The sequence below is a fragment of the Microvirga medicaginis genome (genome assembly GCF_052658925.1).
The window spans coordinates 1-57,671 of sequence record NZ_JBQWEL010000029.1; the positions used below are offsets into that span (position 1 = coordinate 1).

General features: G+C 62.6%; 49 protein-coding genes and 1 other RNA gene (1 of these 50 running past the window's edge). 45 read left to right on the top strand and 5 right to left on the bottom strand.

Annotated elements, in window-relative coordinates:
• The first annotated feature begins 6 nt into the window (after positions 1–6).
• Complete coding sequence (locus ACUXUR_RS24250) at positions 7–1,071, top strand: 3-carboxy-cis,cis-muconate cycloisomerase (RefSeq protein WP_445504957.1); 1,065 nt, start codon at positions 7–9, stop codon at positions 1,069–1,071.
• Here the strand turns inward: ACUXUR_RS24250 and ACUXUR_RS24255 are convergent.
• Positions 1,068–1,235 carry a hypothetical protein gene (locus ACUXUR_RS24255; RefSeq protein WP_445504912.1) on the bottom strand — a complete coding sequence of 56 codons (168 nt, stop codon included), beginning with the start codon at positions 1,233–1,235 and terminating at the stop codon, positions 1,068–1,070. The two genes, ACUXUR_RS24250 and ACUXUR_RS24255, sit on opposite strands and share 4 nt — an antisense overlap.
• 135 nt (positions 1,236–1,370) lie before the next feature.
• Between ACUXUR_RS24255 and pobA the strand changes: the two genes are divergently transcribed.
• The 23 genes from pobA (at position 1,371) to metH (ending at position 31,101) form a co-directional block, all read left to right on the top strand.
• On the top strand, positions 1,371–2,540 hold the full coding sequence (gene pobA / locus ACUXUR_RS24260; RefSeq protein ID WP_445504913.1) for a 4-hydroxybenzoate 3-monooxygenase: 1,170 nt from the start codon (positions 1,371–1,373) through the stop codon (positions 2,538–2,540).
• Positions 2,541–2,609: 69 nt separating this feature from the next.
• Complete coding sequence (locus tag ACUXUR_RS24265; protein WP_445504914.1) at positions 2,610–3,488, top strand: hypothetical protein; 879 nt, start codon at positions 2,610–2,612, stop codon at positions 3,486–3,488.
• A gap of 76 nt (positions 3,489–3,564) precedes the next feature.
• Complete coding sequence (locus tag ACUXUR_RS24270) at positions 3,565–4,815, top strand: extracellular solute-binding protein (protein WP_445504915.1); 1,251 nt, start codon at positions 3,565–3,567, stop codon at positions 4,813–4,815.
• Positions 4,816–4,951: 136 nt separating this feature from the next.
• Positions 4,952–5,884, top strand: a complete 933-nt coding sequence (locus ACUXUR_RS24275; RefSeq protein WP_445504916.1) for a carbohydrate ABC transporter permease — start codon at positions 4,952–4,954, stop codon at positions 5,882–5,884.
• Between the two features lie 5 nt (positions 5,885–5,889).
• Complete coding sequence (locus tag ACUXUR_RS24280) at positions 5,890–6,732, top strand: carbohydrate ABC transporter permease (protein ID WP_445504917.1); 843 nt, start codon at positions 5,890–5,892, stop codon at positions 6,730–6,732.
• 1 nt (position 6,733) lies between these two features.
• Positions 6,734–7,414: an N-acetylmannosamine-6-phosphate 2-epimerase gene (locus ACUXUR_RS24285; RefSeq protein ID WP_445504918.1), complete on the top strand. Its 681-nt coding sequence runs from the start codon at positions 6,734–6,736 to the stop codon at positions 7,412–7,414.
• An 11-nt stretch (positions 7,415–7,425) separates the two neighbouring features.
• On the top strand, positions 7,426–8,496 hold the full coding sequence (locus tag ACUXUR_RS24290; protein WP_445504919.1) for an ABC transporter ATP-binding protein: 1,071 nt from the start codon (positions 7,426–7,428) through the stop codon (positions 8,494–8,496).
• 56 nt (positions 8,497–8,552) lie between these two features.
• Positions 8,553–9,521 (top strand): protein-methionine-sulfoxide reductase catalytic subunit MsrP, encoded by a 969-nt coding sequence (msrP, locus tag ACUXUR_RS24295; RefSeq protein ID WP_445504920.1) that lies wholly within the window; start codon positions 8,553–8,555, stop codon positions 9,519–9,521.
• Positions 9,521–10,165 carry a protein-methionine-sulfoxide reductase heme-binding subunit MsrQ gene (msrQ, locus tag ACUXUR_RS24300; RefSeq protein WP_445504921.1) on the top strand — a complete coding sequence of 215 codons (645 nt, stop codon included), beginning with the start codon at positions 9,521–9,523 and terminating at the stop codon, positions 10,163–10,165. Before msrP ends, msrQ begins: the two co-directional genes overlap by 1 nt.
• A 55-nt stretch (positions 10,166–10,220) precedes the next feature.
• A complete protein-coding gene (gene modA, locus ACUXUR_RS24305; RefSeq protein ID WP_445504922.1) occupies positions 10,221–11,021 on the top strand; it encodes a molybdate ABC transporter substrate-binding protein in 801 nt (266 codons plus the stop codon).
• Positions 11,022–11,047: 26 nt separating this feature from the next.
• A complete protein-coding gene (modB, locus tag ACUXUR_RS24310; protein WP_445504958.1) occupies positions 11,048–11,713 on the top strand; it encodes a molybdate ABC transporter permease subunit in 666 nt (221 codons plus the stop codon).
• Positions 11,713–12,819, top strand: coding sequence for a molybdenum ABC transporter ATP-binding protein (modC, locus tag ACUXUR_RS24315; protein ID WP_445504959.1), 1,107 nt, complete (start codon positions 11,713–11,715; stop codon positions 12,817–12,819). Before modB ends, modC begins: the two co-directional genes overlap by 1 nt.
• A 77-nt stretch (positions 12,820–12,896) precedes the next feature.
• Positions 12,897–14,159 (top strand): aminopeptidase, encoded by a 1,263-nt coding sequence (locus ACUXUR_RS24320; RefSeq protein ID WP_445504960.1) that lies wholly within the window; start codon positions 12,897–12,899, stop codon positions 14,157–14,159.
• 59 nt (positions 14,160–14,218) lie between these two features.
• Complete coding sequence (locus ACUXUR_RS24325) at positions 14,219–16,096, top strand: ABC transporter ATP-binding protein (protein ID WP_445504923.1); 1,878 nt, start codon at positions 14,219–14,221, stop codon at positions 16,094–16,096.
• Positions 16,097–16,109: 13 nt separating this feature from the next.
• On the top strand, positions 16,110–17,858 hold the full coding sequence (locus ACUXUR_RS24330; protein WP_445504924.1) for a M14 family zinc carboxypeptidase: 1,749 nt from the start codon (positions 16,110–16,112) through the stop codon (positions 17,856–17,858).
• 68 nt (positions 17,859–17,926) lie between these two features.
• Positions 17,927–19,270, top strand: coding sequence for an erythromycin esterase family protein (locus tag ACUXUR_RS24335; RefSeq protein WP_445504925.1), 1,344 nt, complete (start codon positions 17,927–17,929; stop codon positions 19,268–19,270).
• A gap of 1,105 nt (positions 19,271–20,375) precedes the next feature.
• Positions 20,376–22,028, top strand: coding sequence for an energy-dependent translational throttle protein EttA (gene ettA / locus ACUXUR_RS24340; RefSeq protein ID WP_445504926.1), 1,653 nt, complete (start codon positions 20,376–20,378; stop codon positions 22,026–22,028).
• Between the two features lie 294 nt (positions 22,029–22,322).
• Entirely contained in the window at positions 22,323–22,709 is a 387-nt protein-coding gene (locus ACUXUR_RS24345) for a hypothetical protein (protein WP_445504927.1), read from the top strand.
• Between the two features lie 118 nt (positions 22,710–22,827).
• Positions 22,828–24,306 carry an AMP nucleosidase gene (locus ACUXUR_RS24350; RefSeq protein ID WP_445504928.1) on the top strand — a complete coding sequence of 493 codons (1,479 nt, stop codon included), beginning with the start codon at positions 22,828–22,830 and terminating at the stop codon, positions 24,304–24,306.
• A gap of 12 nt (positions 24,307–24,318) precedes the next feature.
• Positions 24,319–25,200 carry a DMT family transporter gene (locus ACUXUR_RS24355; protein ID WP_445504929.1) on the top strand — a complete coding sequence of 294 codons (882 nt, stop codon included), beginning with the start codon at positions 24,319–24,321 and terminating at the stop codon, positions 25,198–25,200.
• A 135-nt stretch (positions 25,201–25,335) separates the two neighbouring features.
• Positions 25,336–26,349, top strand: a complete 1,014-nt coding sequence (locus tag ACUXUR_RS24360) for an ArsR/SmtB family transcription factor (protein ID WP_445504930.1) — start codon at positions 25,336–25,338, stop codon at positions 26,347–26,349.
• Positions 26,349–27,254, top strand: coding sequence for a methylenetetrahydrofolate reductase [NAD(P)H] (gene metF / locus ACUXUR_RS24365; RefSeq protein WP_445504931.1), 906 nt, complete (start codon positions 26,349–26,351; stop codon positions 27,252–27,254). Before ACUXUR_RS24360 ends, metF begins: the two co-directional genes overlap by 1 nt.
• Positions 27,255–27,345: 91 nt before the next feature.
• Entirely contained in the window at positions 27,346–31,101 is a 3,756-nt protein-coding gene (metH, locus tag ACUXUR_RS24370) for a methionine synthase (protein ID WP_445504932.1), read from the top strand.
• A 6-nt stretch (positions 31,102–31,107) separates the two neighbouring features.
• Here metH and ACUXUR_RS24375 read toward each other — a convergent pair whose 3' ends face one another.
• The 4 genes from ACUXUR_RS24375 to ACUXUR_RS24390 form a co-directional block, all read right to left on the bottom strand.
• Complete coding sequence (locus ACUXUR_RS24375) at positions 31,108–31,875, bottom strand: N-acetylmuramoyl-L-alanine amidase (RefSeq protein WP_445504933.1); 768 nt, start codon at positions 31,873–31,875, stop codon at positions 31,108–31,110.
• Positions 31,876–31,885: 10 nt separating this feature from the next.
• Positions 31,886–32,611 carry a TerB family tellurite resistance protein gene (locus ACUXUR_RS24380; protein ID WP_445504934.1) on the bottom strand — a complete coding sequence of 242 codons (726 nt, stop codon included), beginning with the start codon at positions 32,609–32,611 and terminating at the stop codon, positions 31,886–31,888.
• Positions 32,612–32,697: 86 nt separating this feature from the next.
• Complete coding sequence (locus tag ACUXUR_RS24385) at positions 32,698–32,967, bottom strand: glycine zipper domain-containing protein (RefSeq protein WP_445504935.1); 270 nt, start codon at positions 32,965–32,967, stop codon at positions 32,698–32,700.
• Positions 32,968–33,067: 100 nt separating this feature from the next.
• Complete coding sequence (locus ACUXUR_RS24390) at positions 33,068–33,496, bottom strand: hypothetical protein (RefSeq protein WP_445504936.1); 429 nt, start codon at positions 33,494–33,496, stop codon at positions 33,068–33,070.
• 294 nt (positions 33,497–33,790) lie between these two features.
• Here ACUXUR_RS24390 and ACUXUR_RS24395 point away from each other — a divergent pair, with 294 nt between their 5' ends.
• From ACUXUR_RS24395 to recN, 21 genes are all read left to right on the top strand, one after another.
• Entirely contained in the window at positions 33,791–34,597 is an 807-nt protein-coding gene (locus tag ACUXUR_RS24395; protein ID WP_445504937.1) for a transglycosylase SLT domain-containing protein, read from the top strand.
• A 47-nt stretch (positions 34,598–34,644) separates the two neighbouring features.
• An RNA gene (rnpB, locus tag ACUXUR_RS24400) (RNase P RNA component class A) lies at positions 34,645–35,037 on the top strand.
• A 311-nt stretch (positions 35,038–35,348) separates the two neighbouring features.
• The gene (gene mraZ / locus ACUXUR_RS24405) at positions 35,349–35,846 is read left to right on the top strand and encodes a division/cell wall cluster transcriptional repressor MraZ (protein ID WP_445504938.1); all 498 of its coding nucleotides are present in this window, start codon (positions 35,349–35,351) and stop codon (positions 35,844–35,846) included.
• On the top strand, positions 35,843–36,892 hold the full coding sequence (gene rsmH, locus ACUXUR_RS24410) for a 16S rRNA (cytosine(1402)-N(4))-methyltransferase RsmH (RefSeq protein ID WP_445504939.1): 1,050 nt from the start codon (positions 35,843–35,845) through the stop codon (positions 36,890–36,892). Before mraZ ends, rsmH begins: the two co-directional genes overlap by 4 nt.
• On the top strand, positions 36,889–37,284 hold the full coding sequence (gene ftsL / locus ACUXUR_RS24415) for a cell division protein FtsL (protein WP_445504940.1): 396 nt from the start codon (positions 36,889–36,891) through the stop codon (positions 37,282–37,284). Before rsmH ends, ftsL begins: the two co-directional genes overlap by 4 nt.
• A 5-nt stretch (positions 37,285–37,289) precedes the next feature.
• A complete protein-coding gene (locus ACUXUR_RS24420; protein ID WP_445504941.1) occupies positions 37,290–39,053 on the top strand; it encodes a peptidoglycan D,D-transpeptidase FtsI family protein in 1,764 nt (587 codons plus the stop codon).
• A 2-nt stretch (positions 39,054–39,055) separates the two neighbouring features.
• Positions 39,056–40,522 (top strand): UDP-N-acetylmuramoyl-L-alanyl-D-glutamate--2,6-diaminopimelate ligase, encoded by a 1,467-nt coding sequence (locus tag ACUXUR_RS24425; RefSeq protein ID WP_445504942.1) that lies wholly within the window; start codon positions 39,056–39,058, stop codon positions 40,520–40,522.
• Positions 40,519–41,949, top strand: coding sequence for a UDP-N-acetylmuramoylalanyl-D-glutamyl-2,6-diaminopimelate--D-alanyl-D-alanine ligase (locus tag ACUXUR_RS24430; protein WP_445504943.1), 1,431 nt, complete (start codon positions 40,519–40,521; stop codon positions 41,947–41,949). The genes ACUXUR_RS24425 and ACUXUR_RS24430 overlap by 4 nt, the downstream gene beginning before the upstream one ends.
• A 6-nt stretch (positions 41,950–41,955) precedes the next feature.
• Positions 41,956–43,041, top strand: coding sequence for a phospho-N-acetylmuramoyl-pentapeptide-transferase (gene mraY / locus ACUXUR_RS24435; RefSeq protein ID WP_445504944.1), 1,086 nt, complete (start codon positions 41,956–41,958; stop codon positions 43,039–43,041).
• A gap of 6 nt (positions 43,042–43,047) precedes the next feature.
• Positions 43,048–44,439, top strand: a complete 1,392-nt coding sequence (gene murD / locus ACUXUR_RS24440; protein ID WP_445504945.1) for a UDP-N-acetylmuramoyl-L-alanine--D-glutamate ligase — start codon at positions 43,048–43,050, stop codon at positions 44,437–44,439.
• Between the two features lie 4 nt (positions 44,440–44,443).
• Positions 44,444–45,586, top strand: a complete 1,143-nt coding sequence (locus tag ACUXUR_RS24445; RefSeq protein WP_445504946.1) for an FtsW/RodA/SpoVE family cell cycle protein — start codon at positions 44,444–44,446, stop codon at positions 45,584–45,586.
• A complete protein-coding gene (murG, locus tag ACUXUR_RS24450; RefSeq protein WP_445504947.1) occupies positions 45,583–46,704 on the top strand; it encodes an undecaprenyldiphospho-muramoylpentapeptide beta-N-acetylglucosaminyltransferase in 1,122 nt (373 codons plus the stop codon). Before ACUXUR_RS24445 ends, murG begins: the two co-directional genes overlap by 4 nt.
• Entirely contained in the window at positions 46,701–48,116 is a 1,416-nt protein-coding gene (murC, locus tag ACUXUR_RS24455) for a UDP-N-acetylmuramate--L-alanine ligase (RefSeq protein ID WP_445504948.1), read from the top strand. The genes murG and murC overlap by 4 nt, the downstream gene beginning before the upstream one ends.
• Positions 48,117–48,201: 85 nt before the next feature.
• Positions 48,202–49,116: a UDP-N-acetylmuramate dehydrogenase gene (gene murB, locus ACUXUR_RS24460; RefSeq protein ID WP_445504949.1), complete on the top strand. Its 915-nt coding sequence runs from the start codon at positions 48,202–48,204 to the stop codon at positions 49,114–49,116.
• Between the two features lie 135 nt (positions 49,117–49,251).
• Positions 49,252–50,175, top strand: a complete 924-nt coding sequence (locus ACUXUR_RS24465; protein WP_445504950.1) for a D-alanine--D-alanine ligase — start codon at positions 49,252–49,254, stop codon at positions 50,173–50,175.
• Positions 50,142–51,104, top strand: coding sequence for a cell division protein FtsQ/DivIB (locus tag ACUXUR_RS24470; RefSeq protein ID WP_445504951.1), 963 nt, complete (start codon positions 50,142–50,144; stop codon positions 51,102–51,104). Before ACUXUR_RS24465 ends, ACUXUR_RS24470 begins: the two co-directional genes overlap by 34 nt.
• Positions 51,101–52,423: a cell division protein FtsA gene (ftsA, locus tag ACUXUR_RS24475; protein ID WP_445504952.1), complete on the top strand. Its 1,323-nt coding sequence runs from the start codon at positions 51,101–51,103 to the stop codon at positions 52,421–52,423. Before ACUXUR_RS24470 ends, ftsA begins: the two co-directional genes overlap by 4 nt.
• A 101-nt stretch (positions 52,424–52,524) precedes the next feature.
• Positions 52,525–54,195: a cell division protein FtsZ gene (gene ftsZ / locus ACUXUR_RS24480; RefSeq protein ID WP_445504953.1), complete on the top strand. Its 1,671-nt coding sequence runs from the start codon at positions 52,525–52,527 to the stop codon at positions 54,193–54,195.
• Positions 54,196–54,464: 269 nt separating this feature from the next.
• Complete coding sequence (gene lpxC, locus ACUXUR_RS24485) at positions 54,465–55,409, top strand: UDP-3-O-acyl-N-acetylglucosamine deacetylase (protein WP_445504954.1); 945 nt, start codon at positions 54,465–54,467, stop codon at positions 55,407–55,409.
• 185 nt (positions 55,410–55,594) lie between these two features.
• A complete protein-coding gene (locus ACUXUR_RS24490) occupies positions 55,595–56,491 on the top strand; it encodes an outer membrane protein assembly factor BamD (protein ID WP_445504955.1) in 897 nt (298 codons plus the stop codon).
• Between the two features lie 12 nt (positions 56,492–56,503).
• Positions 56,504–57,671, top strand: partial view of a DNA repair protein RecN gene (recN, locus tag ACUXUR_RS24495; RefSeq protein ID WP_445504956.1) — the 5' portion only. 509 nt of this gene lie beyond the right edge of the window; 1,168 of the gene's 1,677 nt are visible here — the first part of the coding sequence; it begins with the start codon at positions 56,504–56,506; its stop codon lies off the right edge, out of view.

Sequence of the window (57,671 nt, forward strand, 5' to 3'; positions counted from 1 at the left end):
TTCGCCATGCAGGCGTTTCCCTTTTCCTTGCTGCAAGCTCTCGTTGGCGATGGGGCCGTGGAGGCACTCTTCTCCAATGAGGCCGAACTCTCGGCGATGCTCGAAATCGAGGCCGCTCTCGCGAGGGCTCAGGCTCAAGTCGGGTTGATCGATGAGGAGGCTGCGCAAAGGATCACGGAAGTCTGTCACGCGTTCCGTCCTGACCGGGCAAAACTGGCGGAGGGACTTGCCCAGGATGGGGTTGTCGTTCCTGAATTCGTCAAGCAGCTCCGGGCGGCTGTCGGAGAGCCTCACGCCAGGTTTGTCCATCTCGGTGCGACCAGCCAGGACATCATCGATACGGCGCTCATCCTTCGCCTGAAAAGCATCATCGAGATTTTCGGAAACCGGATCGCCGAACTGGTCTCAGCCCTCCGCCACCTGCATGCGCGCGATGGCGCGGTGACGCTGATGGCTCATACGCGCATGCAACGGGCGTTGCCTTTTACCGCTGGTGACAAGATCGGCACCTGGCTGCAACCGCTGGAACGACACGCCGACAGTCTCGACAATCTCGCGCCGCGCCTTCTCGTGGTTCAGCTCGGCGGTCCCATCGGAACGCGCGGCGAGATGAAGGATCATGGCGATGCGGTTGCCGATGCCATGGCCGAAATTTTAGGTCTCGGCTATGGACCGCCCTGGCATTCGCAACGCGACCGGATCGGCGAGTTCGCGGCCTTTCTCTCGCTTCTGTCGGGAACTCTCGGCAAGATCGGGCAGGATGTCGCCCTGATGGCGCAGAACGAGATCGGCGAAGTGCGACTCGCCTCCGGCGGCGGGTCTTCTGCCATGCCGCACAAGTCCAATCCGGTGCAGGCGGAACTGCTCGTCGCCTTGGCGCGCTACAATGCGGGCCTGCTCGGTACGCTGCACCAGGCGCTCGTGCACGAGAACGAGCGGTCGGGCGCCGCATGGACCTTGGAATGGCTCGTGCTGCCTCAGATGGTGATGGCAACGGCGGCGGGATTGAACAAGGCGCAGGCGCTGGTGAGCAGCATGAGCTTCTCGCCGTCAGCAAATCCTGAACATTAGGCATCGCCGACGATGACGGTCACCCTGCCGCTTCCTCCGCAATCAGGACAAGGCCTCTGGTTCAGCTGGCCGGAGCCGCTGCAGGTCGGACAGATGTTTTCACCCGTCTGCTTGGTGCCGGGCGCATCTTCATCGCCGGGATTTTTCCTCTCTCCTTCGGCCATCGCATCATCTCCCTATTCCAGTGAACGTCGCAAAGGAGCGGCGGTTCGCTTGATGCGATGGGCAGTCTGAGGGGCAGGGACGAACAAGAACGAACAAGAGGCGCTGCATACGGCGCCATGCAGGAGGAAACGACAATGCGCACCAAGGTTGCGATCATCGGCGCGGGCCCCGCAGGCCTTCTGCTCGGGCAACTCCTGCATAAGGCGGGGATCGAGACGATCATCGTCGAGCGGCGCAGCCAGGACTACGTGCTCGGCCGTATTCGGGCAGGCGTGCTGGAGCAGGGCACCGTCGAGCTTCTGGAGAAGGCGGGCGTCGACGAGCGCATGCATGCCGAGGGCTTGGTGCATGACGGCGTGGAGTTCTGCTTCGATGGCGACAAGCACCGCTTCAACTTCCGCGAACTGATCGGGCGGACGGTCATGGTCTATGGCCAGACGGAAGTGACCCGCGATCTCATGCACGCGCGGGATGCCTCCGGAGAGGTTTCCGTCTACGAGGCCGGTGACGTCACGATCCACGATTTCGACACGAACAAGCCGAAAGTCCGGTTCACCAAGGACGGCGTCGCGCAGGAAATCGCCTGCGACTTCATTGCCGGATGCGACGGCTTTCACGGTGTGTGCCGCGCCAGCGTTCCGGTGGGGGCGCTGACGATCTATGAGCGCGTCTACCCCTTCGGCTGGCTCGGTGTGCTGGTCGATCGCCCGCCCGTGGCGGACGAACTGATCTACGCCCACCACGCGCGGGGCTTCGCCCTCTGCTCCATGCGCTCTTCCATCCGCAGCCGCTACTATGTCCAGGTGGCCTCAGGCGAGAAGGTCGAAGACTGGTCCGATGATCGGTTCTGGGATGAACTGCGTCGGCGCATGGACGAGGAAACGGCGGAAAAACTTGTCACCGGTCCCTCCATCGAGAAGTCCATCGCGCCGTTGCGCAGCTTCGTGGCCGAGCCTCTCCGCTTCGGTCGCCTGTTCCTGGCCGGCGATGCCGCTCATATCGTGCCGCCGACGGGAGCCAAGGGGCTGAACCTTGCCGCCAGCGACGTTGGAGCTCTGGCTGAGGCACTGACCGAGTTCTATCAGGAGCGCTCCTCCGCCGGGATCGACGGCTATTCGGCCCGAGTGCTGGCCCGGGTCTGGAAGGCGGAGCGGTTTTCCTGGTGGATGACCTCGATTCTCCATACCTTCCCAGAGACCGATGCCTTCGGCCGCCGGATGCAGCGGACGGAGTTCGACTACCTTGTCTCCTCAGAGGCCGCCTCCAAGTCCCTGGCCGAGAACTACACCGGATTGCCGATCTAACTCTACGGGGTGTGAACAGCCCTTAAGACCAGTATGGACATGAGGCGACCAATATGAGACCAGTTAAGGGTGACCCTGACTGGCCTTAAACCTCTTTTCCGGTCGCTGTACCGGCAATCCTTAAGCGGCTCCCGTATCAATGAGGACGGGTTGGGCCTGCATGGCCATTTGGCCTGGATCATCGACGGCGCCACGGGTCTCTCGACGGAACAGCTGACGAGCGGCGGCAGCGATGCCGCTTGGCTCGCGGGCGTTATCGGAGAAACCCTTGAAAGGCTGGCGGACGAGAATTGCCCGGCGGCCGAGTCCCTGAGGCGGCTTGAATCCGAGGTTCGGCGCAGGTTCGAGGCCGTCACAGCCCATCTTCCCGGTCACCATGTTCATCATACCCCTTCGGCATGCCTCGGCCTGATTCAGGCTCGCGAGGCCGAAGCTGGGAATCTGATGGTCGAGGGCTTCTTCCTTGGGGATGTAGTGGCTCTCGTGCAGACGGAGCAGGGCATCGTGCGCTGGACGGACGAGCGGGCGAAGCCGTTTGAGAGGAAGACGCTCGCCGCCCTGGAGGCCGGAGGCCACGGGCCGGGCCGGATGCCGGAGGCGGTGAGGCGCCAGATCCTGGAGAACCGCACCAAGCTCAATCAGCCGGAGGGCTATTGGGTCGTGAGCCCATCCTTGCCCTGGGCTGGGCGTGAGCTGCGGTTCGAGGCGCAGATACAGGCAGGCGCGGTGATCGTGCTCGCGACCGACGGCTTCATGCGCCTCGTGGATGTCTTTTCTGCTTACACGGATCACTCCCTTCACGCCGCTCTGGCCGGGGGCAGGGGAGAGGAGTTGATTGAGGAATTGCGAGCGTTGGAGCGCGGCGATCCCCGGTCGGGGGATTTTCCGCGTGTGAAGATACATGATGATGCGACAGTGCTCGTGATCGCAGCCGAGACAAGCGGCTAGAGAGAATTCCGAGGGGCAATCAACACGATACCTCTCGGTGGGAGGACCAAGGACTTCAACAATGAGGGAACCGACAATGAAACTGACCCGACGCATTCTGATGGGCGCTGCCGCCGGCAGCTTCCTGCTCTCAGGCACCGCCGCCATGGCGCAGCAGACCGAGCTGACCTTCTGGAGCTGGCGCCAGGAGGACAAGGCCTTCTACCAGGACGCCATCAAGAAGTTCCAGGCGAAGGAGCCGAACATCTCGATCAAGTTCGAGACCTATGCGCCCGAGAACTACCAGACCATTCTCTCCACGGCGCTCGCCGCCGGCCGCGGGCCGGACGTGATCCAGGTTCGCGCCTACGGCAACCTGGAGACGATTGCGACCCCTGGCTACCTGCTCGCGCTGGACAAGCAGAGCGTGCCGGAGCTGGCGAACTTCCCCGATGCGGCGCTCGCCGCCGAGACGCTGCGCGCCGACGGCAAGGTCTATGCCGTGCCCTTCGCCATGCAGGCCCAGCTCGTGGTCTACAACAAGAAGATCTTCAAGGATAACGGCGTGAACCCGCCGAAGACCTGGGACGAGCTGATGACGCTCGCTCAGACCCTGAAGTCCAAGAACATCACGCCGTTCGCCAACGGCACGGCCACCGCCTGGCAGAACGAGACCATCGTCGGCGGTCTTTTGTCCTCCATGCTCGGCAAGCAGTTCGAGGAAGACATCGTCTCCGGCAAGGCGAACTTCACCGACCCGCGTTTCGTCAACGCGCTCGCCAAGCTGAAGGACATCAGCCAGTACTTCTCGCCGAATTTCTCCGGCGTCGATTATCCGTCCTCGCAGCAGCTTTTCGTGGCGGGCCGCGCGGCCATGTTCGCGGGCGGTTCCTATGAGGTCGCCAACTTCAAGAACCAGAACCCCACGCTCGATCTCGGCGTGTTCCCGTCCCCTGTCCTGAAGGCGGGCGACCAGGCACTCATCGCGACCTATTACGATGGCGGCTATGCGGTGAATGCGAAGAGCGAGAAGAAGGAGGCGGCGCTCAAATTCGTCCGCTACCTCGCGACGCCGGAATACGGCACGGCCTTCACCAATGCCCTGAAGAACCTGTCGCCGATCAAGGGTATCAAGATCGAGGACCCGATCACGCAGGAGGTGGCGAAGCTCGCCGAGAACTCCATGTCCTACCTGATGCTCGTGCGCTTCCGCTACCAGGAGCCGAGCGGCTCGGTGCTGCTGCAGTCCAACGTGCAGAAGATGCTCGCCGGTCAGCAGACGCCTGAGCAGGCCGCTGCCGAGATCAACAAGGGCATCGCGACCTACTACAAGCCGTTCCAGAAGTAAGCTCAACCCTCGTCATCCCCGGGCTTGTCCCGGGGATCCACGTCTTTGACTCGTAGAGGCTCCCAAGACGTGGATGGCCGGGTCAAGCCCGGCCATGACGGCGGGGTGTTTCTCAAAGATCTTCCAAGGTCAATCTATGCCCGTCTCGCCCAAACAGGCCCGCACATTGAAGCATCGCAGCTGGGTGGCGTTTCTCGTCGTCCCGCCGGTCGTGTTCATGTCGCTGTTCGTGGTCTATCCGATCCTCTCGGCCTTCGCATACGCCTTCTATGAGTGGCGCGGGCTGGCGCGCGGCGAGTTCGTGGGGCTGGCCAATTTCGGGGAAGTGCTCTTCGGTGCCACCATGGCGCCGACCGTGTGGAATGCCTTCCTGCACAACGTCTATGCGCTCGTGGCGCTCATGATCATCCAGAACGGCGGCGGCTTCTTCCTCGCCTGGCTGCTCTACAAGGAGCCCTTCGGCTTCCGCTTCCACCGGGTGGCGGTGTTCGTGCCGGTGGTTCTGTCGACGATCATCGTGGGCTTCCTCTGGAAGCTCTTCCTCAACCCGAATTTCGGCATCATCAATCAGGCGTTCTATTCGGTCGGTCTCGATTCATGGGCAAAGCCCTGGCTTGGCGATTCCTCGACCGCGCTCGGCGCTCTCATCCTCGCCAATGCCTGGCACTTCGTCGGCTTCCCAGCGCTCGTCTACCTTGCCGGCATGCAGCGCATCCCCTCTGAGATCATCGAGGCGGCGCGGCTTGACGGCACCAGCGAGTGGCAGCTCCTGAAGAATATCGTGTGGCCGCTGGTGGCGCCCAGCACCACCATTCTCTTCACGCTGCTCTTTATCGGTGCATTCAACTGGTTCGAGATTCCTTATGTGATGGTGGGCCTCGACGGCTCGCCTTTCGGCACGACCGACGTGCTCGGCCTCGTCTTCTACCGCACCGCCTTCGGAAACCAGAGCGCCAGCATCCAGAACTTCGGTCTGGGCTCGGCGCTCGCCACCCTCATCTTCCTCTTCATCGTCGTCTTCGCGTCCATGCTGACCTTGTGGCTGCGCCGTCGGGAGATCCAGTTTTGATCGCCATGACCAAGTCTCCCTCGTCGCGGGAGCCCATCTCCTTCGCCTTCCTGGCGCAGGTGATCCTGATCGCGAACTCGTTCATCATGCTCTATCCGGTCGTGGTGATGGTACTCTCCGCCTTCAAGACGACGGGCGAGATCTTCGAGCATCCCTTCGCGCTGCCCGATTTCACGCAGGTCGGGAACTTCGCCAAGGTGCTCGGCGAAACCTCGATGCCGACCTATTTCGTCAACTCGATCATCGTCACCGGCATCTCGATCCTGCTGATCCTCGTGCTCGGCACCATGGCGGGCTATGCGGTGGCGCGGTACGAATCGCGCACCAACACCTTCATCCTGCTCTTCTTCCTGGCAGGATTGATGCTGCCGTTGAAGCTCGCGGTGATTCCGCTCTTCATCCTGCTGCGCGATCTCAACCTTCTCGACAGCCGCTGGAGCCTGATCGTCACCTACACGGCCATCGGCCTGCCCTCCGCCGTCTTCATCATGGCGGGCTTCCTGCGCTCTCTTCCGGCAGAGCTTGAGGATGCGGCTCGCATCGACGGCGCGTCGGAGCCGCGCATCATGTGGTCCGTCATGCTGCCGCTGGCGCGTCCGCCCATGGCGATCGCCGCCATTCAGAATGCGGTGCCGATCTGGAACGACTTCTTCTTCCCGCTCGTGTTCATCCAGACCGACGCGTACAAAACACTGCCGCAGGGCCTCACCACTTTCATGGGGGAGTACACCACCGATTGGGGCATGCTGTTCGCGGGCCTCACCATCGCGGCGGCGCCGATCACGCTTCTCTACATCGCCCTGTCGCGTCAGTTCATCCAGGGCATGACAGCCGGTGCGGTGAAATAGCATGCTGATCCCGAAGGGCACCCTCGTCGTTTCATGCCAGGCCCGTGCGGACAATCCGCTGCACGGACCCGTCCATATGTCCGCCATGGCCCGCGCGGCGCAAGCCGGCGGCGCGCAGGGCATTCGTGCCAATGGCGTGGAGGATGTCGCGGCGATCCGTGCCGTGACCGCTCTCCCGATCATCGGCATCGCGAAGGTGTGGGACGACCGCTTCCCGGTCTACATCACACCCGGTTTCGAGGATGCCGCACTCATTGCAAAGGCTGGTGCCGACATCATCGGCATCGATGCGACCCCACGTCCTCGCGACGGCGAGCCGGTGGAGCGCCTGATCGCTCGCATCCGCAATGAACTGGCAGAAGAGGTCTTCGCCGATATCGCCACGCTGGACGAAGGCAGGGCAGCCTACGCTTACGGCGCAACCTATGTGGCGACGACGCTCTCCGGCTACACGGAAGAGACCGCGGCGCTCAAAGGGGAGGGGCCGGATCTGGATCTGCTGGAAGCGCTCGTTGCCGCAATCCCGGTGCCGATCGTCGCCGAAGGCCGCTTCGACACGCCCGAGCTTGTGGCGGAAGCCTTCAAGCGCGGCGCCCATGCGGTGGTCGTGGGAACGGCCATCACCAATCCGCGCGAAATCACCAAGAAATTCGTCCGAGCCACGCAAGCCTGGACTGCCTGAGGGAGAACAGAATGGCCAATGTATCGATCCAGGACGTCCGAAAGTCCTTCGGCACCGTCTCGATCATCAAGGGTGTCGACGTCGACATCCAGGATGGCGAATTCGTCATTCTCGTCGGGCCCTCGGGCTGCGGAAAGTCGACGTTGCTGCGCATGATTGCGGGACTGGAGGATATCACCAGCGGCGATATCCGCATCGGTCCTCGGGTCGTCAACGACGTACCGCCGAAAGATCGTGATATTGCGATGGTGTTCCAGTCCTATGCGCTTTATCCGCATATGACGGTTGCGGAGAACATGGCCTTCTCGCTCAAGCTCAAGGGCGTGCCGCAGACGGAACAGAAGAAGCGTGTGGCGGAGGCCGCAAACTCGCTCGGCCTCACGCCTCTGCTCGACCGGTATCCGCGCCAGCTTTCAGGTGGGCAGCGGCAGCGCGTCGCCATGGGCCGCGCCATCGTGCGCGATCCGCAGGTCTTCCTCTTCGACGAGCCGCTCTCCAACCTCGATGCCAAGCTGCGCGTGCAGATGCGCGCCGAAATCAAGGAGCTGCACCAGCGGCTGAAGACCACCACGATCTATGTCACGCACGACCAGATCGAGGCCATGACCATGGCCGACAAGATCGTCGTGATGCACGATGGCGTGGTGGAGCAGATAGGCGCACCGCTGGAGCTCTATGACCGTCCGGCCAACCGCTTCGTGGCAGGCTTCATCGGCTCTCCGGCGATGAACTTCGTCGATGGGCGCTACGGTCCGGACGGGTTTATCCTTCCAAGCGGCGCCGTATTGCCGTTGGAGGTCAAGCTCCCTGTCGGCCTGGGATCTGAGATCACCTATGGCATCCGGCCCGAGCATCTCCAGATCGCGCCGGCTGGAACCCCGAATTCCATCCCAGCCACCGTTTCCGTGGTGGAGCCGACAGGGTCCGACACCACGCTGCTCGTGAAGGCGGAGGGGGGCAGTCTCACGGTCGTGCTGCGGGAGCGCTGCACCCTGAAGCCCGGCGAGACCGTGGCGCTCAAGCCTCTAGCCCGTCAGGCGCATCTCTTTGACGAAAAAGGCAAGAGAATCGCCACAGCGTGAAGCTCCACACGGAAACGTGAAGGCACCGGTAACGTTCTCGGGTGTACCCCTATCATATGGGTTTTAAACGAGGTTCCGCCGTGTTGATCCGTCGTTCTTCCGATATCCTTTCCTCCGAGATCACGCCCCGGGAGGTCTATCTCAACCGGCGGCAATGGATGGCCGGTGCTGCCGGGCTTGCCTTGGCGGCTGCCCTAACGGAAGGCCTGGAGGCTGCGCCGTTGTCGGCCTCCAAGAGTCCTTTCTCCACGGATGAGAAGCGCACGAGTCTTGAGGACGTAACGAGCTACAACAACTTCTACGAGTTTGGCGTCGACAAGAGCGACCCGGCCAAGAATGCGGGAAAGCTCAAGACCTCCCCCTGGACGGTCAAAATCGACGGACTGGTGTCAAAGCCCCAGGAGATCGGCATCGAGGACCTCATCAAGTCGGTGACCCTCGAGGAGCGCGTCTACCGCATGCGCTGCGTCGAGGGTTGGTCCATGGTGATCCCATGGGTCGGGTTCCCGCTGGCGGATCTCATCAAGCGCGTGGAGCCGCTCGGCGGCGCGAAGTACGTCGCGTTCGAGACGGTCAGTCGTCCCGATGAGATGTCAGGCCTTCGCTCCATCTTCCCCGTGCTCGACTGGCCCTATCGGGAGGGCCTGCGGCTGGACGAGGCCATGCACCCGCTCACGATCCTGGCGGTCGGCCTCTACGGCGAGACGCTGCCGAACCAGAACGGCGCGCCGATCCGCCTTGTGGTGCCGTGGAAATACGGTTTCAAGGGCATCAAGTCGATCACACGCATCAGCTTCGTGGAGAAGCAGCCGCAGACCGCCTGGAACAAGCAGGCCCCCAACGAATACGGCTTCTATGCCAACGTGAATCCGAATGTGGACCATCCGCGCTGGAGCCAGGCGACCGAGCGGCGGATCGGGGAGGGCGGGCTGTTCACGAAGAGGCGCCCCACACTCATGTTCAACGGCTATGCCGAGCAGGTGGCAAGCCTTTATAACGGCATGGACCTGCGGAAATATTATTGATGGCGGGTCGAGCTTCCGTGCAGGGTGCCAAGAAGGGCTTCGCGCTGCCTCAGGTGCCGAGGATTCTTGTCTACATCGTCGGCTTCGTTCCAGCCGTGTTGCTCTTCTATGCGGGCATCACCGATCAGCTCGGCGCCGACCCAATGCGCTATCTGGAGCAGGCGCTGGGTCTCTGGGCATTTCGCTTTCTCATCGCGACGCTGACGGTCACGCCTTTGCGCCAGCTCTTTTCCATCAATCTTCTGCGCTATCGCCGCGCTCTCGGGCTTCTCACCTTCTATTATGCGCTCCTGCACCTCATCACCTATACGGTGCTCGATCAGGGATTGGATTTTGCGGCGATCTGGGCCGATATCGTGAAGCGGCCCTACATCACCATCGGCATGGCGACCTTCGTCATTCTCCTGCCGCTGGCGCTCACCTCCAACAATGCCGCTATCCGGCGCATGGGCGGGCAGGCCTGGGCGCGGCTGCACCGCCTCGTCTATCTCGCGGTCATTGGTGCGGCCTTGCACTTCATCCTCGTCGTCAAGTCCTGGCCGCCGGAGCCCCTGGTCTACGCGGCCATCGTGGTCGTTCTGCTCGGCTATCGCCTCGTCCGCTCCCTCGGGAGGAGGGCTCAGCCAAGGCATCGTCCTGCTTGAAGCAGAAGCCCGGTTCGCTAGGATGCCGGGACCGAGACGACTTGAGGAGCAGGCTATGCAGACGGTACGAACCGGACGGGGCGCGTTCAAAGCGCTGGTCTTCGGGCTTGCTCTCGCCTGTTTCACTGTCCCCGCGCAGGCCAAGGACATCGTGGTCTTTGCCGCCGCGAGCCTCAAGAACGCTCTCGATGATGCGGCTGCAGCCTGGAAGCGAGAGACTGGCAAGACAGCAGTGATCTCCTATGCCGCAAGCAATGCGCTCGCCAAGCAGGTCGAAGCGGGAGCGCCTGCGGATCTCTTTTTCTCCGCCGATCTCGACTGGATGGATTATGCGGCCTCGAAGAGCCTGATCGTCCCTGAGACACGCACGAACCTGCTCGGCAACAGCCTCGTGCTCATCGCACCGAAAGACGCGAGCGTGCAGGTTTCTCTCCAGCCCGGTTTCGATCTCGCGTCTGCGCTCGGCGATGGTCGCCTCGCGATGGGACAGGTAGAGGCTGTTCCCGCCGGCAAGTACGGCAAGGCAGCCCTTGAAAAGATCGGTGCCTGGGATGGCGTGAAGAGCAGGATTGCGCAGACGGAGAACGTGCGCGCCGCGCTTCTTCTCGTCTCACGCGGCGAGGCGCCTCTCGGCATCGTCTACAAGACCGACGCCGTGTCCGATGTAAACGTGAAGATCGTCGCGACTTTTCCCGAGAGCACGCACCCGCCCATCGTTTATCCCGTGGCGCTGACGAAGGATTCCGCCAATCCGGATGCAGCACCCTTCCTGAACTTTCTGCGTTCCTCACAGGCCAAGCCCTTCTTCGAAAGGCAGGGTTTCAGCGTCATGGCAGTTCCAGGTTCAGGCTCGTGACGGATTGGCTTTCTCCTGAAGAATGGATGGCGGTCCGCCTGAGCCTCAAGGTCGCGCTCGTCGCGATGACGGCAAGTCTTCTTCCGGGCATTGCCGTTGCCTATGCGTTGGAGCGCGGGCGCTTCTGGGGACGGCAGGTGCTCGATGTTTTTGTTCATTTGCCGCTGGTTCTTCCGCCCGTGGTCGTCGGCTATGCCCTTCTCCTCGGCTTCGGGCGGCGGGGACCGATCGGCTCTTTTCTCGCTGAACAATTCGGCATCGTGCTGTCCTTCCGCTGGACGGGCGCGGCGCTCGCCTGCGCCATCATGGGCTTTCCCTTGCTCGTGCGCGCCATTCGTCTGTCGCTTGAGACGGTGGATCGCAAGCTCGAAGACGCTGCAGGCACGTTGGGTGCGCATCCTGCCTGGGTGTTTCTTTTCGTCACTCTGCCGCTGATCCTGCCCGGCATCATCGCCGGCATGGTTCTGTCCTTCGCGAAGGCGATGGGGGAGTTCGGCGCCACCATCACGTTCGTGTCCAACATCCCGGGCGAGACGCAGACCATTCCATCCGCCATCTACGCCTTCACGCAGGTTCCCGGAGGCGAGGGCGGTGCCTTGCGTTTGACGCTCGTATCCGTCGCCATCTCCGTTGCAGCGCTCTGGACCTCCGAATGGATGGCGCGCCGTGTCCGGCGGAGGTTTCTCGCTTGATGATCATCGATGTCGATCTTCATCATGAGCAGGGCAGTTTCCAGCTCGATGCGCGTTTCCAATCGGAGGGGAGGCTGACGGCTCTGTTCGGCCCCTCCGGTTCCGGCAAGACGACGCTCGTCAACATCATCGGCGGCCTTGTTCACCCAAGCGCAGGACGCGTTTGCGTGAAAGGGCGTGTTCTCGTCGATACGCAGCAGGGCATCTTCGTGCCGAGGCACAGGCGGAGGATCGGATACGTCTTTCAGGAAGCGCGCCTTTTCCCGCATTTGAACGTGCGCCAAAATCTTCTGTTCGGTCGCTGGTTCACGCCACGGCGCGAGCAGATTGCCGATTTTAGTGCGATCGTGGAGTTGCTCGGCATCGGACGTCTGCTGAACCGCTGGCCTTCGACCTTGTCGGGTGGCGAGAGGCAGCGCGTCGCCATCGGCCGTGCGCTTCTTTCCGATCCGCATTTGCTGTTGCTGGACGAGCCCTTGGCCTCGCTCGATGAGGAGAGAAAGGCCGAGATCTATCCCTATATCGAGCGGCTGCGGGACGAAGGAAATGTGCCGATGGTTCTCGTGAGCCATTCCGTTCCGGAGATCGCACGGCTTGCCACCTCCATCGTGGTTCTGAACAACGGGCAGGTTACGGCCTATGGGCCTGCCTCCGATATCCTGAAACACGCGAAGCTCTTTCCTCGCACGGGGCCTGCTGAAACGGGTGCCTTGGTCGAAGCCCGCGTGCTCCGACACGAGGAGGCTTATGGACTGACCGTTCTGCAGGCTGCCGCCGGGACGCTCACCGTCTCCCGTCTTGACCTTCCCGTCGGTGCGTCCGTGCGCGCACGCCTTCGCGCCAGAGACATTATTCTTTCCCTCAATCCGCCTGAGAACCTCAGTGCTCTCAATGTCCTGCCCGGAATCATTTCGGCGATTGAGGAGTCGTTTGGCGCCAGCGTCGATGTGACCCTCGATTGCGGTGGCGACAGCCTTGTCGCAAGCGTGACCCGTAAATCCGTGGAGCGGCTCGGCCTTAAGGTGGGCTTGCCAGTCCACGCCCTCATCAAGAGCATCGCTTTTGACCGGGAGGCCCTTGGCTCGGCGGGACCTGAGAATATGTGAGTTGCAGCCAAGGAGGTTGCGCCTGCCCTTCAGGCGTGTAGCCTTCGCTCAATCTTTGCCTTTCGAGAGATGATATGATGAACGAGCAATTTCGCAGCCCGACCGACACTGAGACCCATACCAGGCTCCTCGACCGTCTTGCCGAGGTCGCCGTGAGGGTGGGACTTGGGCTGAAGCCCGGTCAGGAGGTCATCATGACGGCCCCGCTCGAGGCGGTGCCCCTGGTGCATCGCATCACGGAGCACGCCTACAAGGCGGGTGCCTCGCTCGTGACCACGATCTTCTCCGATGAGGAAGCGACTCTCATGCGCTTCCGCCATGGCCGCGACGAGAGCTTCGATGCGGCCTCCGCCTGGCTCTATGAGGGCATGGCGGCCGCCTACAAGAACGGTGCGGCGCGGCTTGCCGTCGTCGGCGAGGATCCATCGCTGCTTGCGAAGGAGGATCCGGAAAAGGTCTCCCGCGCCAACCGCGCCCGCTCCAAGGCCTATATGCCGGCCCTCAACCTGATCGCAGGCTTCGATACCAACTGGACCATCGTGTCCGCCGCAACGCCGTCCTGGGCGAAGACCGTGTTCCCGGACGATCCGGAGGATGTTGCGGTCGCCAAGCTCTGGAGCGCGATCTTCTCCGCCTCGCGCGTCGACACGCCGGATCCGATTGCGGCCTGGGAGAAGCATAATGCAAGCCTCCAGGCACGCACGCGCATGCTGAACGAGAAGAACTATGCCGCGCTGCATTTTCGCGGCCCCGGCACGGATCTGCGCGTCGGCCTGGCTGACGGGCACGAGTGGAACGGCGGCTCGGCCAGGGCGAAGAACGGCATCGTCTGCAATGCCAACATCCCGACCGAAGAGGTCTTCACCACGCCGCACAAGGACCGGGTGGACGGATATGTCACCAGCACGAAGCCGCTTTCCTACAACGGCACGCTGATCCAGGACATCCAGGTGAATTTCGAGGGCGGTCGCATCGTGGAAGCTCAGGCCCGCACCGGCGAAGCCGTGCTGAAAAAGGTGCTGGACACGGATGAGGGCGCGCGCCGTCTCGGCGAGGTCGCGCTCGTGCCGTTCTCGTCCCCGATCTCGCAGAGCGGCCTTCTCTTCTTCAACACGCTGTTCGACGAGAACGCCTCGAGCCATATCGCGTTGGGCCAGGCCTACAGCAAGTGCATCCGCGAGGGCGGCAGCATGAGCGAGGAGGAACTGGCCTCGCGCGGCGCCAACAAGAGCCTCATCCATATCGACTGGATGATCGGCTCGGACCAGGTGGATGTGGACGGCATCACCCAGGACGGCATGGCCGAACCGCTGATGCGCGGCGGCGAGTGGGTCGCCTGATTAGAAGACAAATTCAGCGCCGGCCCGAACGGGCCGGTGCCTCTTTCGTGAGTCCATCGATGCCGGATCAAACCTTCTCCCATTCATCGCAGCCGCTGCTCCGTGTCCGCAATCTTTCCGTGGAGTTCGGAAAGGGGCCGGACGCCTTTCGTGCGGTCAGGAACGTGAGCTTCGATGTTCAGCCGGGAAAGACGCTCGCCGTCGTAGGCGAATCCGGATCGGGAAAATCCGTCACGTCGCTGGCGATCATGCGTCTCACCGATTATTCCGGCGGGCGGATCGTCGGCGGAGAGGTTCTGCTGCGTCGTGACGAGGAAAAGGCCATCGATCTGGTGAAGGCCTCCGACGATCGGCTCCGGGCGATCCGCGGCAACGACATCGCCATGATCTTCCAGGAGCCGATGACCTCGCTCAACCCGGTCTTCACCATCGGCAACCAGATCGAGGAAGCCCTCTTTCTGCACGAGGGACTGAATGCGCGGGAGGCGCATCTGCGCGCGAAGGAGCTTCTGCAGAAGGTGCGCCTGCCGGACGCGGACAGGCTGTTGGAGCGCTATCCGCACCAGCTCTCGGGAGGCATGCGCCAGCGCGTGATGATCGCGATGGCTCTGGCCTGCAATCCGAAGCTCCTCATCGCGGACGAGCCCACCACGGCGCTCGATGTGACGATCCAGGCGCAGATCCTCAACATCATCCGCGACCTGCAGCAGGAGATGGGCACCGCCGTCATCTTCATCACCCACGACATGGGCGTGGTGGCCGAGATGGCGGACGATGTGGTGGTGATGTGGAAGGGTGAGAAGGTGGAGCAGGCGCCCGTGGGCGAGATCTTCGCTTCGCCGCAGCATCCCTATACCCGCGCGCTGCTCTCCGCCGTGCCGCGCCTCGGCAGTTTCAAGGGGCAGCCCTATCCGAAGCGCATGCCCGTCATGGTGCTGGATGGCGGCGCGCCGAAAGAAGTCGGCGCAGTGTACGAGCAGAAGACCGCCGATTACACGAAGCCTCTGCTTCAGGTCGAAAGACTGACCACGCGCTTCGATGTCGGCAAATCCTTCTTCGGCCGCGTGACGCACCGCGTCCATGCGGTGGAGGAGGTGAGCTTCGACATCTACCCCGGCGAGACCCTGGCGCTGGTGGGCGAATCCGGTTCCGGCAAATCCACCATCGGCCGCACGCTCCAGCAGCTTGTCGAGCCGACGAGCGGCACGGTGCGCTTCGATGGGCGCGACATGGCCTCCATGAGCCATGCAGAGCGCCGCCGTCTGCGGCAGGACATCCAGTATATCTTCCAGGATCCCTTCGCTTCCCTCGATCCGCGCCACAATGTGGGCTACAGCATCGCCGAGCCCATCGTGGTGCATGGCCTCATCAAGGATCGCAAGGCCATCGAGCATCGCGTGCATGAACTGCTTGAGCATGTCGGACTCCAGCCGCAGCACGCCAAGCGCTATCCGCACGAGTTCTCCGGCGGTCAGCGCCAGCGCGTGTGCATCGCGCGGGCGCTGGCGAGTGACCCACGGCTCATCATCGCGGATGAATCCGTCTCGGCGCTCGACGTGTCGATCCAGGCGCAGATCGTCAACCTGCTCATGGAGCTGCAGGAGAAGAAGGGGCTGTCCTATCTCTTCATCACGCATGACATGGCCGTCGTTGAAAAGATCAGCCATCGTGTCGCTGTGATGTATCTCGGCCAGATCGTCGAGCTTGGCACGCGCCAGGCAGTCTTCGAGAACCCGCAGCACTCCTATACGCGCAAGCTCCTCTCCGCCGTCCCGGTCGCCGACCCGCTCCGTTCCCGCATTCCGCCGCGGATTGAAGGCGAGATTCCGAGTCCGGTGCGGCCCGTGGGGCAGGAACCGCTCATCCATCGCATGCGCGAGGTGGAGCCCGGCCATTGGGTCGCGCTCGAGGCACAAGCGCTGCGGGGAGCGGCGTGAGCGGACTGACGGGATGACGGTTCTTCTCGACCAACGTTTTGAGCGCACGCTCGACCGCCTCGTCCGGGAATGGAGCAACGGCGATCATCGCGGAGACACGGTCGAGGTGTGGCTCTTCGAAGATGAAGAGCCTCGCCGCCGGGCTGAGGAGCGGCTTCTGGAGGCGGGGGTCAAGGCGCGCATCCGCAGCGCCTACAAGCCTCTCGTTCATGCCTTCCTCGAGGAGATCGACACCGGCGACCTGTCGCATGTCACCATCCGCTATCCGGTGCATGAGAGCGCCGATCCCGCCCGTTTTTTATCGGAAGCCTATCCGCTGCCGGCCTTGCTGGATGGGGTCGAGCTCGCGTTCGAGAAAGGTGATGCAGACCTCACCTATAAGGTGCGATGCGAATATCGTGACGGCCGTGTGATCGAGCATGCGGTGTTCGCGCCGAACCGCCTCCGTACCAACCATCTGGGGCAGGCGGACCTCGCATGCACGGGCTGGCTCAAGGCACCGGCGTTGCGCGATGGAGCGCCAGGCAGAGACGAGCCGTTGGAAACGGAGATCGAGCAGGTCTTCCATGCGGTGATGTTTGCTCTGATGACGCATGGCTGGCCGCTGCAGGAGCCTTACGCGGAAACGATTGCCATCGACGTCGCGATCCCAGGCATCGAGCGATCGCTGGGTTATGGCGACGAGGTGATGAGTACGCGCGAGGCATTGCACGAAGATCTCTACTTCTCCGTTCTCGAATGGTTTCACCATCAATCGGGCAGGCCGCTCGACGACCGTAGTCTGATGCCGGGACAGATCGTGCCGGATGTCCAGGCAGGCGAGGGCGATGCCCACGTGCGCGTGGCCTTACGCGCCTTCATGCCTCCGCAGGACGACGCACGACCTAAGCAGGATCTGGAAGCTGCCGATGCTGCTCCGGGGCTTGCCCAAATCGAACAGGAACTCGCTGCTTTGCCGGGCGAGGTTTTCGGATCGACCTCACGTGAGGGGCGGCCCGTGCGCGGCCTCTATCGGCGCGGAACGCGTCCCGCCGTTCTCGTCACGAGCGGGCAGCATGCCAATGAGACCTCCGGTCCCGTCGGCGCCTTCAGGGCGGTGCGGCGGCTCCTCGCCAATCCAGATTCCAACATCGCCTTCATCCCGGTCGAGAACCCGGATGGATACGCCCTGCATGGGCGGCTCTGCGAAAGTAATCCGCGTCACATGCACCATGCGGCGCGTTACACATCTCTCGGAAACGATCTGGAGCATGGGCCGGAAGAGCCGGTCTATGAGATCGGTGCGCGGCGAAAGGCATTGGAGTTGTCAGGCGCCCGGCTGCACATCAATCTCCACGGCTACCCGGCCCATGAATGGACACGACCCTTCACGGGCTATCTGCCGCGCGGCTTCGCGCAATGGGCGCTTCCGAAAGGCTTCCTTCTCATCCTGCGCTATCACCCGTCCTGGGAGACGACGGCACGAACCTTGATCGAAGCGGTCACGCGAGGCCTGTCGGCCGTTCCGGGGCTGGCCGATTTCACGCGCCGTCAGCTTGATCTCTGCGCCATCCATTCCGGCACAGGGCCCTATGAGATGATCAACGATGTGCCTTGCCTGCTGTTGGCGCAGGAGCGCCATCCCACGCCGCTCACGCTGATTACCGAGTTTCCCGACGAGACCATCTACGGCGAGGCTTACCGCTTCGCTCACACAGTGCAGATGGCGACGGTGATCGCGGCCGAGCAAGCCTTCGCCATCATGATGGAAGCTGTCGTCTGAGCCTGCCGGAACAGGAGACCTGAGCCGCCGTTAGTGGAGAAATCTCCTCCCTTCCTTGAGGTGCGACGATGGCCCGGTTTTCCTGGAAGCAAAATGAGAATGAAACCTCGATCAGGGAGGCCATCGGCGTCTTACGCGAGCATGGCGAGCCCCTGCCTCCCATCAAGGACGAGGAGGCCTTCGGCGCATTGTTCGATCGGTTCGCTGACGCCAAGGTCGTGCTGCTCGGCGAGGCGAGCCACGGCACCTCCGAATTCTACCGGGCCCGCGCTGCCATCACGCGGCGGCTCATCGAGCATCATGGCTTCACCATCGTGGCCGTGGAAGCCGACTGGCCCGATGCGGCGCGCATCGATGCTTACGTGCGCCATTGGCATGTTCCCGATACCGACGATGTCGCCTTCGAGCGCTTTCCCACCTGGATGTGGCGCAACGAAGAGGTCGCGGATTTCGTCAACTGGATGCGCGCCTACAACAAGGAGCGCGCCGAGGACGAGCGTGCAGAGTTCCGCGGGCTTGATGTCTACAGCCTCAACTCATCGATCCGCGCAGTGCTCGATTATCTGGACAAGGTCGATCCGGAAGCCGCCAAGGAGGCGAGGGGGCGCTATGGCTGCCTGAGCCCATGGCAATCGGACCCGGCGCGCTACGGCCGGGCCGTCCTCACCGGGCAGAAGAAGCCTTGCGATGAGAAACTGCTGCGCCAGCTGCAGGATATTCTCGACAAGCGCATGGAATATCTCGGGTCCGATGGCGGCGAGCAATTCTTCGACGCGGTGCAGAACGCCAAGATCGTCCACGCGGCGGAGCATTATTACCGCATCATGTATGAGGGCGCGACGGAGTCCTGGAACCTGCGCGATCGGCATATGTTCGAGACGCTCCAGAGCCTGCTCGCCCGCCGCGACGATGCCAAGGCAGTGATCTGGGCGCACAACTCCCATATCGGCAATGCCTCAGCCACCGCCATGGGCTGGCAGGGCGAGTTCAACATCGGGGAGCTTTGCCGCAAGGCTTATCGCGAGGAGGCCGTGCTCATCGGCTTCGGGACGGATCGCGGCACCGTGGCCGCCGCCGACGATTGGGACGAGCCGATGCAGGTGAAGAACGTCCTGCCGGCCCGGCCCGACAGCCATGAGCGCATTTTCCGCGATACGGGCCTCAAGTGCTTCCTCGCCGATTGGCGGGAAAATCTCCTCGACGAACTGAAGGACGCCCTGTCCCGCCCGCGCCTGGAACGGGCGATCGGAGTGGTCTACCGGCCGGAGACGGAGCTCTACAGCCATTACTTCGAGGCGATCATGGCCGAGCAGTTCGACGCTTTCGTCTGGTTCGAGGACACCCGCGCCGTCACGCCGCTCGCCCATGCCCATGGAAAGGGCATGCCGGAGACATATCCATTCGGGCTGTGAGGACGGACATCACCCGGACAGAGCGCGGCGGTAATCTGGAGGCCTCAGCGTGTGTTTGCCCCATCGGCCCCCTTGTCATGCCCGCGCTTGTCGCGGGCATCCACGTCTTGCGAGCCGCAGCGCTTCCAAAGACGTGGATCCCCGGCCCGAGGCCGGGGATGACGGGAGCTGAATTGAACCGGACGATGTTCTTGCTTTGTTCTTGACAATAAGCCTAGCCTTGGCTATATCTGGTGCTGTCCTGACCTGCCGGGGCGCGCTCGCGAGGCGTCGTAAGCTGCGGGGTCGGGAGCGGTCCCGTGCAGACGCTACACGCAGGCGACTGTGACGGGAGGCCCAGGCTGTGCAAGTCGGGCTCGGATCGGTCACAAGCCGCCCGCAGGTCCCTGGGACCGCTGCGGTGTCCGCTTGCGGCGGTTGACGGAGCCGGTGCCGCCTGTCCGCCTAAAAGAACCGTGCGCGAGGAGCCGTTCGGTTCCACGCTTCACCTCCCAGATCGAGCCGGACCGCTCCTCGCGCCCCCTCGACCCAGACCCCTCGGAACGCCACCGGCCCCGAGGCCAAAGGCGCAGGCTCTTTGACATCCCGCTTCCGGCAGCACTCTCCGATACTCGCACCCGTGTCATCCCCGGCGGTCCGAAACGACCGGGAAGGGGATCCACCTTCAAGAGCAGCGCCATGGATTCCCTTTCCCTCCGATGGTTGTCGCCATCTCCGGCTGGGAATGACACTCTTCATGGCCGTTCTGCTTTCCTGCCCTCTGCTCTCATCCTGAGGAGATCGCTTAAGCGATCGTCTCGAAGGAGGTTCCAGAATGCCCTGGATCCTCCTTCGAGACGCAGCCTCACGGCTCCTCAGGATGAGGGCAGCAGCAGGGACAGGCAGAGAGCACCGGCACGAGGCCGGTGATGACATTCAGCGGTTCGGACAAACGGAGGTGGGATCTGCTGAGCTTCTTGTCTGATTGTGCGGTTTTCGCTCAATCCCTTCTCACGGAAGGAAAGGGAAACAAGCAGCTTCACTTCCCCGCCTTGCCCCGGCAGGCTGCCCCTGCTAACTGACGGCCAATCCCTTTCAACCCGACTATCAAGCAGGACTTTTCGAAGTGTCCCGTCAGTTCATCTACCACATGCGTGGCCTCTCCAAGACCTATTCGGGCGGCAAGAAGGTCTTGGACAACGTTCATCTGTCCTTCTACCCGGACGCCAAGATCGGCGTGCTCGGCGTCAACGGCGCGGGTAAGTCGACCCTTCTGCGCATCATGGCCGGCATCGACACGGACTGGACCGGCGAGGCCTGGGTGGCCGAGGGCGCCCGCGTGGGCTACCTGCCGCAGGAGCCCCAGCTCGATCCGACCAAGAACGTCCGCGAGAACGTGATGGAGGGCGTGGCCGCCAAGAAGGCGCTGCTCGACCGCTACAACGAGATCGCCATGAACTACTCGGAGGAGACGGCGGACGAGATGACCCGTCTCCAGGACGAGATCGAGGCGAAGGGCCTCTGGGATCTCGATTCCCAGGTCGATCAGGCCATGGACGCGCTTCGCTGCCCGCCGGACGACTGGTCGGTGGACAAGCTCTCGGGCGGCGAGCGCCGTCGCGTGGCGCTCTGCAAGCTGCTGCTGGAACAGCCGGAGCTGCTGCTCCTCGACGAGCCGACCAACCACCTGGACGCCGAGACGACCGCCTGGCTCGAAGGCCACCTGCGCAATTATCCGGGCGCGATCCTCATCGTCACCCACGACCGCTACTTCCTGGACAACGTGACGGGCTGGATTCTCGAGCTCGACCGTGGCCGCGGCATTCCCTATGAGGGCAACTACTCGTCCTGGCTCGAGCAGAAGCAGAAGCGCCTTGAGCAGGAGGGCCGTGAGGAAGAGTCTCGCCAGCGCACCATCGAGCGCGAACGCGAGTGGGTGTCCGCTTCGCCGAAGGCCCGTCAGGCGAAGTCCAAGGCCCGTATCCAGCGCTATGAGGATCTCGTGGCGAAGGCCAACGAGAAGGGCCCGACCACCGCTCAGATCATCATTCCGATCGCCGAGCGTCTGGGCAACAACGTCATCGAGTTCGACAACCTCAAGAAGGCCTTCGGCGACAAGCTCCTCATCGACGGCCTCTCCTTCAAGCTGCCGCCGGGCGGTATCGTCGGCATCATCGGTCCCAACGGCGCCGGTAAGACGACCCTGTTCCGCATGATCACGGGCCAGGAGCAGCCGGACGAGGGCACCATCACCATCGGTGAGAGCGTAAAGCTCGGCTATGTGGACCAGAGCCGTGACACGCTCGATGCCAACAAGACGCTCTACGAGGAAATCTCGGGCGGCAACGAGGTGCTCTATCTCGGCAAGCGCGAGATCAATGCCCGCGCCTATTGCTCGGCCTTCAACTTCAAGGGTTCCGACCAGCAGAAGAAGGTCGGCGTGCTCTCGGGCGGTGAGCGCAACCGCGTGCACCTCGCCAAGATCCTGAAATCGGGCTCCAACGTGCTGCTCCTCGACGAGCCGACCAACGATCTCGACGTGGATACCCTGCGCGCGCTCGAAGAGGCGCTGGAGGATTACGCGGGCTGCGCCGTGATCATCTCGCACGATCGCTGGTTCCTCGACCGCATCGCCACCCACATCCTGGCCTTCGAGGGCGACAGCCACGTGGAATGGTTCGAGGGCAACTTCGCAGATTACGAGGAGGACAAGAAGCGCCGCCTCGGCACGGATTCCACGATCCCGCATCGGATCAAGTACAAGAAGTTCACGCGGTAAGTTTTTGCGTGAGTCCTTATCTCATCACAGGTGTGGGCGCGGGATCGGGCAGGAGCTCGCCCGCGCCTTTCTCATGCGAGGCGAAAGAATACTTTTAAAACTCACGCCCGCCGCAGAACGTCATCTATAGGCGTCAAAGTCCCTGTTTCTTTCACCATCCGCCCACAACGCTCGTTCTTCATCTCCAGTTCAGGCGGCGCCACCTATGATGAGATCATAGCTTGGGAACCTTGGGAACAAGGACGATCTTTGGATTTCAACGTCCAGAGCCTGTGTCCCGGATGGAGGGTCAAGATGTCTCGACTGAAGGCAATACTGGCTGCTGGCTGCACCGTTCTTGCGCTCGGCGGGGCGCTTGCAGCCTCGGCTCCGGCACAGGCCGGAGAACGCACGGGCCATTGGCGTGACGGTTCCTATGCGACGCCTTATGGCATCGCTCGTCCGTATTCCGATTATGGATATCGCCGTCATTCCTACTGGCGCCACCACAACAACGGCGGCGCCATTGCGGCCGGCGTGATCGGCGGCTTGGCGCTCGGTGCTCTTGCGGCACAGCCTGCTTACCCCACCTATTATTACGGCACGAGCGCCTATGCCGAGCCGTCCTGCTACACGGTCCGCCGCCGCTTCGTGGATCAGTGGGGCCGCTACGTCGTCCGGAGCGACCGGGTGTGCGAATAAATCTTCGAGGGCGCCGGGCAACCGGCGCCTTTTTCTTCGTTTCGGATGAGGTGGTTGGGTTTTGGGCAAAATCGGTGTATGACCCTTGAGGCACGAGACAAAAGATAGAGACGTTCACGTGCCAGCCGATCACACTGCAGCTTTTCAACCCGTTGCAACGCCTGAAGAAGCCGTCGAGAGGCTGATCCGGCTCCATGACAGCGCCATAGAGGCGCAACGCCACTGTCTGGAGCATTTCTTCGCGACGGGCACGCCCCCCACACCGCTTGAGCGTTCCCGCTTCCGCTATCCCGAGCTGAGACTCGATTACCGGGCGAGTTCCCTGCCGCCCGTGAAACAGCGCGCTTATGCGAAATTCCAGGGGCCGGGCGTCTATGCAACGACCATCACGCAACCGGCTTTCTTCAAGAACTACCTGCTGGAGCAGCTGAACTATCTCGTGCGTGATTATGGAGCCACGCTTGAGGTCGGCATCAGCGATCAGGAAATTCCCTATCCCTATATCTTCGAGCGTGGCGACGAACTGGGTCGCGGCGCGCATTCGGCCGCCGAGCTCGCGCAGCATTTTCCGACGCCGCTTCTCGCCAAGGTCGGCGACGAGATTGCCGACGGCACCTGGATCTTCCACGAAAACGAGCCGCGTCCGCTCTCGCTCTTCGATGCCGCGCGCGTCGATTACTCGCTGCGCCGTCTCGTGCATTACACCGGCAGCGATTGGCGCTGGGTGCAGCCGTGGATCCTGCTCACCAACTATCACCGTTATGTGGACCAGTTCATTCGCTGGGCCGTGAAGGAGCTGGCGCATGAGGATGGGCCCTACAGCAAACTTGTGCTGCCGGGTGGCGTCACGATCGAGCGCGGCTTGGATGAAGCGGTGGTGGAGGAACTGATCGCCTCATCGCCGTGGCACCGCTTTCAGATGCCGGCCTATCACCTGATGCGCAAGGACGGGCAGGGCGTCACTCTCGTCAATATCGGCGTCGGCCCGTCGAACGCGAAGAACATCACGGACCATCTTGCTGTCTTACGCCCGCATTGCTGGCTCATGGTGGGCCATTGCGGTGGGCTTCGTCAGTCGCAAGCGATCGGCGATTACGTTCTTGCTCACGGCTATCTTCGCCGCGACCACATTCTCGACAGTGCCGTGCCGCCGGAAATTCCGGTGCCGGCTCTTGCCGAAATCCAGGTCGCCTTGCAGGAGGCCGCCGTGCAGGTCACGGGCGAGCGCGGCGAGGAACTGAAGCGCCGCCTGCGCACCGGGACGGTCGTGACTTACGACGACCGCAACTGGGAGCTCCGCTGGAGCCAGGAACGGCGGCAGATCAATCTATCCCGAGCCATCGCGGTGGACATGGAAAGCGGCACGATTGCCGCGCAAGGCTATCGCCTGCGAGTGCCCTACGGCACGCTGCTTTGCGTATCCGACAAGCCGCTGCATGGCGAGATCAAGCTGCCGGGTGCGGCCAACGCCTTTTATGAGCGTGCCGTCAGCGAGCATCTCATGATCGGCCTGGCAGCCGTCAATATCCTGCGTGGTCAGCGAGCCTCCGTGCATTCGCGGAAGTTGCGCAGCTTCGACGAACCTCCGTTCCGCTAAGCAGCAGCTTCCATGTCCCGCGAAACGTTAGGCCTTGTTTTAGGCTTTGTCGGCATGTGCATTTTCGCCGGCACGCTGCCCTTCACCCATATCGCCGTCGAGCATTTGAGCCCGCTCTTCGTCACCACGGGGCGAGCGGCGCTCTCGGGGCTTCTGGCGCTTGCGACCTTGCTTGTGTTGCGCAAACCCTGGCCTGCGCCTCGGCTCGCCATCACCATCGCGCTCGTGGCGCTTTGTCTCGCTGGAGGTTTCCCAGGCTTCACGGCGCTTGCCATGAAGACCGTTCCGGCTTCCCACGGCGGTATCGTGCTCGGCATCCTGCCGCTTGCCACGTCCGCCATCAGCACGCTGATCGCCGGCGAGCGGCCAAGTCCGGCATTCTGGGTCGCCGCTTTCGCCGGTGCAGGCCTCGTGATCGGCTTCACCCTGCATGAGGGTGGCGGCTCGCTCGGGCAGGGAGATCTGTTCCTCCTCGCAGCGGCACTCTCTTCGGCGCTCGGCTATGTGATCTCCGGCAAGATCGTGCGCAAAGGAATGGCCGGGTGGGAGGTCATTTCCTGGGTGCTGGTGGTGGCCCTGCCGGTCACCGTGCCCGTGGCGATCTGGACCATGCCGGAGGATACTTCCGCTGTCCCTGCCTGGAGCTGGATCGGTTTCGCCTATGTGGCTCTCATGAGCCAGTATCTCGGCTTCTTCGCCTGGAATGCCGGGCTGGCGCTCGGCGGCATCGCCCATGTCAGTCAGGTCCAGTTGCTCCAGACCTTCGTGACGCTCCTGATCGCGGCTGTTCTCAACCGGGAGGCGATTGCCTTGTCGGCCTGGTTCGTTGCCGGGGCCGTCTGTGTCCTCGTGGTCACTGCCAACAAGGCCAAGGTCCGGCAATCCAAGGCTTAGCGCATTTTCGGCGAGTGAACGGCTGAGCCAAAGAAAAGAGCCGCTTCTACATTTGTGGGCGGCTCAAGCCTTCGCTTGCTCTCATCTCAAAAAAGATATAAATATATCTTTATATGTAAGAGCGAGTTTTGGCTCATGGCCGACAAGGAAGCTCCATCTCTGGATTTGACGCTGGATGTCCTGAGGGCAGCCGCCGAAGAGACGCGCCTGCGCATCCTGGCCCTGCTGGCGGAGGGCGAACTCTCCGTTTCCGACCTCACCGACATTCTGGGCCAGTCCCAGCCGCGCATCTCCCGGCACCTGAAGCTGCTCGTGGAAGCGGGGCTCGTGGAGCGGCACAGGGAAGGGGCCTGGGCCTTCTTCCGGCTCACCGATCGCGGCACGGCCCTGAAGATCATTCGACCGACGATCGAGAGCCTGGATCGGTCCGATCCGCAATTGCTGGAGGACCGTACCCGCCTTGAGGCCGTGCGCGCCCAGCGCTCTCAGGCAGCCCAGGCCTACTTCTCGCGGCTTGCGCCCGAATGGGATCGTCTGCGCTCGCTCCACGCGCCGGAAGCCGTGGTCGAGGCTGCGGTGCTCGACGCTCTCGGACAAAAGCCGATCCGCAACCTCGTCGATCTGGGCACCGGCACCGGCCGCATGCTGCAGCTCCTTGCTCCGCGCGCAAGGCGCACGGTCGGTCTCGATGCAAGCCATGCGATGCTCTCCGTCGCGCGCGCCAATCTCGAAAAGGCGGGCCTGCGCGGCATCGAGCTGCGCCAGGGCGATATCTATGCGCCGCCGTTCCCGCGCGACACCTTCGATCTCGTGATCATCCATCAGGTGCTGCATTACCTCGATGATCCCGCGCGCGCGATCCGCGAGGCGGCGCGTCTCGTTGCGCCCGGCGGGCGCATCCTCGTGGTGGATTTCGCGCCGCATAAGCTGGAGTTCCTACGCGAGGCGCAGGCTCATCGCCGTCTTGGCTTCGCACCTTCGCAGGTCGCTGGCTGGCTTGATGAGGCGGGCCTTGATTGCACTCTCACGAAAGAAATTGCTCCGCCCAGGAAGGGCGATGACCAATTGACCGTTTCCCTTTGGCTTGGACAGGACCGCCGCGTTGCAACGGATTGGCCTCTCTCCGAGCCCAGCAAAGAGGTTGCCTGATGTCGTCCATGACCCTTCGTCCCAGCAGGCAAGCCTCTTCTCCCATCAAAGTGTCCTTCGAGTTCTTCCCGCCGAAGACGCCGGAGATGGAAACGACGCTCTGGGCTTCCATCCAGCGTCTTGCTCCGCTCAATCCGCAATTCGTCTCCGTGACATACGGTGCTGGCGGCTCCACGCGCGAACGCACGCATGCCACGGTCTCACGCCTCGTGAAGGAAACGCATCTCAAGCCTGCCGCGCACCTGACCTGCGTGGCGGCAACGAAAGATGAGGTGGATGGCGTCATTCGTTCCTATTGGGATGCGGGCGTGCGCCACATCGTGGCCCTGCGCGGCGATCCGGCTGCCGGCATCGGCACGGCATACGAGCCGCATCCCGGCGGTTATCAGCAGACTTGCGAGCTCGTGGCGGGCATCAAGGCCATTGGCGACTTCGAGGTGTCCGTCTCCGCTTACCCTGAGAAGCATCCCGAGGCCGCTTCGCTCGACGCCGATATCGATGTGCTGAAAGCGAAAGTGGATTGCGGCGCGGACCGCGCCATCACTCAGTTCTTCTTCGATAACGATCACTACTTCCGCTATCTCGACTGCGTTCGCGCGCGCGGCATCAATATCCCCATCGTGCCTGGCATCGTGCCGGTTCAGAACTTCAAGCAGACAGCAAATTTCGCGGCCAAGACCGGCGCCAGCGTTCCCGATTGGCTCGCGGCCCGCTTCGAGGGGCTCGACAACGATGTGGAGACCCGCAAACTCGTCGCAGCTGCCGTTGCCGCCGAACAGGTGATCGACCTCGTCGACCGCGGCGTGAACGAGTTCCACTTCTACACCATGAACCGCGCCGATCTCGTCTATGCGATCTGCCATCTGCTTGGCCTGCGCGATCAGAGTGTGAGGGCGGCCGCTTAAGTTTTCATGTCCGGCCTGGCCGGGCATCTGCATTTGCCATGCGCTGCATGGATGGCCGGATGCTCAATCGGCCGGATGGAAAGAGACTGTAATGATCGTGTTCGACCCTCGTCCCGCCAATGGTGCTGAAGTCCTCAAGGCACTTCGTGAGACTGCCTCCAAGCGCATTCTTGTGCTCGACGGTGCCATGGGCACGGAGCTTCAGCGCTCGCGCTTCTCGGAAGAGGATTTTCGGGGCGAACGGTTCAAGGACTGGAAACACGACGTCAAGGGCAACAACGATCTCCTGATCCTCACGCAGCCGGATGCCGTGCGCAACGTGCATCTCGATTACTTCCGCGCAGGCGCTGATATCGTCGAAACTAACACCTTCTCCGGCACCTCCATTGCCCAGGCCGATTACGGGATGGAGGAGATCGTCTATGAGTTGAACTATGAAGGTGCGCGGATTGCGCGTGAGGCCGCGTTGATCGTTGAGAAGGAGGATGGCCGCCGCCGCTTCGTGGCCGGCGCCATCGGTCCCACGAACCGCACGCTTTCCATTTCGCCGGACGTCAACAATCCAGGCTTCCGTGCCGTGACCTTCGACCAGGTGCGCGATGCTTATGCCGAGCAGGTGAGGGGGCTTGTCGACGGCGGTGCGGAGATCATCCTGATTGAGACGATCTTCGATACGTTGAATGCCAAGGCGGCCATCGTCGCCACGCATCAGGTCTTCGAAGAGAAGGGCGTGAAACTCCCGATCATGATTTCGGGAACGATCACGGACCTTTCCGGCCGCACGCTCTCGGGCCAGACACCGACGGCCTTCTGGTACTCCATGCGCCATGCTGAGCCTTTCTCCATCGGCCTCAACTGCGCGCTCGGTGCGCGCGAGATGCGCGCGCATATCCAGGAGATCGGCAAGGTCGCCGACACCTTCGTCTGTGCCTATCCCAATGCGGGCTTGCCAAACGAGTTCGGCCTCTATGACGAGAGCCCCGAGGCCACTGCTCGCATGATCGCGGAATTCGCGGATGCTGGTCTCGTCAACGTGGTCGGCGGCTGCTGCGGCACCACGCCTGCGCATATCCGCGCTATTGCCGAGGCCGTTGCCGGCAAGGCGCCGCGACAATTGCCGAAGATGGCACCGCTCATGCGTCTCTCGGGCCTCGAGCCGTTCACGCTCACGTCCGACATACCCTTCGTGAATGTCGGCGAGCGCACGAACGTCACGGGCTCCGCCAAGTTCCGCAAGCTCGTCACCAATGGCGACTATGCTGCTGCTCTCGATGTGGCGCGCGATCAGGTGGCGAATGGCGCACAGGTGATCGACATCAACATGGACGAGGGCCTGCTCGATTCCGAGAAGGCGATGGTGGAGTTCCTCAACCTCGTCGCGGCCGAGCCCGATATCGCCCGCGTGCCGGTGATGGTGGATTCCTCAAAGTTCCACGTCATCGAGGCGGGCCTCAAGTGTCTCCAGGGCAAGGCCATCGTGAACTCGATCTCCATGAAGGAGGGAGAGGAGGCCTTCATCGAGCACGCGAAGATCTGCCGCTCCTACGGCGCGGCTGTGGTTGTCATGGCTTTCGATGAGCAGGGCCAGGCCGATACGCTGGAGCGCAAGGTCGAGATCTGTACGCGGGCCTACAAGATTCTCACGGAAAAGGTGGGCTTCCCGCCAGAAGACATCATCTTCGATCCGAATGTGTTTGCGGTCGCTACCGGCATTGAAGAGCACAACGGTTATGGCGTTGACTTCATCGAGGCGACACGCATCATTCGTGAGACGCTGCCGCATGCTCATATCTCGGGCGGCGTATCGAACCTCTCATTTTCCTTCCGCGGCAATGAGCCGGTGCGCGAGGCGATGCATTCGGTGTTCCTCTTCCATGCCATCAAGGCCGGCATGGATATGGGCATCGTGAATGCGGGTCAGCTCGCCGTCTATGACGAGATTGATCCCGAGCTGCGCGAGCTGTGCGAAGATGTGGTGCTCAATCGCCACCCTGATGCGACGGAGCGTCTGCTGGAAGCGGCACCCCGCTTCAAGGGCGACGGTGCGGGTACCTCAAAGGCAGCCGATCTCGAGTGGCGCTCCTGGCCCGTCGAGAAGCGCATCGAGCATGCCCTCGTCAACGGCATGACCGAGTTCATCGAGCAGGATACGGAAGAGGCGCGCCAAGCCGCCGAGCGTCCACTCCACGTCATCGAGGGACCTCTGATGGCAGGCATGAACGTGGTCGGCGATCTCTTCGGCGCCGGAAAGATGTTCCTGCCGCAGGTGGTGAAGTCCGCCCGCGTGATGAAACAGGCCGTGGCCTATCTCATGCCTTTCATGGAGGCTGAGAAGAAGGCATCAGGCCTCGATGAGCGCTCCGCTGCCGGCAAGGTGCTGATGGCAACCGTGAAGGGCGACGTGCATGATATCGGCAAGAACATCGTCGGCGTGGTTCTCGCCTGCAACAATTACGAAGTCATCGACCTCGGTGTGATGGTCCCTGCGCAGAAGATCCTGGAGACCGCCCGCAAGGAAAAGGTGGATGTGATCGGCCTTTCCGGCCTCATCACGCCTTCTCTGGATGAGATGGTGAACGTGGCGAGCGAAATGGAGCGCGAGGGCTTTGATATTCCGCTTCTCATCGGCGGCGCCACCACCAGCCGCGTGCACACGGCGGTGAAGATCCATCCAAACTACCACAAGGGACAGGCCGTCTATGTGACGGATGCGAGCCGCGCGGTCGGCGTTGTCTCGTCGCTGCTCTCGCCCGATACGCGCGAGGCTTACATCGAGACGCTGCGCGGCGAATACCGCAGGGTCGCCGATGCCCATGCGCGCTCCGAGGCCGATAAGCAGCGCCTAGCCATCGAGAAAGCCCGCGCCAACAAGCTGAAGCTCGATTGGGATTCTTACTCTGCAACCAAGCCCACCTTCACCGGTGCGCGCGTGTTCCGCAGCTACGATGTCGGCGAGCTTGTCCCGTATATCGATTGGACGCCCTTCTTCCAGACCTGGGAGCTGAAAGGCCGCTTCCCGGCGATCCTCGAAGACGAGCAGCAGGGCCTAGCGGCGCGCCAGCTCTGGGAGGACGCGCAGGCGATGCTCAGGCAACTCGTCGAGGAGCGCTGGTTCAACCCGAAGGCGGTGATCGGCTTCTGGCCCGCCAATGCGGTGGGCGATGACATCCGCCTCTACACGGGCGAGAGTCGCAGCGAGACGCTTGCCACTTTCCACGGTCTGCGTCAGCAGCTCTCCAAGCGCGATGGCAAGCCGAACCTGTGCATTTCCGATTTCGTCGCGCCCGCTGATAGCGGCAAACCCGATTGGATCGGCGCTTTCGTGGTGACCTCAGGCATTGAGGAAGTGCGAATCGCCGAGAAGTTCGAGCGTGCGAATGACGATTATCGCTCCATTCTCGTGAAAGCTCTGGCCGATCGTCTTGCCGAAGCCTTTGCCGAGCGCATGCATGAGCGTGTGCGCAAGGAGTTCTGGGCCTATGCGCCGGATGAGAACCTTAGCAATGAAGAGCTCATTCGGGAGGAATATCGCGGTATCCGTCCTGCTCCCGGCTATCCTGCGCAGCCCGATCATACCGAGAAGGCGACGCTATTTAGCCTGCTCGAAGCTGAACGGCGTATCGGCGTGAGCCTGACGGAGTCCTATGCCATGTGGCCCGGCTCCTCCGTGTCCGGTCTCTACCTTGCGCATCCGGAGGCTTATTATTTCGGCGTAGCGAAGGCAGAGCGCGATCAGGTGGAGGATTACGCGATGCGTAAGGGCATGAGCGTGCAGGAGGTTGAGCGCTGGCTCAGCCCAATCCTCAACTACGATCCGGCAAGCTACAGGCCGATGGCAGCGGAGTAGGATCGATTAGGCGGCCGCCGCAGACGGTCGCCTGGCGATCAGATCACGCAGGGTCGTGATGGTGGAGGCATCCGCCACGCCGTCCACGCGCTCGGGGCGGAAATGGCGCTGGAACGCGGCGACCACCTTTTCCGTGTCTTCATCGAACACGCCAGTGATCTTCAGGCCATAACCATACATGACGAGCATCGCCTGAAGCGCCTCGATGGGCATGCCCTGATCGCCACGCGAGAAAAAGCGTCCGTCACTCAGAGTGGCTGGCGGCACCCAATGGCCGATGCCGACCTCGTACAGGCGCTTCCAGGGAAAGATCTCGCCGGGATCGACTTTGCGACCGGGCGCGACATCCGAATGACCGAGCACGCGGGTCGCCGGAATGCGCCAGCGGGTTACGATGTCTTTCGCGAGCGCGATCACGCTTTCGATCTGCACATCGGGATACGGGGGAAGGCCGCCGGGATGGCCAGGGTTGGCGATCTCGATCCCGATGGAGCAGGAATTGATATCCGTCTCACCATCCCAGTTGGATACGCCCGCATGCCAGGCGCGGCGAGACTCCGGCACGAGCTGCAGCACGCGTCCGTCGCCGAAGACGAAATAGTGCGCCGAGACCTGCGAGACCGGATTGCACAGCCATTGCAGGGCCTCGCCCTCGTCCGGCATGCCCGTGTAGTGCAGGATCAGCATGTTCGGGCGCTGTCCGTCTTTCCGCTCCCCGTGATTGGGTGAAGGAAACACCTTCGCGGCAACAGGGCTTTCGGGGGAAAGGGACACGCTCATACTCTTACCTGAGGTTCCGTTCGGTGGCGATGCGCTCCCAGGCGGCATTGATCGCGGCCAGTCTTTCGGTCGCGATTTTCACCGCCTCCGGCGGCAGGCCGCGGGCGATCTCCCGGTCGGGATGGTTCTCGGCGACCATCTTACGGTAGTGCCGTTTCAGCTCCTCGTCGCTCATGGCCCTGTCAGCCTTGAGGATAAGGTAAGGGTCGTCCGCCCGCTTCACGTGGTGGGCGGCGATGCGCTCGAATTCGCTCTCCGAGAAAGCGAAGATTGTCGCCACGTTCTTGAGATAGAGATACTCGGCTTCGTGAACCGCCTCGTCGGCCTTGGCAATATGGAAGAGACCGTCGATCACGTCCTCCAAGAGGGCGGGCTCTTCCTTGAACTCCGTGCCAATCTGGCGAGCGTAAGCCTCGAACCCGTCCGTAGTCTGCATCGCAAGCTCGAACAGGCGCCTCACGCGCTCATGCTCGTTGGCGGGCACATCAACAACCTGCTCGAAAGCCCTCACTTCGACGTCGACGACCACGCCATCGGCCTTGGCCATCTTCGCGGCAAGCGCCACGAGGCCCATGGTGAACAGCACATCGCGGGGCGGCTTTCCGAACGGAGCACCCTCGCGGTCAATGAGCACATGACCGGCAACGCCGCCCAGGAGAGCGCCAATCGGCCCCCCGAGCGCCAAGCCGATGCCGGCACCACCAAGCTTACCCCAAATCGACTGAATCATCTTAGAGACAGTGGTACGCTCAATGACAGGCAAAAGGAAAGGGGCCGAGAAGATCTCGACCCCTGAATTCAGATTTGAGGGCTGTCTTAGCGGCAGTAGATGTTGCCGTACATGTCCTGATACGTGCCATACGGGCAGCGAGGAGCCGTTGCTGCACCCACGACAGCGCCGCCAGCAGCGCCGATCGCTGCGCCGGCGAGAGCGCCGCTTGCACGACCGGTTGCTGCGCCACCGATGGCCGCGCCGGCGAGACCGCCGACGGCGGCGCCACCGACGGCACGCTCGCCAGGAGTGGTGCAGGCTGCCATCGAGAGGGCGAGAGCACCGGCGGCGATAGCGGAGATGATTTTCTTCATGGACGTGTCCTCTTGGTCAGCAATAGACAACTGGAGAAAGCATGAGCGTGTTAGCTTAGCCTTACTGCCAACTTTTTCCTAGCCGATCAGTTCCATGCTGTTAAGGTTTGCAATAGACGGATCCATTGAGAGTGTAGGTTCCGTAGCGGCAGTTTGGGGTTCCCATACTCTGGTTTCGATAGACGCCCTGGCTCCCTCGATTGACGCCCTGACTTCCTGGATTGACGCCTGTCCTGGCAGGAGCGGGCCTCGTCTGTACAGGGGGTTGTGACTGCCGCATCGGAGATCCCGGCTGTTCCACGACTTCGGGCTCAGGAGCCGTCGCTGCTCCTACGACAGCACCGCCGGCAGCGCCAATGGCTGCACCGGCCAGAGTGCCGCCAGTATGGCCCGTCGCGGCGGCACCGATGGCGGCGCCGGCAAGGCCGCCGAAAGCGGCGCCACCGACGGCACGCTCACCGGGGGTGTTACAGGCGACGATCGACAGGGTCATGACACCCGCGGCACCCGCTATGATGATTTTCTTCATGAAGATTGTCCTATTTTTTAAACGGCACGAATCGTAACGAACCTTTGTAACGTTACGGTGGGAGTCTGCCAACTCTTGGCAAGAGAGGAGACACCTTGCTTGCAGCGTGAGCTGTAGAAAATTTTTGTTAAGGCGCTGAGGCTATTCCCGCCTTTCTACGCTTCGGTTTTACGAAGAATCGCTGTCTAGCTTGAGCATTCGTTGAAGATGATTGCGGCTCGTAAAGTCACAACTTTGCCTTATTTGAGCTCAACCCACCGCGGCCCTGCGACCTATGCCGTTTGGAGTTTTCGTATGACTTGGCAGCATTATTTAAGAGCATTGGTGGTCGCGATTCTCGGTGCAATTGCACTTGCCCTAGGGTCTCAGGCCAGGGCTGAGAACAACCTGATTTCCCCCGAGGTTGCCGAGCAGCTCGTGCGTGCCCAGATCGAAGAGCAAAAGGCGGCCGAGGCTGCGCTCGAGGAGGAGCAGCAGGCGATCGAGGCCGCGGAGGCGGCAGAAGCCGCCAAGGCCTCAAAGTCTGGCAAGAGTGCAAAAAGCACCGGCAGCAGGAAGGTTAAGGAAGCTGCTGCTGCAGCTCCCGCCGCTGCCGTTGCGAAGGTGCCCGAGGCTCCTGCGGCGGCTGTCCAGAAGGCGGCACATGAGACCAATGTCGAAGAAACTGCTTCTCTTCCCGCAGGGCTCCCTGTTCGCTCCCGCTCCGAGCGGGCGGATGCCGTCAAGGGCCATGCTCTGAAGCCTCTGATTGCGCGCTACGCCTCCGAGAACGGCTTGTCCTACGAGCTGGCCGATGCGGTGGTGCGGCTCGAGAGCCGCTACAATCCCGGTATTCGCAATGGTCCCCATGTGGGTCTCACCCAGATCAATGTGCGCACGGCTCAGTCCTTGGGATACAAAGGCGACGCCGCTGGCCTGCTCGACCCGGAAACCAACCTGCGTTTTGGGCTGAAATATCTCGCGGTTGCCCACAAGCTCGCCGGAGGGGACACCTGCGGCACGATCCTGCGCTATCAGTTCGGCCTCCGCACGACGACGATGACCGGCGCCTCACGGGCTTATTGCGCGAAGGTCAAGGTGCTTACGGCCGCGGCCGAATGAGTCTAAGGTCTTGACGCAGGCCTATGTTTCGCACCACATCCCCTCCGTCAGCTGGCCGGGCGGCCGCTTCGAGCTTGCTCGGAGAGGAAAGTCCGGGCTCCATGGAAGCAAGGTGCCGGATAACGTCCGGCGGGGGCGACCCTAGGGATAGTGCCACAGAAAGCAAACCGCCCTGCAAGGGTCTTCGGACTCCCAGGGTAAGGGTGAAAGGGTGCGGTAAGAGCGCACCGCGGACGCAGTGATGCGGACGGCACGGTAAACCCCACCAGGAGCAAAACCGAATAGGGACGACAGGCGTTCGCGCCAGGCCCGCTTCCAGGCTGGTCGTCCGGGTTGGTTGCTTGAGGCGGTCAGCAATGACCGTCCCAGAGGAATGGCCGCCACGTTCAAGGGTTAGACCTTGGGCCATACAGAACCCGGCTTACAGGCCGGCTGACCCCTTCTTTTCCACAGGCTTCAGACTGCGACAAAGCGGACCAAACCTTTGGTCTGCTTACGATTCGTTAACCCTAAATACGTCTCATGGAGCCTGCATGCTGCAAGGCGTGTGTCCCACTCTCGTTCCGTTGACGACCATATTATCCCATGTTATCCCAAATCATCCCGTCGACGGTGTCTTCCGAAGGGGACGTCAAGCGCATCACAAGCGCTGACATCTTGCTTCGGAAAGTGGCGTTCTCGCCGGCTGCGGGTGGCAGGCCGACCAGGTCTGCTGGGGGGCTGACAATCGGGAGCTGGCGAGCTGCGGCCAATGAACCGCTTCGTGTCCAATTTCACCAACAAGTTGGATTCGAAGGGTCGCGTCTCGATCCCCGCATCCTTCCGGGCCGTGCTGGCCAGGGATGGATTCGAGGGTCTCTACGTTCATCCCGCGCTCGATGCGCAGGCCTTGGACGCAGGTGGCAACACGCTTCTGAACGAGATCGATGCGTTCTTGTCGACGCTGTCGCCCTATTCGGACGAACGGGATCAGCTGTCGACCGCGTTGTTTGGGACCAGCGAAATTCTAAAAGTCGATCCGGAGGGGCGTGTCATCCTGACGGACTCAGTGAAAGTGCATGCCGGGATCGGCGATACGGTGACGTTCGTCGGACTCGGTCACAAGTTCCAGATTTGGGAGCCCGAGCGTTTCCGTGCGCACTTGGAGGAGGCGCGCACGAAGGTCCGAGACCTGAAGAAGGCGCTGGGGGCCCGGGTTGTGGAGCCACGTATGGTACAGAACACCTCACCAGGAGTGCGGGAGCAATGATGGGACGCGGCGACGGCCCAGGAGCCGGAGCCGCTGGCGGACCGACCCGTCACGTTCCTGTGCTTCTGGCGGAGGTGTGCGACGCGCTCGATGTAAAGCGCGGTGGCCTCTTCATCGATGGCACGTTTGGTGCGGGCGGATACACGCGCGCCATTCTCGATGCTCATCCTCAGAACAAAGTGATTGCCATCGACCGTGATCCCGATGCGATTGCGGGCGGTGCCGCGCTGACGGCGAAATTCAAGAAGCGCCTCATGCTCGTGCCGGGACGCTTCGGCGATCTCGACGAGATTGCGCGCGCTCAAGGATTCGAGGCCGTCGATGGTGTCGTTCTCGATATCGGCGTCTCGTCCATGCAGCTCGATCAGGCCGAGCGCGGTTTCTCGTTCCGCAACGAGGGCCCGCTCGACATGCGCATGGAGCAGGAAGGCCCGAGCGCCGCTGACATCATCAATGAAGCATCCGAGGCCGAGCTGGCCGACATCTTCTATCATTACGGCGAGGAGCGCCGTGCCAGAGCGGTCGCTCGCGCCATTATCGAGGCACGTCGTCGGGAGCCGTTCCATACGACGCGTCAGCTTGCCGATCTCGTCGCCTCGCTGATCCGTCAGGAGCCGGGCGGCATTCATCCGGCCACGCGGGTGTTCCAGGGGCTTCGTATCGCGGTCAATGACGAGCTGGGTGAACTGGTGCGCGCGCTGCACGCTGCCGAGCGTATCTTGAGACCCGGCGGACGCCTCGTGGTCGTCACCTTCCACTCGCTCGAAGACCGGATCGTGAAGCAGTTCTTTGCAGCTCGCACCGGACGCACGCCGAGCGGCTCGCGCCACATGCCGACCATGGCTGCACCTGAACCGACCTTCGAGGCGGTGACGAAAGGCCCGGTTGGACCAGGCGAGCAGGAAATGGCGCGTAACCCACGCGCACGCTCGGCGAAGCTGCGGGCCGGGGCGCGCACGAACGAGCCTCCGCAGGAACCGCTCAGTGCCATCACCATGTTGGCCGAACTGCCGCAGACGGCGGAGAAAAAGGGAGGGCGGCGATGACCAAGCTGCTCCATTTCGTTGCGATCTCCGCCCTTATCGCTTCGGCGGGCTATGCCTATTCGATCAAGTACGACACGCTCTATTATGCCGAGCAGGTGGCGAAGCTGAAATCCAAGGTTCAGCGCGAACGCGAAGCCATCGCCGTGCTGCAGGCGGAGTGGCAGTATCTCGACCGCCCGGATCGCCTTCAGGCTGCTGCGGATCACCATCTCGATCTTCAGCCTCTGAAGATTCAGCAACTGGCGCGTCTGTCCGATCTGCCGAACCGTCCGACGCGCGAGGATGAGATCGGCCGCAAGCTCGAAGCGCTTGGCCTGCTCGAACCGACGGCAACGCCGAAGGACAAGAGCAACGAAGCCCGCACCCCATCGACTCAAACCCCGAACCGGTAAGCCCCGTGTTGCACGAGCCTCAACTCGAACTGAAGGCTAAGAGCCCTCCGCCCAAGACAGGTATTCTCTCGTATGCTAGAGAGCTGTTCCGGTTGCGCCTCGACAAGAGTACGTCCCGTGTAGGCCTGGCCGCCTTCTGCTTCGTCGGTCTCTTCGTTGTGATTGGCGGTCGTCTCGTTCAGCTCGCTGTGACCAGCGAGAACACGAGCGAGGTGCGACGCGCGGCGTCTTCCGAAATCTCCGCGGCTCGCCCCGATATCGTGGACCGCAATGGAGAAATTCTCGCCACCGATGTGAAGATGGTCTCCGTCTTCGCGGAGCCGCGCAACATCATCGACAAGGACGAGGCGGTGGAGCTGCTCACCGCTGTTCTGCCTGACCTTGATGCCACGGAGCTGCGCAACAAGCTCAACACCAAGAAGGGCTTCGTCTGGGTCAAGCGCGAGATCACGCCGCGCCAGCAGGCTGAGGTGCACCGCCTCGGCATTCCGGGTGTGGGGTTCCTGCCCGAGAACAAGCGCGTCTATCCGAACGCCGAGGCTGCGGCCCACGTGCTCGGCTTTGCCAACGTGGACAACGTCGGAATCGCCGGCATCGAGAAGTACATCGACAGCATGGGCCTGCAGGATCTCAACGGCGCGGGCTTCAACATCTCCGCCGCCGATCTGAAGCCCGTTCAGCTCTCGCTCGATCTGCGCGTGCAGCATGCTCTGCGTGACGAGCTTGCGAAAGGTATGGCGAAGTTCAAGGCGAAGGCCACTGCCGGCGCCGTCCTGGACGTGAATACCGGCGAGATCATTGCCCTTGTCTCGCTGCCTGACTACGATCCCAACAACCCCGTCGATGCGCTCGACAAGGACCGGATCAACCGCATCAATGTCGGCGTGTTCGAGATGGGATCGACCTTCAAGGCGCTCACCGTGGCGATGGCGCTCGATTCCGGCAAGTTCAACATCAACTCCACGCTCGATGCCCGCTCAGGCCTGCGCTACGGTAAATTCACGATTGGTGACTATCACGCCACGCATCGAGTTCTGACGGTGCCCGAGGTGTTCATCCACTCGTCCAACATCGGCACTGCTCGCATGGCGCTCGGCATCGGCGTCGAAGGCCACAAGGCCTTTCTGCGCAAGATGGGACAGCTGTCCCGCCTTGAAACGGAGCTGCCTGAAAATGCCTTGCCGATCATTCCGCCGCGCTGGGGCGAGCTCAACACCATGACCATCGCTTTCGGTCACGGCCTCGCCGTCGCGCCGCTCCAGGCGCTCATGGCCGTCGGAGCGCTGGTCAATGGCGGCGTGCTGATCAAGCCGACCTTCCTGAAGCGCGGCGAGGAGGAGGCTCGTCAGAATGCTCTTCAGGTTCTCAAGCCCGAGACCAGCGAGGCCATGCGCTATGTGATGCGCCTCAACGCCTCGAACCCGGCGGGATCTGCGGCGAATGCCGCCATTGCAGGCTTCTTCGTCGGTGGTAAAACCGGCACGGCGGAGAAGGTGATCAACGGTCGCTATGCCAAGAACAAGAACTTCACCACCTTCACGGCGGTTGTCCCTGCCGACAAGCCGAAATACGTGTTCCTGACCATCATGGACGAGCCGCAGGCGGTCGAGGGCACCTACGGCTTCTCGACAGCCGGGTGGAATGCAGGTCCCGTGACAGGAAACATCATCGAACGCGTCGCGCCGCTCTTGGGAGTTCCTCCCCGGTTCGAGCCGCCGGCGCAACCTTTCCCCCTCATGTCGCGCCTCAATGCATGGGGCGTTCGGTAATCATGACGAATAACATTCAATTGAGCGATCTGCTTCCGGAGGCCAAGGGCTCTCCGGTAGCATCCGTGTCTGTGACGGGCATCGCCTCCGACAGCCGCAAGGTCGGGCCCGGCAGCGTGTTTTTCGCCGTGCCGGGCACGAAGGTGGACGGCATGAGCTTCGTGCCGCAGGCAGTGGCCGCTGGCGCGGTTGCCATCGTGGGAGAGGCGGAGCGTCCTTCCGCCTTGGCGGCCAATATCGCGTATGTCCGTGTGAGCGATGTGCGGGAGGCTCTCTCGCTCGCAGCATCCCGGTTCTATCCGCAGCAGCCGGAGAGGGTGGTCGCGGTCACAGGCACGAGCGGCAAGAGCTCCGTGGCCGATTTCACGCGCCAGCTCTTCGCGTCACTCGGCTACAAATCGGCAAGCCTCGGGACGCTCGGTATCATCACGTCGGATGGCGCGGCCTATGGTTCGCTCACGACGCCTGATCCGATCTCTCTGCACCAGACTCTCGACAGGCTCGCGAAGGATGGCGTGACTCGTCTGGCGATGGAGGCCTCTTCCCACGGCATCGATCAGCGCCGCCTCGACGGCGTACATTTAAGCGCTGCGGGTTTCACCAATCTCGGTCGCGATCACCTCGATTATCACAACACCACCGAGGCTTATGCCGCCGCGAAGCTGCGCCTGTTCGATACGCTTCTGCCCGCCGACGCTCCCGCCATCATCAATGCCGATGGGCCCTATGGCGATGTGTTTCAGAACGGTGTGCGCAATCGCGGCCTGACGATGCTGACGACGGGAAGCATGGGCGAGACGTTGCGTCTCGTCGAAGCGCGCCCGGAGGGCTTCAAGCAGGCTCTGACTATCGAAGCCTTCGGTAAAAGGTTTGAAACGACCCTGCCGCTTCTCGGTGCCTTCCAGGTCGAGAATGCGCTCGTCGCCGCTGGCCTCGTGCTCTCCGTGGAAGGTGAGGACAGGGCGGCCGAAGTCTTCGAGGGCTTCAAGACGCTGAAAGGTGTCTCGGGCCGCCTCGAGCAGGTGGGCGAGGTCGATGGCGCGATCTGCATCGTCGACTACGCGCATAAGCCCGATGCGCTGGCTCATGTGCTCGATGCCCTGCGTCCCTTCACCAAGGATCGTCTCGTCTGCATCGTCGGCTGTGGCGGAGACCGCGACAAGGGGAAGCGTCCGCTCATGGGCCGCATCGCCGCCGACAAGGCGGATATTGTCATCGTCACGGACGATAATCCTCGCTCCGAAGATCCGGCCGCGATCCGTGCCGAGGTGTTGAAAGGTGCTCCCGGCGCCCGCGAGATCGGAGACCGGGCTTTGGCCATCCGCACCGCCGTGAAGGAGCTCCGACCGGGCGATATTCTGGTCGTGGCCGGCAAAGGTCATGAAACGGGCCAAATCATCGGCGACCGGACCCTGCCATTCTCGGACCATGACGAGGTCCGGGCGGCTATTGCGGAGAGGCAGGGATGAGTTCACCTTTGTGGAGCTTGGATGAGATCGTAGCCGCTACCGGCGCTCGCGTCGGCAGCGGCTTTGTGCAGGCGACCGGCGCTTCCATCGATACGCGCACGCTGGCGCCCGGCGATCTCTATTTCGCGATCAAAGGCGATGTGCATGACGGCCACGACTTTGTTCCTGCAGCCCTCGGGAAGGGGGCATCTGGCGCGGTTGTGTCGGAGGAAAAAGCTCCTGCCTTCGCTTCAGACAAACTCATCATCGTGCCTGACGTGCTCGAAGCCATGCGCCAGTTGGGCCGTGCGGCGCGCAAGCGCACGGACGCCAAGATCGTCGCGATCACGGGCTCCGTCGGCAAGACCGGCACGAAGGAATCCATGCGCCTTGCGCTCTCCCGTCAGGGTGCGACACACGCGTCAGTCGCCTCCTACAACAACCATTGGGGCGTTCCGCTCACCCTCTCCCGGATGCCGCGTGAAACCGAATTCAGCGTGTTCGAGATCGGCATGAACCACGCCCACGAGATCCTGCCGCTCACCGCGATGGTTCGTCCGCATGTGGCCGTGATCACCACCATCGAGCCGGTGCATATCGAGTTCTTTCCTTCGCTCTGGGGCATCGCCGATGCGAAGGGCGAGATCTTCTCCGGCCTGGAGCCCGGCGGCACGGCGGTGATCAATCGCGATAGCCCGTATTTCGAGCGCATGAAGGCGCACGCGCTCGCTTCCGCCGCAGGCCGTGTGATCTCCTTCGGCGAGCATGAGGCTGCCGATATCCGCGCCGAGCGGATCGTCGTGAAACCCGACCAATCGCTCGTCGAGGCCCGTATCTTCGGTCAGCTTCTGAGCTACAGGATCGGCACGGCGGGACGGCATATCGCCCTCAATTCTCTGAGCGTGCTTGCCACATGCCATGCGCTTGGCGTGGACCTGGCACAGGTTGTGGGTTCCTTCACCGATCTGAAGCCTCCCGTGGGACGCGGTGAGCGGACGATGCTCTCCGTTGGCGGAGACGAGGCACTGCTCATTGACGAAAGCTATAATGCGAACCCAGCCTCCATGCGTGCGGCGCTTGCCAATCTCGGCGCGGTGGAACTGAACGGCCAAGCTCGGCGTCTCGCTGTGCTGGGCGACATGAAGGAACTAGGCGAGATGGGGCCTGCTCTTCACGAGGAGCTCGCAGAGGCGATCGAGGTCAATAACATCGATTTTGTTTTCGCGGCCGGGCCTTTGATGAAGAATCTCGTCGACCGCCTGCCGAAGACGAAGGTAGCGGCCCATACGGAAACCTCTGCCGAGCTCATTGACACGGTCTGCGCTGCAATCCGTCCCGGCGATGCAGTGACCGTCAAGGGATCGCTCAGCATGAAGATGGCCCTGGTTGTCAAAGCTCTGAAAGAACGTTACGGCGCGAGCCCAACGGCAAACGCGCTGAAAGGATAAACACGAATGTTGACCTGGTTGGCTGAGCTCAGCCCCTACTTCAGCCCTCTCAATATCTTCCGCTACATCACGTTCCGTACCGGCGGCGCGACGGCGACAGCCATGCTCTTCGTGTTCTTGTTTGGGCCGTCGATCATCGCGTTGCTGCGCGTACGTCAGGGCAAGGGGCAGCCGATCCGTGAGGATGGACCGCAATCGCACCTTCTCACGAAGCGCGGCACGCCGACCATGGGGGGCCTGATGATCATGGCGGGCGTGCTGGTTTCGACCCTGCTCTGGGCCAATCTCGCAAACCATTATGTCTGGATCGTGCTGTTCGTGACCGTCGGCTTCGGCGCGATCGGCTTTTACGACGACTACCTGAAAGTCACGAAGCAGTCGCACAAGGGTTTTTCCGGCAAGTCGCGCCTCGCCATCGAGGCGATCATCGCCGCTGTCGCCTGCATTGCCATTTCCTACATGGCAACGCCCGGTCTTGCGAACAAGCTGGCGCTGCCCTTCTCGAAGGACCTGCTCTTCAATCTCGGCTGGTTCTACATCGTCTTTGCGGGCTTCGTGATCGTCGGCGCAGGCAATGCGGTGAACATCACGGACGGCCTCGACGGCCTTGCCATCGTGCCTGTCATGATCGCGGCGGGCACCTTCGGCTTCATCGCGTATCTTGCCGGTAACGCTGTCTTCGCCAATTACCTGCAGATCCACTTCGTGCCCGGCACCGGCGAGCTTGCCGTGATCTGCGGCGCGCTGATCGGCGCCGGCATCGGCTTCCTCTGGTTCAATGCGCCTCCGGCGCAGATCTTCATGGGCGACACGGGTTCGCTCGCCCTCGGCGGTCTTCTCGGCACCATCGCGGTGGCGACGAAGCACGAGGTCGTGCTTGCCATTGTCGGAGGTCTCTTCGTGCTGGAGATCATGTCCGTGATCATCCAGGTGGCCTCGTTCAAGCTCACGGGGAAGCGCGTCTTCAAGATGGCGCCGATCCACCATCACTTCGAGCAGTTGGGCTGGACCGAGCCTCAGGTGGTGATCCGCTTCTGGATCATCGCCGTGGTGCTCGCCCTCGTTGGCCTTTCGACCCTCAAGCTGCGGTAACATCCGATGACGCCCGTCACGACCTTCTCCGGCAAAACAGTCGCGCTCTTCGGCCTTGGCGGATCGGGGCTTGTGACGGCGCTTGCCTTGAAGGAGGGCGGGGCGCACGTCGTGGCCTGCGACGACAACCCGGAGAAGATGACGGAAGCGGCCGCCAAGGGCATCGAGACGGGCGATCTGCGCCAGCTCGATTGGTCCATGGTCTCGGCACTCATCCTCTCGCCCGGCGTTCCCCTAACGCATCCGGAACCGCATTGGTCGGCAAAGCTCGCGAGACAAGCCGGCGTCGAGATCATCGGCGATATCGAGCTCTTCTGCCGCGAGCGCAAGAAGATCGCGCCGAATGCACCCTTCGTCGCCATCACCGGCACCAACGGCAAGTCTACGACGACCGCACTCATTGCGCATATCCTGCGCGAGGCAGGCCGCGACGTGCAGATGGGCGGCAATATCGGCACCGCGATCCTCTCGCTCGAACCGCCGTCCGATAGCCGTATCCATGTGATCGAGTGCTCCTCGTTCCAGATCGACCTCGCGCCGTCGCTCGCGCCGACAATCGGTGTTCACCTCAATCTGTCGCCTGATCACATCGACCGGCATGGGACGATGGAGAGTTATGCGGCGATCAAGGAGCGGCTGGTGGCAAAGGCCCTGCAGGCGGTCATCGGAATTGATGATGACTTGAGCCGCGCGATTGCGGACACCTGCACTGCAAAGGGCGTGAAAGTGACTCGCATCTCCATTGAGCCGATGGAGGCGGAAGGTTTCTTTGCCGACGGTACCAGTCTGGTTCAGGTCACTCCCTCCGATGCGGTCGCTGTGGCTGATCTGGCAGGCATCGGTTCACTGCGAGGTTCTCACAACGCCCAGAACGCAGCAGCGGCTGTTGCCGTCGCCATGGCGCTCGGTGTCTCCGGCGAGAAGATCAGGTCTGGTCTTTCTACGTTCCCTGGTCTGCCTCACCGCATGGAAGAGGTCGGGCGTATTCGTTCGGCGCTCTTCATCAACGATTCCAAGGCCACCAACGCCGACTCCACGGAGAAGGCACTCAAGTCCTTCGACAACATTCTCTGGATCCTCGGCGGCAAGGCGAAGGAAGGCGGCATTGAGCCGTTGAAGGAGTATTTCCCGAAGATCCGCAAAGCCTATCTGATCGGCGCGGCTACGGAAGAGTTTGCAAAGACGCTTGAAAACGATGTGCCTTATGTTCGCTCCGGCACGCTCGACAGAGCCGTAGAGCAGGCTGCGGCCGATGCGTCGGCGACGAACGGCCCTTCGGTCGTTCTCCTGTCGCCGGCTTGTGCCTCCTACGATCAATTTCCCAATTACGAAGTGCGCGGAAACATTTTTCGCGAATTGGTCCGGACATTGCCGGGCATTGAAGCCAAGGGGGCTTAGATAGATGGTGTCGCGCGCGGAACGCTCGGCTTTCAGCGATTGGTGGTGGACCGTCGACCGGCTGCTGCTGGCGGCGCTTGCCATCCTCATGCTCGCAGGACTCGTCTTTCTCATGGCGGGCGGCCCGCCCGTCGCGGAACGATTAGGCCTCTCGACCTTCCACTTCGTGAATCGTCAGGTGCTGTTTCTGATCCCGGCGCTCCTCATCATGCTGCCGGTCTCGTTCCTGTCCCTGCGCCACATCCGTCGCCTGGCGCTGCTGGTTTATCTCGGCGGCATGGCGTTGATCGGGCTCGCTTTCCAGTTCGGGCCTGAAATCAAAGGCGCGCATCGCTGGATCATGATCGGCCCGCTCGGCATTCAGCCCTCCGAATTCGTGAAGCCCGCCTTCGTCGTTCTCGCCGCCTGGGCCTTCTCCGAGGGCGCGCGGCGCAAGGATATGCCGGGCGCGCTTCTCGCGCTGCTGCTCCTGCCGGCCACGATCATTCCGCTCATCCTGCAGCCCGATTTCGGCCAGACCATGCTCGTCACCATCGTGTGGTGTGGTCTGTTCTTCGTCGCGGGCCTGCATTGGTTCTGGGTGATGGGCCTTGGCGGTGCGGGCCTTATCGGCATCGTCGCTGCCTACGAGTTCCTGCCGCACGTACGTGCCCGTATCGAGCGCTTCCTCGACAAGGATTCGGGCGACACGTTCCAGGTGGATACGGCCATGGAATCCTTTTCGCGCGGTGGTTGGCTTGGGCGCGGCCCGGGCGAGGGCACGGTGAAGCGCATCCTGCCCGACGCGCATACCGACTTCATCTTCGCCGTGACGGCGGAAGAGTTCGGCATCATCGTGTGCCTTGCTCTGCTTGTGCTCTTCGCCTTCATCGTGCTGCGCGGCCTGATGCTCGCCAAGCGAAACGAAGACACCTTCTGCCGTCTCGCCGCCACGGGCCTCGTCCTCATGTTCGGACTGCAGGCCGCCATCAACATGATGGTCAATGTGCACCTCATGCCAGCCAAGGGCATGACGCTCCCCTTCATCTCCTATGGCGGCTCGTCGCTGCTGTCGCTGGCGCTCGGCATGGGCTTCCTCATCGCGCTCACCCGTCGCCGTCCGCGCGCGGAGATGATGGAGCATTTCAACCAGGATTGGCAGCGGTGAAAAACAAGCCTCTCGTCCTTCTCACCGCCGGCGGCACCGGTGGTCATCTGTTCCCGGCTGAAGCGCTCGCCAATGTCCTGAAGGCTTCCGGCTGCCGCGTGGTCCTCGCCACCGACAAGCGAGCCAATGCCTATGCGGGCTCGTTCCCGGCGGACGAGATCATCGAAATCCCCTCCGCTACACCCTCGGGCCGTTCCGTGCCGCAGATTGCGAAGGCCGCGCTGCTGCTTGCTCAAGGAACGCTGAAAGCCATGGGCGTCATTCGCAAGCTGAAGCCGGATGCGGTTGTCGGGTTCGGCGGCTACCCCACCGTGCCGCCGGTCGTTGCGGCATCGCTCCTCAAGGTGCCGACGGTGATCCACGAGGCCAATGGCGTGATGGGCCGCGCAAACCGCCTGCTCGCCCGTCGCGCCACGATGATCGCGACGGGCTTTGCCAATCTCAGGGGCATCCCCGAGAGCGGTCGGGGCCAGGTGATCCAGACCGGCAACCCGATCCGTCCGGCGGTGCTGGAGGCCTCGAAGCAGGCTTACTCCACGCTCGAGCCGAGTGGAAAGATGCGCCTCCTCGTCGTGGGTGGCAGCCAGGGCGCGCGCGTCATGAGCGATGTCGTTCCGCCGGCCATCGAATTGCTGCCGCCGGAGCTGCGCGCTCGCCTCGCGATCACCCAGCAGGCGAGGGGAGAGGACCTGGAGCGGGTACGCGCGCATTACCGGCGTCTGGGCGTGGAGTTCGAGGCCGAGCCCTTCTTCAAGGACCTGCCGAAGCGCCTTGGAGACGCGCATCTCGTCATCTCCCGCTCCGGCGCCTCGACGGTCGCGGAGCTTGCGGTGATCGGTCGCCCCTCGATCCTCGTGCCGCTGCCGGGCTCACTCGATCAGGACCAGGCCGCCAACGCCAAAACCCTCGGCAATCTCGGCGCTGCCATCGTTTGCCCACAAACGGAATTCACCCCTGATCGCCTGGCGAACGAGATTCGTTCCTATTTTCAAGAGCCTGACCGCTTGACCAAAGCCGCTGCCGCTGCACATAGCGCCAGCATTACGGATGCGGCCGAGCGTCTGGCTCACGCTGTCCTCAACCTGATACATCTTAACAAGAACGGAATGCCTTCATGAAACTGCCGCCGAAGCTAGGTCCCATTCACTTCATCGGCATCGGCGGCATCGGCATGTCGGGCATCGCCGAAGTCATGCACAATCTGGGCTACACGGTTCAGGGCTCGGACGCAGCCGACAACTACAACGTCAAGCGCCTTGCCGACAAAGGCATCAAGACCTTCATCGGCCACAAGGCCGAGAACGTGGAGAATGCCGAGATCGTCGTCGTGTCCACCGCGATCAAGCGCGACAACCCGGAGCTGATCGTCGCCCGCGAGAAGCGCCTGCCCGTCGTGCGCCGCGCGGAAATGCTCGCCGAACTCATGCGCTTCAAGTCCTGCGTCGCAGTCGCCGGTACGCACGGCAAGACCACGACGACATCGCTCGTCGCGACACTGCTCGATGCAGGCGGCCTCGACCCGACAGTAATCAACGGCGGCATCATCAACGCCTACGGCACCAATGCCCGCATGGGCGACGGTCAGTGGATGGTGGTGGAAGCGGACGAATCCGACGGCACCTTCCTCAAGCTGCCGGCGGACGTCGCCATCGTCACGAACATCGATGCCGAGCATCTCGATCATTTCGGCACCTACGACGCCATCAAGGATGCTTTCCGCTCCTTCATCGACTCGATCCCGTTCTACGGTTTCGCGGTGATGTGCATCGATCATCCGACCGTGCAGGATCTCGTCGGCCACATCGAGGATCGCCGCATCATCACCTATGGCGAGAACCCGCAGGCCGATGTGCGCTTGATGGATGTGGATTCGCGCGGAGGTCAGAACCGCTTCCGTGTCATGATCCGCGACCGTCGTCCGGGCTTCCGTCTTGAACTCGAAGACCTCGTTCTGCCGATGCCCGGCGCGCACAATGCGCTCAATGCCACGGCAGCCATCGCCGTTGCGCATGAACTCGGCGTCTCGCCCGATGCGATCCGCAAGGCGCTCGCAGGCTTCGGCGGCGTGAAGCGGCGCTTCACGCGCACGGGCGAGTGGAACGGGGTCACCGTGTTCGACGATTACGGCCACCATCCCATCGAGATCGCCGCGGTGCTCAAAGCCGCGCGCGCATCGACGGAGGGCCAGGTGATCGCTGTGGTGCAGCCGCACCGCTATTCGCGCCTGTCGTCCCTGTTCGATCAGTTCTGCACCTGCTTCAACGATGCGGATGCGGTGATCGTCGCGCCGGTCTATGCCGCGGGCGAGCAGCCGATCCCGGGAGCTGATCGCGACAGCCTCGTCTCGGGCCTCAAGGCGCGCGGCCACCGTAACGTGATGGCGCTCGAAAAGCCGGAGGATCTCGCAGGTCTCATCAAGGGCGTGGCGAAGCCGGGCGACTACGTGATCTGTCTCGGCGCCGGCAACATCACGCAATGGGCTTATGCGCTGCCGGGTGAGCTCGAAGCGTTGGGCGAGAAGGCGGCTTGATGTTTGGCGAATCGGCCCAAGGTTTCCTCATCCTTCGAGACGCGAGCCATGCTCGCTCCCCAGGATGAGGGCTGTGGAGTGCTTCATGTTTCCTGATATTGTTCCCGAACTCAAAGCAGGCATGCCCGAGCTCAGGGGCAAGCTGGAGGCGAATGCGCCGACAGCGCCGCTCTCGTGGTTTCGCACGGGCGGTCCGGCGCAGGTGCTGTTCACGCCGGCCGATACGGACGATCTCGCTTACTTCCTGCAGCACCTGGATCGGCAGATCCCGGTGCTCGTCGTGGGTCTTGGCTCCAACCTGCTCATCCGCGATGGCGGCTTGGAAGGGGTCGTGATCCGTTTAGGAAAAGGCTTCTCCGAAGTCTCCGTCGAACCGGGGCTTCGCGTGCGTGCAGGCGCAGGTGCGCCCGACGTGAAGGTGGCGCGTGCGGCGGCGGAAGCCGGCATTGCAGGTCTCTCGTTCCTGCGGGGCATTCCGGGCGCCATCGGCGGCGCGCTTCGCATGAATGGCGGTGCCTATGGCGGCGAAACGAAGGATGTTCTCATCGAAGCCAAAGGTGTGACCCGCACCGGGGAAATCGTGACGTTCACCAATGCGCAGATGGGCTTCACCTATCGCCATTCGAGCGTACCTGACGATGTGATCTTCACGGAAGCTCTCTTCCAGGGCCGCCCCGGCAATCCGGAAGAGATCTTGGCCGAGATGAACGCCATCACCGAGGCGCGCTCCTCGACGCAGCCGGTCAACACCCGCACGGGCGGCTCCACCTTCAAGAACCCCCCGGGCCGCAAGGCCTGGGAGCTGGTCGACGCGGCCGGATGCCGGGGGCTTCGGATCGGGGATGCCCAGGTCTCCGAGATGCACTGTAATTTCCTCATCAACCACGGCTCGGCCTCGGCAAGCGACATCGAGGCTCTAGGTGAGGAAGTGCGCCGCCGGGTTCGCGAGATGTCGGGCATCGAGCTCGAATGGGAAATCAAGCGGGTCGGCCGCGCATAACGCGTAAAGGTTAAGGCTGGCTGCATTTTCCGTCACGGCGAACCGGTGACTACTTCGCCTGGAAATGCAGTGCGAATCACTTTGTTAACGCCCGGCTGCTTCACTGAAGGCCGGTTGCAGCTCGAGGAGCATGTCATGGCCAAGCACGTTGCCGTTCTCTATGGCGGCTGGTCCGCGGAGCGCGAGGTGAGCCTTGCCTCTGGCCGGGCCTGCTGCAAGGCCCTGGAAGAGCAGGGGTACAAGGTCACCCCCATCGACGTGCAGCCCGATATCGCCACCGTTCTTCAGGCTGTTGCGCCGGATGTGGTGTTCAATGCCCTTCATGGTCGCGTCGGCGAGGACGGCACGATCCAGGGCCTCCTGGAGGTGTTGAGGATTCCCTATACCCATTCCGGCGTCCTGGCCTCGGCCCTCGCCATGCAGAAGGACAAGGCGAAGATCATCATGGCCGCCGCCGGCGTGCCGGTGCCGAAGGGTAAGGTCGTTAACAGATTGGAAGCGGCCAAAAGCCACGTCCTGTCCGCTCCCTATGTGGTGAAGCCGGTGAACGAGGGCTCCTCGGTGGGCGTCATTATTGTCCGCGAGGACCGCACCCACCCGCCCCAGGAACTGCTTCGGGAAGACTGGGCGTTCGGCGACCAAGTCCTTGTCGAATCATATGTTGCGGGTCGTGAGCTCACCTGCGCCATCATGGGCGACAAGGCGCTTGGGGTCATTGATATCCGCCCTGCGACCGGCGTCTTCTACGACTATGACGCAAAGTATGTGAAGGGTGGGTCCATTCACGTCCTGCCGGCAGAAATTAAACCGAATATTTACCAAAAGGTCCAAGAGTTGGCGTTAACGGCGCATCAAGCGCTCGGCTGCAGGGGAATCAGCCGCGCCGACTTACGGTATGACGACACACCCGGAGGAACCGGGGAACTCGTGGTCCTGGAGGTCAACACGCAACCCGGCATGACCGAGACAAGCTTGGTGCCAGAACTGGCAGCCCACGCGGGCTATTCGTTTGGCGAGCTTGTGCAATGGATGGTGGAGGACGCTACCTGCAATCGATGACGGCCTATCAGGCCGGCGTTGTTGCGACGCGCGCTGCCTCCGACAGGCAGCCCCCCCGAATTAAAAAGTTTTTCGGCTCCTCGAAGAGCGTCCGGCGGCGGTCCTCGGGCGTTCCGATCGAGAAGCGCATCCCTCGTTATCTCGGTACCTGGCTCACTCTCGGCTTCTTCTCCGGGGTTGTGACCCTCGGTCTCTGGCAGGGCGGCCATCTCGACACCTTCATCCGCGAGCATGGCCAGCCGCATCATGCCCTGGCGCGGGCACTTGGCCTCGGACTCGAGCAGGTCACGATTTCCGGCATTGCGCAGATGCGCGAAACCGAGGTGCTGGCTGCCGCAGGTCTTAATTCCAAGCTGTCGCTGGTCTTCCTCGACGTGAACACGCTCCGTGAGCGCCTCGAGCATGTGCCGATGATCGAGAGCGCCACCGTGCGCAAGCTCTATCCGAACGAGCTCGTGATCACGCTCACCGAGCGCTTGCCCTATGCGATCTGGCAGAACAACGGCGAGCTGTTCATTATCGCCGCCGACGGCACCGTCATCGACCTGATGCAGGACGAGCGCTTCGTCGATCTGCCCTTCGTGGTGGGCGAGAACGCCAATATCCGCAGCAAGGAATATTTCGCGCTTCTCGAAGCTGCCGGTCCTCTGAAGGCCCGCATCCGCGCAGGCACGCTCGTGTCGGGCCGCCGTTGGACGCTGAAGATGGACAACGGCATGGACGTGCGCTTGCCGGAACTGGGCGCAGCCGATGCGCTGGCCCGTCTCGTGAAGCTCGAGAACGAACAGAAGATCTTGGAAAAAGACGTGCTCGCTATCGATCTGCGTATGGCTGATCGCGTTGTGGTCCGTCTCACGGAAGAGGCGGCTCTGGCCCGCGCCGAGTCGCTCAAGAAGAAACCAATGCGCGGCAAGGGGGTCGATACATGAGTCTCTCGGGTCACGGGCTAACGCCGCGTCTCAAGCCTTTGTCCGCGCGCAAGAGCGCCATTCTCTCGGTCCTGGATATCGGAACGAGCAAGGTGGTCTGCGTCGTCGCGGAGCTGAAGCCGTCCGATGAAGTGGAATCCCTGCGTAGCCGCACCCATGTGGCGCGCATCCTCGGCATCGGCCATCAGCGCTCCGCTGGCTTGAAGGGCGGCGTCGTCGTCGATTTGGAAGCGGCGGAAAGCGCGATCCGTCAGGCTGTTCACGCAGCCGAGCGGATGGCGAAGGTCGAGATCCAGTCGGTGATCGTGAACCTCACCGGCGGCCGTCTCGCCTCCGAGCATTTCGAGGCGCATGTGCCCGTGCGCGGCGCTGTGAACGATGGGGATGTTCACCGTGTGCTCGATGCGGCCTCCTCTTACGATTTGCGCCGGGGCAGGGCGGTTCTGCATGCGCTGCCGACGGGCTTCTCGCTCGATGCGCAGAATCACATCGTTGATCCCGCCGGCATGATCGGCGAGCAGCTCGGTGTCGATCTGCACGTGGTCACCACGGAAGCAGCGGCTGCGCGCAATCTCATGCTTGCGGTCGAGCGCTGCCACCTTGGTGTCGAGGCGGTGATCGCCTCTCCCTACGCTTCGGGCCTCTCGGCTCTGGTCGATGATGAAGCCGATATGGGCTGCGCCGTCGTCGACATGGGTGCGGGCACCACGAGCGTGGGCATCTTCTCCAACGGCCATCTCGTGCACACGGATGCCATCGCCGTCGGTGGTCATCACGTGACCATGGATATCGCGCGCGGTCTCACGACCCGCGTCTCCGCTGCCGAGCGGCTCAAGACCCTCTACGGTTCCGCGATCACCTCGAGCGCGGATGACCGGGACATGATCGCGGTGCCGCAGGTCGATGAGGACGAACGGGACGTTCCGAACCATCTGCCGAAGTCGCACCTCGTTCGCATCATCAAGCCGCGTGTCGAGGAGATCCTCGAACTCGTGCGCGATCGCCTGAAAAGCGCGGGCTTCGCAGCCCAGGCCGGACGGCGCGTCGTGCTGACGGGTGGCGCAAGCCAACTTGTCGGGCTGCCGGAAACGGCACGCCGCATCCTGCAGGGCCAGGTTCGTGTCGGGCGTCCACTCGGCATCAAGGGCCTGCCTGAGGCGGCAAAGGGCCCTGCCTTTTCGGCGGTGGTCGGCCTCCTGGTTTATCCCCAGGTGGCGCATATCGAGTATTTCGAGCCGCGCTCGAGCGGCTTGTTTCAGAGTACGGGAACTGACGGCTACTTCTCGCGGGTGGGCCGGTGGATTCGCGATAGTTTTTAAATGCGTAACGCGGTGACGCGGCGGGTCATCGCGGGAGTTCAGTCAACCAGGGTAAGCGTCGGCCAAACGCTGTCAGTTTAAAGGCCAAAGAGGCACAGGTCATGGCAATCAATCACACTCCGGACATCCGGGAACTCAAGCCGCACATCACTGTCTTCGGTGTCGGTGGCGCCGGCGGCAACGCCGTGAACAACATGATCGAGTCGGGTCTGGAGGGCGTCGAGTTCGTGGTGTCGAACACCGACGCACAGGCGCTTGCCTCCTCCAAGGCTCCGCGCGTGATCCAGATGGGCATTCAGGTCACCGAAGGCCTCGGCGCAGGATCGCAGCCGGAAGTCGGCCGCGCTGCCGCTGAAGAGGTGATCGACGAGATCCGCGATCAGCTTGCCGGTTCCCACATGGTGTTCATCACCGCCGGTATGGGCGGTGGCACCGGTACGGGCGCTGCTCCGGTCGTGGCCCGCGCTGCCCGCGAACTCGGTATACTGACGGTTGGCGTCGTCACGAAGCCGTTCCAGTTCGAGGGCGTGCGCCGCATGCGTCTGGCCGAGTCCGGCATCGCCGAGCTGCAGCAGGCGGTCGATACCCTCATCGTCATCCCGAACCAGAACCTCTTCCGTGTCGCGACCGAAAAGACCACTTTCGCGGATGCCTTCGCGATGGCCGACCAGGTTCTCTATTCGGGCGTGGCCTGCATCACCGACCTGATGGTGAAGGAAGGCCTCATCAACCTCGACTTCGCCGACGTGCGCTCCGTCATGCGCGGCATGGGCAAGGCCATGATGGGCACGGGTGAGGCTTCCGGTGAGAAGCGCGCGATCCGCGCCGCCGAGGCGGCCATTGCCAACCCTCTCCTCGACGACGTGTCGATGAAGGGCGCCCGCGGCCTGCTGATCTCGATCACGGGCGGCAACGATCTCACCCTCTACGAACTCGACGAAGCAGCCACCCGTATCCGCGAGGAAGTGGATCAGGATGCCAACATCATCCTCGGCGCCACCTTCGACGAGAGCCTGGAGGGCATCATCCGCGTCTCCGTGGTGGCTACCGGCATCGATCAGGCGATCATGGAGAATGGCGGCGATCTTTCTGCCACCGAGCAGCGGATCTCCGAGGTGGCCGAGCGCCTGCGCGCCGAGGCCCGGGCCCGCGCCACGCAGACCCAGGCTACCCCCACCTTTCGCGCCACCGCCCAGGCCGAACCGGTGAAGGCGGCTCCGATCCTGACCGACTCCGCATCCGGCCTGACCCAGATTCCGGCCGCTGTGGCTCCCCAGGCCATGGAAACGGTTCCCCAGCCGGTGATCCGCGACGACGTGGTTCTTACCCCGGCCCAGCCCAAGCCCGCCATGGCGTATGAGCCGGCTCCCCAGCAGCCGGTCTATGAAGAGCCGGCAATGCAGGAGTCCTTCATTCCGCCGCAGGCCGAGCGCGCCATGCGTCCGGCCCGGATGCCGCGAATCGATGAGCTGCCGATCCCGGCTCAGAATCAGATCCGCGCCAGCCGTGGCGAGGTCGACCCGGTTCAGGAGCACAAGCCGTCTCTGATCCAGCGTCTGGCGACCATGGGCTTTGGTCGCCGCGATGAGCCCCAGCACGCCCCTGTGGAGCAGGCCTCCCGCCAAGAGGCTCCGCGCCAGCCCATGTCGCCGGTGCATGCCGAGTACGCTCGTCGTCCGGCTCCGCAGGCTCAGCGTCCGGCTCCTGCTCAGAGGAGCGTGGAGGACGATCAGCTGGAGATTCCCGCCTTCCTCCGTCGCCAAGCCAACTAAGCCTGTTGTAACTGTTACAAAGCGAGGCCCTAGCCGCGTGAGCGGCTAGGGCCTCATTGCGTAAAGCTGTTTGTTAACAAAGAGTTAAGAATTGCCGAGTTTGTAACAGATCGTAAAAAAGCGTGATTTGGCCTAGCCTGAGGCGGAGACTATGTTGCCCATGTCGAAAGGGCCGGTTCCGTTTCGATCCCGCCCGTCAAAGTAATTTACAGCGAACGCATCGCGCAGCGGTTCTTTCAAGCGGCGATCATGTTCGAGGTTCAAAGATAATGAAGCAAAGTCATCAAACCACGCTCCGCGCCGCCGTCACGCTCGTAGGCATCGGCGTCCATTCCGGGGATGAGGTGAAGATGATCCTCCACCCGGCGGAGGTGAACCATGGCATTGCTTTCCTGCGTACCGGCCTGCCGGGCGGCCTCGACCGTCTCATTGATGCCCGCCACCTGGCGGTGACCGCGACCGAGCTCTGCACCGTGATCGGTGATCGCGAGACCGGGGCAGTGGCCACCATCGAGCATCTGATGGCTGCTCTGACGGGCCTCGGCATTGACAACGTTCTCGTCGAGATCGACGGGCCGGAAGTGCCGATTCTCGACGGCAGCTCTGCTCCCTTCATCGACGCGATCGATCAGGTTGGCATTGCCGTTCAGAATGCAGCCCGCCGCTATCTCAAGGTTCTCAAGCCCGTTCGCGTGACCCAGGGTAAGGCTTTCGCCGAGCTTCTCCCGAACGAGCGCGCCTTCCGCCTGGACGTCGAAATCGATTTTCCCACCCCGGTGATCGGCCGTCAGCGCAAGGCTGTGGACCTTTCGCCTTCCGTGTTCCGCCGCGAGATCTCCCGCGCCCGCACGTTCGGCTTCATGCGCGACGTGGAGAAGCTCTGGAGCGCTGGCTTTGCTCTCGGCGCCTCTCTCGATAACACGGTCGCCATCGGCGATGACGGCATCATGAACCCCGAAGGCCTGCGCTACGGCGACGAGTTCGTGCGCCACAAGCTGCTCGATGCGGTGGGCGATCTGTCGCTCGCCGGTCTGCCGCTGCTCGGCACCTACCGCTCCTATTGCGGAGGCCACCGCCTGAACTTCTCCGTGCTCGAGGCCCTGTTCTCGAGCCGCTCGAACTACGCCATCGTGGATGCCGTTCCGCGCCGCGAGCCGGGCTATGCCGAGGTCAGCAGTGCGGCCATGACGGCCTTCGCTCCCGAAATCCACTAAGACTTTCTTCTTCCGAGACAAGGCGGCCCGAGCGCCTTTTGGCCGCATGATTTGAGACGGCTTTGCCCTATCCAACTGGGTAAAGCCTCTCGGATGGGGTTGGCTCTTGCCCCCTGCATAGGTTAAACAACCTTGGTGCATCGCTAGAAAATCACCGCGCACGGATTTTGGAGGACCGCGAAGCCATGTCTTTCGCGAAGGTTTACTTGAGCTTGAGAGCCGCTGCTGGGCGCGCGCTGCTGGTTGGCGCCTGCGGCCTGGCGCTCGCTGGCTGCGATACCCTTTCGTCGATCAATCCCTTCGACAAGAGCGAAACCTATAAGCCGGAGATCGTCGCCGATGTTCCGGCCGAAGAGATCTACAACGACGGTCTCGCCCGAATTCAGAAGCGGGATTTCGAAGGCGCGGCCAAGAAGTTCAACAGCCTCGACCGCCAGTATCCCTATTCCGAGTGGGCGCGCAAAGGGCTGATCATGGAAGCCTACGCGACTTACGAGGGCGGCCTGTACGAGGAGGCGATCACCGCTTCCAAGCGCTATCTGCAGCAGCATCCGAACACTGCCGATGCAGCCTATGCCCAGTATCTGTTGGCCTCGTCCTATTACGACCAAATTCCGGACATCACCCGTGATCAGGCTGCCTCCGAGCGCGCCATCGCCGCGTTGCAGGAACTGATCCAGCGTTATCCGCGCTCCGAATATGCAGCGGACGCGAAGAAGAAGCTCCAGGTTGCCAGCGACCAGCTCGCCGGCAAGGAAATGGAAGTCGGCCGCTTCTACTTGCAGAAGCGCAATTATTCCGGCGCCATCAACCGCTTCCGCACCGTGGTTTCGCGCTACCAGACGACCCGCCACACGGAAGAGGCGCTCGAACGTCTCACCGAGGCCTATATGGCCATGGGCATCGTCAGCGAAGCGCAGACCGCCGCTGCCGTTCTTGGCCACAATTTCCCTGACAGTCCTTGGTACAAGGACGCCTATGCCCTGCTGACCAAGGGCGGTGTTGAGCCGCGCGAGGACTCCCAGTCCTGGATCAGCAAGGCATTCCGTGGCGTTCCCCAGGTCAGTCAGCGGGCGGGGTAAGCCTCATATTCCATGCTGATCCAGCTGGCGATACGCGACATCGTCCTCATCGACAGGCTCGAGCTCCATTTTCACGAGGGGCTCTCCGTCCTCACGGGTGAAACGGGCGCGGGCAAGTCCATCCTGCTCGATGCTTTTGCTCTGGCTCTCGGCGGGCGTGGTGACGGAAGCCTCGTCCGCCATGGCGAGTCTCAAGGGCAGGTCACGGCTGTCTTCGATTGCGCGATGGATCATCCGGCTCGCCGCATCGCCCGCGAGGCGGATATCGATGTGGACGGCGATTTGATCCTGCGTCGCGTCCAGGTGGCGGACGGGCGCACCCGCGCCTTCGTCAACGATCAGCCCGTAAGCGTTCAGGTGCTCAAGGCCATCGGGTCGACCCTGGTCGAAATCCACGGCCAGCATGACGACCGCGCTCTCGTCGATCCCGTCAGCCACCGCGCCATTCTCGATGCCTTCGGTGGCCTCTCCGATGAGGTCCAGGCCGTGGCCGAGGCTGCGCGCCGGGTGCGGGAGGCCCGTGCGGCCCTGCAGGAGCATCGCAGCCGCATCGAGAAGGCCCGCAAGGAGGCCGATTTCCTGCGCCATGCGGTGGAGGAGCTGACCACCCTCAATCCGCAAGCGGGCGAGGAGGAGATCCTGGCCGAGCGCCGGGTTGTGATGATGCAATCCGAAAAGGTGGCTCAGGACCTCAACGAGGCCTATGAGGCTGTCGCGGGTACGGCATCGCCTGTTCCCGAACTCTCGGCGGCCGTGCGCAAGCTGGAGCGCCGCAGCGCCCAGGCGCCGACCCTCGTGGAGCCCAGTGTCAAAGCGCTCGATGCCGCGCTCGTCGCCATTGATGAGGCCCGTGCGGCTCTCGAAGAGGCCATCCGCGCCACCGAATTCGATCCGCGTGAGTTGGAACAGACCGAGGAGCGTCTCTTCGCGCTGCGCGCAGCGGCCCGCAAATACGACGTGCCCGCCGATGAGCTCGCGGCCCTCCGTCAGCAATTCGAGAGTGACGTCGCCGCCATCGATGCAGGCGAGGAGCGGCTGGCCGAACTGGAAAAGGTGCTGAAGGAAGCCGATCAGGCCTATCTGGCAGCGGCCAGGAAGCTCTCCGAAGGCCGCAAGAGGGCGGCCCGGGCCCTCGATGCCGCCGTGCAGGCCGAGCTTCCGCCCCTGAAGCTGGAACGCG

Excerpts from the sequence above, each read along its gene's own strand:
- ACUXUR_RS24250 (WP_445504957.1), top strand. The coding sequence starts at position 7 with ATGCAGGCGTTTCCCTTTTCCTTGCTGCAAGCTCTCGTTGGCGATGGG.
- ACUXUR_RS24255 (WP_445504912.1), bottom strand. The coding sequence starts at position 1,235 with ATGGCCGAAGGAGAGAGGAAAAATCCCGGCGATGAAGATGCGCCCGGC.
- pobA (WP_445504913.1), top strand. The coding sequence starts at position 1,371 with ATGCGCACCAAGGTTGCGATCATCGGCGCGGGCCCCGCAGGCCTTCTG.
- ACUXUR_RS24270 (WP_445504915.1), top strand. The coding sequence starts at position 3,565 with ATGAAACTGACCCGACGCATTCTGATGGGCGCTGCCGCCGGCAGCTTC.
- ACUXUR_RS24275 (WP_445504916.1), top strand. The coding sequence starts at position 4,952 with ATGCCCGTCTCGCCCAAACAGGCCCGCACATTGAAGCATCGCAGCTGG.
- ACUXUR_RS24280 (WP_445504917.1), top strand. The coding sequence starts at position 5,890 with ATGACCAAGTCTCCCTCGTCGCGGGAGCCCATCTCCTTCGCCTTCCTG.
- ACUXUR_RS24285 (WP_445504918.1), top strand. The coding sequence starts at position 6,734 with ATGCTGATCCCGAAGGGCACCCTCGTCGTTTCATGCCAGGCCCGTGCG.
- ACUXUR_RS24290 (WP_445504919.1), top strand. The coding sequence starts at position 7,426 with ATGGCCAATGTATCGATCCAGGACGTCCGAAAGTCCTTCGGCACCGTC.
- msrP (WP_445504920.1), top strand. The coding sequence starts at position 8,553 with ATGGGTTTTAAACGAGGTTCCGCCGTGTTGATCCGTCGTTCTTCCGAT.
- msrQ (WP_445504921.1), top strand. The coding sequence starts at position 9,521 with ATGGCGGGTCGAGCTTCCGTGCAGGGTGCCAAGAAGGGCTTCGCGCTG.
- modA (WP_445504922.1), top strand. The coding sequence starts at position 10,221 with ATGCAGACGGTACGAACCGGACGGGGCGCGTTCAAAGCGCTGGTCTTC.
- modB (WP_445504958.1), top strand. The coding sequence starts at position 11,048 with ATGGCGGTCCGCCTGAGCCTCAAGGTCGCGCTCGTCGCGATGACGGCA.
- modC (WP_445504959.1), top strand. The coding sequence starts at position 11,713 with ATGATCATCGATGTCGATCTTCATCATGAGCAGGGCAGTTTCCAGCTC.
- ACUXUR_RS24320 (WP_445504960.1), top strand. The coding sequence starts at position 12,897 with ATGAACGAGCAATTTCGCAGCCCGACCGACACTGAGACCCATACCAGG.
- ACUXUR_RS24325 (WP_445504923.1), top strand. The coding sequence starts at position 14,219 with ATGCCGGATCAAACCTTCTCCCATTCATCGCAGCCGCTGCTCCGTGTC.
- ACUXUR_RS24330 (WP_445504924.1), top strand. The coding sequence starts at position 16,110 with ATGACGGTTCTTCTCGACCAACGTTTTGAGCGCACGCTCGACCGCCTC.
- ACUXUR_RS24335 (WP_445504925.1), top strand. The coding sequence starts at position 17,927 with ATGGCCCGGTTTTCCTGGAAGCAAAATGAGAATGAAACCTCGATCAGG.
- ACUXUR_RS24345 (WP_445504927.1), top strand. The coding sequence starts at position 22,323 with ATGTCTCGACTGAAGGCAATACTGGCTGCTGGCTGCACCGTTCTTGCG.
- ACUXUR_RS24355 (WP_445504929.1), top strand. The coding sequence starts at position 24,319 with ATGTCCCGCGAAACGTTAGGCCTTGTTTTAGGCTTTGTCGGCATGTGC.
- ACUXUR_RS24360 (WP_445504930.1), top strand. The coding sequence starts at position 25,336 with ATGGCCGACAAGGAAGCTCCATCTCTGGATTTGACGCTGGATGTCCTG.
- metF (WP_445504931.1), top strand. The coding sequence starts at position 26,349 with ATGTCGTCCATGACCCTTCGTCCCAGCAGGCAAGCCTCTTCTCCCATC.
- metH (WP_445504932.1), top strand. The coding sequence starts at position 27,346 with ATGATCGTGTTCGACCCTCGTCCCGCCAATGGTGCTGAAGTCCTCAAG.
- ACUXUR_RS24380 (WP_445504934.1), bottom strand. The coding sequence starts at position 32,611 with ATGATTCAGTCGATTTGGGGTAAGCTTGGTGGTGCCGGCATCGGCTTG.
- ACUXUR_RS24385 (WP_445504935.1), bottom strand. The coding sequence starts at position 32,967 with ATGAAGAAAATCATCTCCGCTATCGCCGCCGGTGCTCTCGCCCTCTCG.
- ACUXUR_RS24390 (WP_445504936.1), bottom strand. The coding sequence starts at position 33,496 with ATGAAGAAAATCATCATAGCGGGTGCCGCGGGTGTCATGACCCTGTCG.
- ACUXUR_RS24395 (WP_445504937.1), top strand. The coding sequence starts at position 33,791 with ATGACTTGGCAGCATTATTTAAGAGCATTGGTGGTCGCGATTCTCGGT.
- mraZ (WP_445504938.1), top strand. The coding sequence starts at position 35,349 with ATGAACCGCTTCGTGTCCAATTTCACCAACAAGTTGGATTCGAAGGGT.
- rsmH (WP_445504939.1), top strand. The coding sequence starts at position 35,843 with ATGATGGGACGCGGCGACGGCCCAGGAGCCGGAGCCGCTGGCGGACCG.
- ftsL (WP_445504940.1), top strand. The coding sequence starts at position 36,889 with ATGACCAAGCTGCTCCATTTCGTTGCGATCTCCGCCCTTATCGCTTCG.
- ACUXUR_RS24425 (WP_445504942.1), top strand. The coding sequence starts at position 39,056 with ATGACGAATAACATTCAATTGAGCGATCTGCTTCCGGAGGCCAAGGGC.
- ACUXUR_RS24430 (WP_445504943.1), top strand. The coding sequence starts at position 40,519 with ATGAGTTCACCTTTGTGGAGCTTGGATGAGATCGTAGCCGCTACCGGC.
- mraY (WP_445504944.1), top strand. The coding sequence starts at position 41,956 with ATGTTGACCTGGTTGGCTGAGCTCAGCCCCTACTTCAGCCCTCTCAAT.
- murD (WP_445504945.1), top strand. The coding sequence starts at position 43,048 with ATGACGCCCGTCACGACCTTCTCCGGCAAAACAGTCGCGCTCTTCGGC.
- ACUXUR_RS24445 (WP_445504946.1), top strand. The coding sequence starts at position 44,444 with ATGGTGTCGCGCGCGGAACGCTCGGCTTTCAGCGATTGGTGGTGGACC.
- murC (WP_445504948.1), top strand. The coding sequence starts at position 46,701 with ATGAAACTGCCGCCGAAGCTAGGTCCCATTCACTTCATCGGCATCGGC.
- murB (WP_445504949.1), top strand. The coding sequence starts at position 48,202 with ATGTTTCCTGATATTGTTCCCGAACTCAAAGCAGGCATGCCCGAGCTC.
- ACUXUR_RS24465 (WP_445504950.1), top strand. The coding sequence starts at position 49,252 with ATGGCCAAGCACGTTGCCGTTCTCTATGGCGGCTGGTCCGCGGAGCGC.
- ACUXUR_RS24470 (WP_445504951.1), top strand. The coding sequence starts at position 50,142 with ATGGATGGTGGAGGACGCTACCTGCAATCGATGACGGCCTATCAGGCC.
- ftsA (WP_445504952.1), top strand. The coding sequence starts at position 51,101 with ATGAGTCTCTCGGGTCACGGGCTAACGCCGCGTCTCAAGCCTTTGTCC.
- ftsZ (WP_445504953.1), top strand. The coding sequence starts at position 52,525 with ATGGCAATCAATCACACTCCGGACATCCGGGAACTCAAGCCGCACATC.
- lpxC (WP_445504954.1), top strand. The coding sequence starts at position 54,465 with ATGAAGCAAAGTCATCAAACCACGCTCCGCGCCGCCGTCACGCTCGTA.
- ACUXUR_RS24490 (WP_445504955.1), top strand. The coding sequence starts at position 55,595 with ATGTCTTTCGCGAAGGTTTACTTGAGCTTGAGAGCCGCTGCTGGGCGC.